This is a genomic window from Sedimentitalea sp. XS_ASV28 (assembly GCF_041224545.1).
Taxonomy (GTDB): domain Bacteria; phylum Pseudomonadota; class Alphaproteobacteria; order Rhodobacterales; family Rhodobacteraceae; genus Sedimentitalea.
This window is the reverse complement of sequence record NZ_JBGFGP010000149.1, coordinates 1-52375: the sequence shown is the minus strand read 5'-3', so window position 1 is coordinate 52375 and position 52375 is coordinate 1. Positions and strand designations below refer to the sequence as shown.

The 52375-nt window shown below is 60.6% G+C and carries 47 protein-coding genes and 3 pseudogenes; 26 read left to right on the top strand and 24 right to left on the bottom strand.

All coding sequences use genetic code 11. From position 1 onward, the window contains the following. Positions 1–136: 136 nt before the first annotated feature. The 11 genes from AB9K34_RS15305 to AB9K34_RS15255 all read right to left on the bottom strand — a co-directional run bounded on the left by AB9K34_RS15305 (position 137) and on the right by AB9K34_RS15255 (position 7581). Positions 137–457, bottom strand: a complete 321-nt coding sequence (locus tag AB9K34_RS15305; RefSeq protein WP_369955294.1) for a hypothetical protein — start codon at positions 455–457, stop codon at positions 137–139. Positions 458–470: 13 nt separating this feature from the next. After that, on the bottom strand, positions 471–1196 hold the full coding sequence (locus AB9K34_RS15300) for a class I SAM-dependent methyltransferase (protein ID WP_369955293.1): 726 nt from the start codon (positions 1194–1196) through the stop codon (positions 471–473). Positions 1197–1215: 19 nt separating this feature from the next. Further along, the gene (locus AB9K34_RS15295; RefSeq protein ID WP_369955292.1) at positions 1216–2349 is read right to left on the bottom strand and encodes a cysteine desulfurase family protein; all 1134 of its coding nucleotides are present in this window, start codon (positions 2347–2349) and stop codon (positions 1216–1218) included. Continuing rightward, complete coding sequence (locus AB9K34_RS15290; protein WP_369955291.1) at positions 2350–3111, bottom strand: TVP38/TMEM64 family protein; 762 nt, start codon at positions 3109–3111, stop codon at positions 2350–2352. It abuts the gene before it with no gap. A gap of 10 nt (positions 3112–3121) precedes the next feature. Further along, positions 3122–3412 carry an SHOCT domain-containing protein gene (locus AB9K34_RS15285; RefSeq protein ID WP_369955290.1) on the bottom strand — a complete coding sequence of 97 codons (291 nt, stop codon included), beginning with the start codon at positions 3410–3412 and terminating at the stop codon, positions 3122–3124. A 147-nt stretch (positions 3413–3559) separates the two neighbouring features. Then, positions 3560–3985, bottom strand: a complete 426-nt coding sequence (locus AB9K34_RS15280; protein ID WP_369955289.1) for a rhodanese-like domain-containing protein — start codon at positions 3983–3985, stop codon at positions 3560–3562. Next, on the bottom strand, positions 3982–4311 hold the full coding sequence (locus AB9K34_RS15275) for a rhodanese-like domain-containing protein (RefSeq protein WP_369955288.1): 330 nt from the start codon (positions 4309–4311) through the stop codon (positions 3982–3984). The genes AB9K34_RS15280 and AB9K34_RS15275 overlap by 4 nt, the downstream gene beginning before the upstream one ends. Then, positions 4311–4499, bottom strand: coding sequence for a DsrE family protein (locus tag AB9K34_RS15270; RefSeq protein WP_369955287.1), 189 nt, complete (start codon positions 4497–4499; stop codon positions 4311–4313). Before AB9K34_RS15270 ends, AB9K34_RS15275 begins: the two co-directional genes overlap by 1 nt. A 175-nt stretch (positions 4500–4674) precedes the next feature. Further along, positions 4675–5394: a DUF1499 domain-containing protein gene (locus tag AB9K34_RS15265; protein ID WP_369955286.1), complete on the bottom strand. Its 720-nt coding sequence runs from the start codon at positions 5392–5394 to the stop codon at positions 4675–4677. Further along, positions 5387–6703, bottom strand: a complete 1317-nt coding sequence (locus tag AB9K34_RS15260; RefSeq protein ID WP_369955285.1) for an MFS transporter — start codon at positions 6701–6703, stop codon at positions 5387–5389. The genes AB9K34_RS15265 and AB9K34_RS15260 overlap by 8 nt, the downstream gene beginning before the upstream one ends. A gap of 29 nt (positions 6704–6732) precedes the next feature. Next, entirely contained in the window at positions 6733–7581 is an 849-nt protein-coding gene (locus tag AB9K34_RS15255) for a sterol desaturase family protein (RefSeq protein ID WP_369955284.1), read from the bottom strand. A 221-nt stretch (positions 7582–7802) separates the two neighbouring features. Between AB9K34_RS15255 and AB9K34_RS15250 the strand changes: the two genes are divergently transcribed. The 3 genes from AB9K34_RS15250 to AB9K34_RS15240 are packed head-to-tail and all read left to right on the top strand — an operon-like array spanning position 7803 to position 13006. Continuing rightward, entirely contained in the window at positions 7803–10712 is a 2910-nt protein-coding gene (locus AB9K34_RS15250; protein ID WP_369955283.1) for an RND family transporter, read from the top strand. Continuing rightward, a complete protein-coding gene (locus AB9K34_RS15245; RefSeq protein WP_369955282.1) occupies positions 10709–11557 on the top strand; it encodes an outer membrane lipoprotein-sorting protein in 849 nt (282 codons plus the stop codon). The genes AB9K34_RS15250 and AB9K34_RS15245 overlap by 4 nt, the downstream gene beginning before the upstream one ends. A gap of 18 nt (positions 11558–11575) precedes the next feature. Further along, positions 11576–13006, top strand: coding sequence for a hypothetical protein (locus AB9K34_RS15240; protein ID WP_369955281.1), 1431 nt, complete (start codon positions 11576–11578; stop codon positions 13004–13006). Positions 13007–13049: 43 nt separating this feature from the next. Here the strand turns inward: AB9K34_RS15240 and AB9K34_RS15235 are convergent, their stop codons facing one another. Genes AB9K34_RS15235 through AB9K34_RS15225 form a run of 3 tightly spaced genes read right to left on the bottom strand, consistent with a single transcriptional unit; the run spans position 13050 to position 14904 of the window. Further along, positions 13050–13676, bottom strand: coding sequence for a class I SAM-dependent methyltransferase (locus AB9K34_RS15235; protein WP_369955280.1), 627 nt, complete (start codon positions 13674–13676; stop codon positions 13050–13052). Positions 13677–13708: 32 nt separating this feature from the next. After that, positions 13709–13825: a hypothetical protein gene (locus AB9K34_RS15230; RefSeq protein WP_369955279.1), complete on the bottom strand. Its 117-nt coding sequence runs from the start codon at positions 13823–13825 to the stop codon at positions 13709–13711. Then, positions 13822–14904 (bottom strand): sterol desaturase family protein, encoded by a 1083-nt coding sequence (locus tag AB9K34_RS15225; RefSeq protein ID WP_369955278.1) that lies wholly within the window; start codon positions 14902–14904, stop codon positions 13822–13824. The genes AB9K34_RS15230 and AB9K34_RS15225 overlap by 4 nt, the downstream gene beginning before the upstream one ends. 377 nt (positions 14905–15281) lie before the next feature. On the opposite strand from AB9K34_RS15225, the gene AB9K34_RS15220 reads away from it, so the two are divergent. After that, positions 15282–16106 (top strand): helix-turn-helix domain-containing protein, encoded by an 825-nt coding sequence (locus AB9K34_RS15220; protein WP_369955277.1) that lies wholly within the window; start codon positions 15282–15284, stop codon positions 16104–16106. Positions 16107–16401: 295 nt separating this feature from the next. On the opposite strand, the gene AB9K34_RS15215 is transcribed toward AB9K34_RS15220, so the two are convergent. Next, entirely contained in the window at positions 16402–16602 is a 201-nt protein-coding gene (locus tag AB9K34_RS15215; RefSeq protein WP_369955276.1) for a hypothetical protein, read from the bottom strand. 650 nt (positions 16603–17252) lie between these two features. Between AB9K34_RS15215 and AB9K34_RS15210 the strand changes: the two genes are divergently transcribed. Beyond that, entirely contained in the window at positions 17253–17621 is a 369-nt protein-coding gene (locus AB9K34_RS15210) for a hypothetical protein (RefSeq protein WP_369955275.1), read from the top strand. 120 nt (positions 17622–17741) lie between these two features. Continuing rightward, positions 17742–19598 carry a ParB N-terminal domain-containing protein gene (locus AB9K34_RS15205; RefSeq protein WP_369955274.1) on the top strand — a complete coding sequence of 619 codons (1857 nt, stop codon included), beginning with the start codon at positions 17742–17744 and terminating at the stop codon, positions 19596–19598. 253 nt (positions 19599–19851) lie between these two features. Here AB9K34_RS15205 and AB9K34_RS15200 read toward each other — a convergent pair whose 3' ends face one another. After that, positions 19852–20079: a DUF6429 family protein gene (locus tag AB9K34_RS15200; RefSeq protein WP_369955273.1), complete on the bottom strand. Its 228-nt coding sequence runs from the start codon at positions 20077–20079 to the stop codon at positions 19852–19854. Positions 20080–20478: 399 nt separating this feature from the next. On the opposite strand from AB9K34_RS15200, the gene AB9K34_RS15195 reads away from it, so the two are divergent. The 6 genes from AB9K34_RS15195 to AB9K34_RS15170 all read left to right on the top strand — a co-directional run bounded on the left by AB9K34_RS15195 (position 20479) and on the right by AB9K34_RS15170 (position 25353). Continuing rightward, the gene (locus AB9K34_RS15195) at positions 20479–20814 is read left to right on the top strand and encodes a DUF736 domain-containing protein (RefSeq protein WP_369955272.1); all 336 of its coding nucleotides are present in this window, start codon (positions 20479–20481) and stop codon (positions 20812–20814) included. 201 nt (positions 20815–21015) lie between these two features. Further along, the gene (gene repA, locus AB9K34_RS15190) at positions 21016–22200 is read left to right on the top strand and encodes a plasmid partitioning protein RepA (protein ID WP_369955271.1); all 1185 of its coding nucleotides are present in this window, start codon (positions 21016–21018) and stop codon (positions 22198–22200) included. After that, positions 22200–23168: a plasmid partitioning protein RepB gene (gene repB, locus AB9K34_RS15185; protein WP_369955270.1), complete on the top strand. Its 969-nt coding sequence runs from the start codon at positions 22200–22202 to the stop codon at positions 23166–23168. The genes repA and repB overlap by 1 nt, the downstream gene beginning before the upstream one ends. 253 nt (positions 23169–23421) lie before the next feature. Further along, positions 23422–24708, top strand: coding sequence for a plasmid replication protein RepC (gene repC / locus AB9K34_RS15180; protein WP_369955296.1), 1287 nt, complete (start codon positions 23422–23424; stop codon positions 24706–24708). Positions 24709–24763: 55 nt separating this feature from the next. Further along, positions 24764–25021: a type II toxin-antitoxin system ParD family antitoxin gene (locus AB9K34_RS15175; RefSeq protein ID WP_369955269.1), complete on the top strand. Its 258-nt coding sequence runs from the start codon at positions 24764–24766 to the stop codon at positions 25019–25021. Further along, positions 25018–25353, top strand: a complete 336-nt coding sequence (locus AB9K34_RS15170; protein ID WP_369955268.1) for a type II toxin-antitoxin system RelE/ParE family toxin — start codon at positions 25018–25020, stop codon at positions 25351–25353. Before AB9K34_RS15175 ends, AB9K34_RS15170 begins: the two co-directional genes overlap by 4 nt. A 7-nt stretch (positions 25354–25360) precedes the next feature. Here AB9K34_RS15170 and AB9K34_RS15165 read toward each other — a convergent pair. Continuing rightward, positions 25361–25954, bottom strand: a pseudogene (locus tag AB9K34_RS15165) (tyrosine-type recombinase/integrase); the annotation flags it as partial. Between the two features lie 33 nt (positions 25955–25987). Beyond that, the gene (locus AB9K34_RS15160) at positions 25988–28888 is read right to left on the bottom strand and encodes a Tn3 family transposase (RefSeq protein ID WP_369955267.1); all 2901 of its coding nucleotides are present in this window, start codon (positions 28886–28888) and stop codon (positions 25988–25990) included. Positions 28889–29011: 123 nt separating this feature from the next. On the opposite strand from AB9K34_RS15160, the gene AB9K34_RS15155 reads away from it, so the two are divergent. Further along, positions 29012–29563 (top strand): recombinase family protein, encoded by a 552-nt coding sequence (locus tag AB9K34_RS15155; RefSeq protein WP_369955266.1) that lies wholly within the window; start codon positions 29012–29014, stop codon positions 29561–29563. A 66-nt stretch (positions 29564–29629) separates the two neighbouring features. Here the strand turns inward: AB9K34_RS15155 and AB9K34_RS15150 are convergent. Then, positions 29630–30148: pseudogene (locus tag AB9K34_RS15150) on the bottom strand (integrase); the annotation flags it as partial. A gap of 156 nt (positions 30149–30304) precedes the next feature. On the opposite strand from AB9K34_RS15150, the gene AB9K34_RS15145 reads away from it, so the two are divergent. From AB9K34_RS15145 to AB9K34_RS15130, 4 genes are all read left to right on the top strand, one after another. Then, entirely contained in the window at positions 30305–31264 is a 960-nt protein-coding gene (locus tag AB9K34_RS15145; protein WP_369955265.1) for a DUF1403 family protein, read from the top strand. 122 nt (positions 31265–31386) lie between these two features. Next, a complete protein-coding gene (locus AB9K34_RS15140; RefSeq protein ID WP_369955295.1) occupies positions 31387–31884 on the top strand; it encodes an SMC-Scp complex subunit ScpB in 498 nt (165 codons plus the stop codon). Next, a complete protein-coding gene (locus AB9K34_RS15135; RefSeq protein WP_369955264.1) occupies positions 31881–33803 on the top strand; it encodes a toll/interleukin-1 receptor domain-containing protein in 1923 nt (640 codons plus the stop codon). The genes AB9K34_RS15140 and AB9K34_RS15135 overlap by 4 nt, the downstream gene beginning before the upstream one ends. Continuing rightward, complete coding sequence (locus AB9K34_RS15130; RefSeq protein WP_369955263.1) at positions 33800–34783, top strand: hypothetical protein; 984 nt, start codon at positions 33800–33802, stop codon at positions 34781–34783. The genes AB9K34_RS15135 and AB9K34_RS15130 overlap by 4 nt, the downstream gene beginning before the upstream one ends. 4 nt (positions 34784–34787) lie before the next feature. Here the strand turns inward: AB9K34_RS15130 and AB9K34_RS15125 are convergent. Continuing rightward, a protein-coding gene (locus AB9K34_RS15125; protein ID WP_369955262.1) for an IS3 family transposase occupies positions 34788–35977 on the bottom strand; the annotation gives its coding sequence in 2 pieces (ribosomal slippage) (positions 34788–35716 and positions 35716–35977; 1191 coding nt in all). A 36-nt stretch (positions 35978–36013) separates the two neighbouring features. Between AB9K34_RS15125 and AB9K34_RS15120 the strand changes: the two genes are divergently transcribed. Next, positions 36014–36508 carry a hypothetical protein gene (locus tag AB9K34_RS15120; protein WP_369955261.1) on the top strand — a complete coding sequence of 165 codons (495 nt, stop codon included), beginning with the start codon at positions 36014–36016 and terminating at the stop codon, positions 36506–36508. A 37-nt stretch (positions 36509–36545) separates the two neighbouring features. Here AB9K34_RS15120 and istB read toward each other — a convergent pair whose 3' ends face one another. From istB to AB9K34_RS15100, 4 genes and pseudogenes are all read right to left on the bottom strand, one after another. Further along, positions 36546–37274 carry an IS21-like element helper ATPase IstB gene (gene istB, locus AB9K34_RS15115; protein ID WP_369955260.1) on the bottom strand — a complete coding sequence of 243 codons (729 nt, stop codon included), beginning with the start codon at positions 37272–37274 and terminating at the stop codon, positions 36546–36548. A 7-nt stretch (positions 37275–37281) separates the two neighbouring features. Next, positions 37282–38772: pseudogene (gene istA, locus AB9K34_RS15110) on the bottom strand (IS21 family transposase); the annotation flags it as partial. A 74-nt stretch (positions 38773–38846) separates the two neighbouring features. Further along, positions 38847–39134, bottom strand: a complete 288-nt coding sequence (gene tnpB / locus AB9K34_RS15105; RefSeq protein ID WP_369955259.1) for an IS66 family insertion sequence element accessory protein TnpB — start codon at positions 39132–39134, stop codon at positions 38847–38849. Further along, positions 39131–39568: a transposase gene (locus tag AB9K34_RS15100; RefSeq protein ID WP_369955258.1), complete on the bottom strand. Its 438-nt coding sequence runs from the start codon at positions 39566–39568 to the stop codon at positions 39131–39133. Before AB9K34_RS15100 ends, tnpB begins: the two co-directional genes overlap by 4 nt. A 724-nt stretch (positions 39569–40292) precedes the next feature. Between AB9K34_RS15100 and AB9K34_RS15095 the strand changes: the two genes are divergently transcribed. From AB9K34_RS15095 to AB9K34_RS15060, 8 genes are all read left to right on the top strand, one after another. Beyond that, positions 40293–41120, top strand: coding sequence for a type IV toxin-antitoxin system AbiEi family antitoxin (locus tag AB9K34_RS15095; protein WP_369955257.1), 828 nt, complete (start codon positions 40293–40295; stop codon positions 41118–41120). Next, positions 41117–41980 (top strand): nucleotidyl transferase AbiEii/AbiGii toxin family protein, encoded by an 864-nt coding sequence (locus tag AB9K34_RS15090; protein WP_369955256.1) that lies wholly within the window; start codon positions 41117–41119, stop codon positions 41978–41980. The genes AB9K34_RS15095 and AB9K34_RS15090 overlap by 4 nt, the downstream gene beginning before the upstream one ends. Further along, positions 41980–43707, top strand: coding sequence for an ATP-dependent endonuclease (locus AB9K34_RS15085; RefSeq protein ID WP_369955255.1), 1728 nt, complete (start codon positions 41980–41982; stop codon positions 43705–43707). Before AB9K34_RS15090 ends, AB9K34_RS15085 begins: the two co-directional genes overlap by 1 nt. Further along, positions 43700–45112, top strand: a complete 1413-nt coding sequence (locus AB9K34_RS15080) for a UvrD-helicase domain-containing protein (protein WP_369955254.1) — start codon at positions 43700–43702, stop codon at positions 45110–45112. Before AB9K34_RS15085 ends, AB9K34_RS15080 begins: the two co-directional genes overlap by 8 nt. Positions 45113–45395: 283 nt before the next feature. Next, complete coding sequence (locus tag AB9K34_RS15075; protein WP_369955253.1) at positions 45396–46577, top strand: exonuclease SbcCD subunit D; 1182 nt, start codon at positions 45396–45398, stop codon at positions 46575–46577. Then, positions 46574–49981 carry an AAA family ATPase gene (locus tag AB9K34_RS15070; protein ID WP_369955252.1) on the top strand — a complete coding sequence of 1136 codons (3408 nt, stop codon included), beginning with the start codon at positions 46574–46576 and terminating at the stop codon, positions 49979–49981. The genes AB9K34_RS15075 and AB9K34_RS15070 overlap by 4 nt, the downstream gene beginning before the upstream one ends. Before the next feature lie 179 nt (positions 49982–50160). After that, on the top strand, positions 50161–51270 hold the full coding sequence (locus AB9K34_RS15065) for a hypothetical protein (RefSeq protein WP_369955251.1): 1110 nt from the start codon (positions 50161–50163) through the stop codon (positions 51268–51270). A 335-nt stretch (positions 51271–51605) separates the two neighbouring features. Further along, a complete protein-coding gene (locus tag AB9K34_RS15060; protein ID WP_369955250.1) occupies positions 51606–52322 on the top strand; it encodes an ArdC family protein in 717 nt (238 codons plus the stop codon). Positions 52323–52375: the final 53 nt, after the last annotated feature.

The following is a 52375-nucleotide window of genomic DNA, read 5'->3' as shown; positions in this document are numbered from 1 at the left end:
CCGTCGGCATGCCCGCCTCTTGCTCCTTGATCATCCCGATAATCTGCGCCTCGGTAAAACGGCTCTTTCGCATTCGTCTGCTCCTTCAAGGTTGGGCAGACTCTACATCATGATGAGGGATTTCGCGGGGGGCAGGTCACTCCTCGGCCACCAGAACCGCAAAGGAGGCTCCAACCGCGGAACCGACCAAGCCAATCTCGACCCCTGCCTCCAAGCAAACAAAGAGTTCCGTATGATAGCAGGCCCAATCATCACGGCGCCATGCGCGGCCCTCGGCGGTCAAATGCCGAAGAATGTCGCCGTCGGGATCGAGCAGGCAGACCCGAGGTACCGCCCCCAGTTGCACGCCTTTCTGTCGCCGTGCCTCGCGCATGAGGCTTTCGGGCGTGAAGACCGATGCCGAGGCATACCGCTTTTGCGCGAGGATGGGCGGCAATTGGTCAGTGTCATCAGTCATAATGCTCCCCTTATTACTTGATCAAAGCAGGTTTCGTTGCTGTGAGAACAAGAAATGCCGCGCCGGCTGATGTCCAACGTCCGATGTTGGCGTCAATAGACGCCATGAGGCGCGCGGTGACGCCGAATGGTGGGTAGAAAATCGCTCCAGTAACGTTGGCATCAGTGAACCCTGTCGCCCGTGCGAGCGAAATGAGCTGCGATCGGTTGCGAAACCGCGCGCTTCGCCACACCGGTGATCCCAGCCACGCCTTGACGCGACGGAGCGCCGCCCACGCGTTCCAGCGCCCGAGTTCACCGAGCACGAAGCGGCCTCCGCCGCGCAGGCACCGCGCCATCTCGCTCATAGGTCTTTCGGCGTCATCGCTGAAACAGAGCGTCGCGACCGATATCACGATATCGAAGCTGGCATCGGCGAACGGCATGGCCTCGGCATCAGCGACCAGGAGCGTCAGCGCAACCCCCGCTTCTGCCGCACTTCGTTCGGCAGCGGCGATCATCTCAGGCGATGCGTCAACGCCTGTAACCAGAGCACCGCTACGCGCAAGCCTTATCGCCAAAACACCGTCGCCACACCCGACATCGAGAACGTTCAGCCCCCGCACAGGTCCGATGCGGTCGAGCAGGAGGCGCTCTTCGAGCGCATCCGTGATCCGACCGAGTGCGGATCGCCGCCAGCCAACATAGCTGGTGGGCAGAGCGCCAATGGCTGCATCGTGGTAGCTGGGCTCTCTGGTCACGTCCCCCCCTTCCGCGCGGTCAGACAATAGCTACTTGCAGGGCAGCGATGACCTTGTCGATTTCCTGTCTTGTCGTTCCGCGGCCGAGGCTGAAGCGGATGGCGCCCATCCCGACCTTGGGCTCCACGCCCATCGCCTCCAGCACCGGCGACAGTTCGATCCGGTCTGCGTGGCAGGCGGAACCGGTCGAGGCGGCCACGCCGTCGAGCGCGGCCAATATCTCGGACCCGACCCGTCCGACAAAGGAGACGTTCAGTGTGTTCGGCAGCCGTTCCACCACGTGACCATTCAGGGCCACGCCCGCGCCGAAGCGCTCTTTCAGTCCGTCCCAGAAATGATCGCGCAGCCGTTTCACCTGCTCCATGCCGGTAAGATCCGCGGCCAGATCGCAAGCCGCGCCGAGGGCCGCCGCCATCAGCGCGCTTTCGGTTCCGGCGCGGCGGCCGCCTTCATACCCGGCGCCGTGGATCAGTGGCTCAAGCGTCACCCCGCCGCGAATGAAGAGCGCCCCGATTCCCTTCGGCGCATAGAGTTTGTGGCCGGCGATGCTGAGCAGGTCTGCGCCTAGGTCATCGGCGCGCACCGGGATCTTGCCGACTGACTGCGCCGCATCCGCGTGGAAGGGAACGCCATGCTCCCGCGCAATGGCCGCGCAATCCTCGACTGGCTGGATCGTGCCGGTCTCATTGTTGGCGTGCATGACGCTGATCAGGATCGTGTCGGAAGAGATGGCGCGCCGCAGATCGTCGGGATCGATCATCCCGGTGCCATCGACCGGCAACCAGGTGACCCGCGCGCCGAGGCGCTTGAGAAACCGGCAGGGCTCGGTGATCGCCGGATGCTCGACCTGGGTGGTGATGATGTGTTTGCGGGGGCGGTCGCTGGCGAAAAATACGCCCTTCAGTGCGAGATTGTTGGCCTCACTTCCGCCGCTTGTGAAGACGATCTCGCTCGGCGAACACCCCAGAAGCGCGGCAACCTTGCCGCGCGCCGCCTCAACGGACTCCCGCGCCGGCGCGCCCGCCCAATGCGGGCTTGAAGGGTTGCCGAAGGCGCGTTCCAGCAGCCCGCGCATGACATCCGCCACTTCGGGCGCGATCGGCGTGCTTGCGTTGTAATCCAGATAAATTCGTTGCCCCGAGCTTCTGCCCATTTAATTCTCCCTTCGAGTGGACGGTTGCCGCCGCGATCTGCGCCAGTCGATCATCAGTTTGGCGAGGATCGGCGCGATCGTTACTATCCCCAGCGCCAGCACCGCCGCCATCGCCCGCCGCAGGTTTTCCGACGCCATCTCGCCGCCGAAATGCGCTAAAAGAAAGCTCGCCGGAATGATCCCGGCAAGCGTTGCGACGGCGAAGCGCCAAAAGGTGAGCGGGGTAAGCCCGGCGGCGTAGCTGACCAGATCGAAGGATACGAAGGGCAGAAGCCGGCTGAAGAACACGACCGCCATCAAGGTGTTTTGCGAACTCAGCACTCCCAGCGAGGGGCGGCGTCCGAGCCAGCGCGTCAGCACGTCCTGTCCGACCACACGGCCGATGGAAAAGGCGATAAGCGCCCCGGCCTCGGCGCCAGCGACCACATAGACCGTGCCCCAGACATGACCGTAGACCGCGCCGGATGCGACCGCGACCGGCGCGCTCGGGATCGGGTTGAGAACGATCGCCGTGGCCAGCAGCACGACGATCAGGATCGGCCCGAATACCCCCAGTCCCTCGACCCGGTCCCGCAGGCCCGGACCATCGGTGAGCCCGTCCAGCGCGCCCAGCCGCCACAACAGGGCGTAGAGCGCCGCCAGCACGGCAAGAGCGGCCAGGGCCGGGACAAGCCGCCAGCGCCTGCGACCGGCGTCAGGCGATGTTCGGTCCTCTGTGCCGTCTTCCGACTTCGTGCCCGGCCCGCTCACCGATCCGGCCATTCGAATACCCTCACTCGCCCAAAACGCGCCGCCGTTCCTCGAATTCCTCCTTGTCGATTTCACCGCGGGCGAAGCGTTCCTTGAGGATGTCGATAGGCGGGCGTCCCCCGGTTGGTCCCGCCCCCGACCGCGGCTCGCCGATCCAGCGCACCAGCACCACCGCCAGGGCAATCACCAGCGCCAGCACGATGATCATGAAGAACGGGCCGAAGATCATGCCGCCCCAGCCGCCGCCCCAACCCATCATCGGATGACCATACCAATAGTCGGGCACATCTCGGTTCGGCAACTGCTGAGCCAAGACCCGAGCCGGGACCAAGAAGAATCCGACGGCCACTCCTAAAATTGAGATCATTCTATGTTTGAACATCTTGCTATTCCTTTCAGTTTCAGTTGACCCGGAGGTGAGTACGTTCGTCGGTCGCAGCTCAGGGCGAACAATGCCAGTTCAAGGTTTGTAAGCGGCGTCCTGCTCCCAACCGACGAAACCGGTCTGGAGCACAACGACGTTGTCGCGCCCAACGACGCGCAGGGCGAAGGATGCCTGAGACGAGAGGCTGCCGGTATTGCAAAACAGAATGGTCTTGCGATCCGTTGGAATCTCGTCAATCCGGTCTAACACCTCGCGCCATTCGATATTGATCGCCCCGGGGATAGTGGCCGCTGCGTATTGCTCGGCGTCCCGCGTATCGATGAACAGGACGTTTTCAAAGACCTCCTCGTCGATCTGTTGTGGCAGGATGATCCCGGCCTCGTATTCCGAGAACATCATGTATTCCTGCATCGCCTCGATTGCGGCGTCTTGCGCCATGACAGGCGGCGCAAAGACGCCAAGTGCGACCGTTGCTGCCGCGAGAAAGTGTTTCAGCTTCATCCGGTGTTTCCTCCGTTCCGGTTACTGATTTGGCTGTTGCGCTTGAGCCAGCCGTTCGTGCCGCCCTCGAGCCAGAGCGCGCCGGGTTGGCTGCGGGTGCGTAGGAGCGCCGCGCCTTCTGCGGACCGGCCGCCGCCCTTGCTGCAGATGGTCACGGGAACCTTGGCCGCAGGAAATTCGGCCGCGCGGTCTCCCAGTTCGGTCAGCGGAATATGCACCGCATCCAAAACATGCGCGGCGGCGTAGTCCTCAGCATCGCGGACATCAATGAGGTAATACGGCGCGGGATCTTCGTCGAGCGCGGCGAAGGGAAGCATGTCTTGCATCAGAACACCAATACCTTGTCTGCGGCGAGCTCTGCCTGCGCAAGCTCGTCCGTTGTCGATCTTTCCGCACCGTCGAGCATGTCGCCATCAGCGAGGCCGCGGGCCTCCATGCGGGCCCCGCACATGGGCACTCGGCCCCTGGCGTTCAGCACTCGCCGGATCACGCGCTCGATGTTGTAGGTAGCCATCCGGTGTTTTCTGCCCCGCCTTGGCGCAAAGTACAGCGTCGGCCATCATGAGGACGGTGATCTCCGCCTCTGGGTCGTTCGTGACCAACGCATGGGCCATGCGCAAGCCGTTGAAGTTGCGCTCGGTTCCGTAGGGCTGGTCGTTCAACAGGATCTGGTGTTTCAACTTCGGTCCTCAGTTTGCAGCGGACTGCGCAAGATCGGAAAGGAAGGCTTCGATACGTCGGGCATTGGTGCCGCGGTCGATCTGCCCGAGGCGCGAGCGCGATCGCATGTCAATGCGCGAGCCGCTGTCGGTCTCCGTTACGCGGACGGCCACCTCGTCCTGGAAGCCGAAAACACGACTGGTCGCGATGGCTTCGATCTGCTCCTCTGCAGGGTCGTCCGAGAGCACCTCCCAGCCCCGCTCTTCCACCAGAGCCAGCGCTGCAGAGAACGCGTTGTCAAACGATAGTGGAAGGTCGAGTGGGCGCACATCGGGATAGGCCGTGCGCTGTGGTTCAGCGTTCGCGGCCGGATAATCGGTGGGCGTCACTGTGAACCAGAAGACCGGCGGGTCATCGATATCAGTCGAGATATCGTTGATCGGCGGTGTCGTTCGGGCGGCGAAATCGAAGGCTAGACCCAGCCCAGCGATGGGCAGCGAAAAAATCAGCCCCAACAGAACTGCCATGCCACCGCCTCGCCGTCGGCGCAGCCAATTGACGCCACCCGCCAGCGCCAATGCGACGCCAGCACTGGCTGCCCATGCACTCCAGCTCGCCAGGCGATATGCCTGCGTCCAGGGCCAATCGTTCAGACGAAACCCCCAGGCCGACACGGCAAACAGAAGGATCGAGCCGAACCCGAGCAGCACGGCGCTCAATCCAAGGCGGGTGGCCACCTTGTCATCCATTGGTTTTCTCCGTCTCATATGCAGGATTCAGGCGGGGATGGGTTTCCGTCATGCCGAGGATGAGCCAAAGGCCCGATCCCGCCATGGCGACCCCGGTGAACCAGAAGCCGGCCTCCAGCATGCCCGCCGCGTCGGCGATGAGCCCCATGGCGAGCGCGCCGATGGCGTAACCAAGATCGCGCCAGAAACGGTAGACGCCAAGCGCCGAGCCACGCCACGACGGATGCGAGATGTCACCCATCGCAGCGATCAGCGTCGGATAGAGCAGCGCCATGCCGACGCCGGTAACCGCGGCCGCCACGGCCCAAGCCGTGACGGTACCGAGGACCGGAAAGGACAGTACACCGCCTGCACATAGGAAAAAGCCGGCGACCGTCGGCCATTTGCGCCCAAAGACATCCGACAGTGGCCCGGTCCAGAGCTGGCTGCCGCCCCAGACGAAACCGTAGATGCCGGTGACCCAGCCGATCTCGATCAGGCTGGCACCCTTGGTGACCATGAACACTGGAACCAGCGCCCACATCAGCGCATCCACGAATTTCTCGACGCTGCCGGCCTGCGCCAGTGCCGAGAATGTCCGGTTTTTCCAGGTCACGAGAGCGAAGATTTGCCCCGAAGTGTGATCGTCCGGCCCCTCTACATAACGCGGTCGTGGACCTGTCGCCTCGCCGGACCTCTGCCGAGCGGCCTCGGCCCGGGCATAGGGTAGAGTCTCGGTAAAAGCGAGGAACCCAGCCACTAACGCCAGCAGAATGACCACGAGACCAAAGATGAACAGGCTCATCCGCGGATCGAAGTAACTCGCGAGATAGCCGGTCACGAGTCCAGCCAGCGCCACCCCGCCATATCCCGCGAACTCGTTAAATCCGGTCGCCAAGCCACGCTCGGTACTCTTCACGATGTCCATCTTGGCTGTCACAGTCATCGACCAGGCGAAGCCTTGGTTAACGCCCAGAAGTACGTTCGCCGCGACGATCCAACCCCAGGAAGGAGCCCATAGGATCATGAACGGAATCGGCAGCGCTACGAGCCAACCCCAGATCAAGACGCGTCCACGCCCGACCCGTTCAGATACGCGGCCGGAAACGAAGTTCATCGCACCTTTCACCAGCCCGAATGAGACGACGAAAGCGAAAAGCGCGGTCATCGACCCCTCGACCACGCCGAACTCGGTCTCAGCCAATGCGGGGATCACTGTGCGCTGCAACCCGATGGTCAGGCCGACGAAGAAGACCTGGAGAAGTTGTTCGAGGAACGGGCGCAGGTTTTCACGGATGCCTTGCGTGAATTCGACCGTCTCGCGCGCCATTGCGTCGCCGACGGAGGATGGCTGCATGTTCACGGCCCGGGCTTCCTGTCGTCGCGGTTGATGGCATAGCGGCTGGCGCGGCCCAGGACCGGCTGGATCAGCATCCGGTCGAGCCACAGGTCCCGCCGGGTGCGGAACTGCTCGATCCCGATCGTCATCTCCTCGTGCCCGTCGCGCGGCTGCGCCAGATAGGTGCCCAGCAGACGGTCCCACCACGGCAGGTTAAAGCCGAAGTTGCTGTTGGTCTCTCTGGGGTGCACCGAATGGTGCACACGGTGCATGTCGGGGGTCACGACGATCAGACGCAGGATGCGGTCGAGCCCCAGCGGGATACGGATGTTGGAGTGGTTGAACATCGCCGTGCCGTTCAGCACCACCTCGAAGACCAGCACCACCGCGGCGGGAGGTCCAAGGGCCGCCACCACGGCCAGTTTGATGCCCATCGACAAGAGGATCTCCACAGGGTGGAAACGCAAGCCCGTGGTCACGTCGAATTCCAGATCGGCGTGGTGCATCCGGTGCAGTCGCCAGAGCGCCGGCACGGCGTGAAACATCACGTGCTGCAGGTAGATCGCCAGATCGAGCGCGAGGAGCGAAACCACGAAGGCCACCCAGGCCGGCGCCTCGATCACGTTGAACAGCCCCCAGCCCCGCTCTTCGGCCATCAGTGCCAGGCCCACCGCCACGATCGGGAAGGTCAGCCGGACGAGGATCGTGTCGACCACAACAACCCCGAGATTGTTGGTCCAGCGCAGGACGCGGGGGATCTCACGCCGGCGCCGTGGCGCGGCCAGCTCCCAGATCGCCATCGCGATCAGGATACCCAGAAAGAAAGACAGGCGGAGCATTGCTTCGTTTTCCAGCAGCAGGTCGGTCATCAAGTTGGTCCTTGCACGGCGTGGGCGAATCTAGTAGTCAAGCTATCACTTGATTAATCTAGAGGCCGGAGCGATCGAATGTCAACCTGTGGCCCAAGCGTCTTCACGCGTCTGTGTTCAAAAGGCGGAAACACTCGCGCGTTTTCCACTCGATCGACGTTTGGACCAATGGGCGGCTCCGCAGCACAGCGGCGCTTCGCGACCAACCGAGGGGACGGGGCATGAGCACCGGCGGATTCGGCGGCGGCGTCATCCGCTTTTCATCCAGGCACCCGAAGCTGATCACCTGGGTCATGGCCCTGACGACCCTCGCCCTGGTTGTCGTGGCCGCACTTCCAACAATCTGGCCGAGGGCGTCCGAGTACCTGAACTCCGTCGCCGTGGACACCGATCCCGAGAACATGCTGCCGGAGGACGCCCCGGTCAGGGTTTTTCACAACGCGATGAAAGCGGAGTTCTCGATCTACGACATGGTGGTCGTGGGTATCGTCAACGAAACCGACCCGGACGGCGTCTTCAACCCCGGAACGTTGGCACGGATACATGAGCTCTCCCAGTTCGCACTGACTCTGCAGTGGCCCGATCCCGAAAACCCTGACCGCACGGTCGGCGTCGTCGAGGCGGACATGCTGTCGCCGATGACGGTGGACGACATCGAACAGGCCGGCGCCGGCGCCGTCAGCTTCAACTGGCTGATGCCCGAACCACCGGCCAGCCGCGAAGAGGCGCGCGCCATACGCGAGGCCGCCCTGCGCCTGCCTGTACTGGATGGCACGCTTGTCAGCGAGGATGGCAAGGCGCTGGCCCTTTACCTGCCTCTGACCAGCAAGGATCTCAGCTACAGGGTGCGCAAGGCAATCCTCGCCGAGGTCGAGGGTTGGCCCGCCGAGGACCAGGTCTATATCACCGGCCTGCCCGTCGCCGAAGACACGTTCGGCATCGAGATGTTCATTCAGATGGCAATCACGGCCCCCCTGGCGATGATCGTTGTGTTTCTGGCGATGTGGTGGTTCTTTCGCAGCCCGGTTCTGATCTTCTCGCCAATGCTGCTGGCAATGGCGAGTGTGGCGGCAACGATGGCGCTCCTGGTGATTACCGGGAACACAATCCACATCATGAGCTCGATGATCCCGATTTTCATCATGCCGATCGCCGTGCTCGACGCGGTACATATCCTCTCGGAATTCTTCGATCGATATCCGCGCACCGGGGATCGCCGCAAGACCGTGACAGAGGTGATGCGGAACCTCTTCACCCCGATGCTGTTTACCAGCCTTACCACCGCCGCCGGCTTCGCCTCGCTCGCCCTGACACCGATCCCGCCCGTGCAGGTGTTTGGCGTCTTCATCGCCATCGGGGTGGCGCTTGCCTGGCTCTGGTCGATGACGTTCATCCCCGCCTACATAATGATGATCCCGGAGCGCAGGCTGGAAAGCTTCGCCCGCCTGGGGGCTGCCAAGGCGGCGGACGATACGTCCATGGGCCGCGCGCTCGGCGCCACCGGGCGATTCACCTTCCGCAAGTCCAGGCTGGTCCTCGTCGGCACGGCTGCGGTGGCGGTCCTTGCCGGTTTCGGCATCACCCGCATCGAGATCAACGACAACCCGGTCAAGTGGTTCACCCCCTCGCACCCGATCCGCGTCGCCGACCGCGTGCTCAATGAACATTTCGGCGGCACCTATATGGCGTATCTCGCGCTTGACGCCGGCGATGCCGGGGCCGTGTTGGGGGACTACACCCCGGGGCTCATGGAGCGCGCCGCCGCGCGCGGACAAGCCCTTCAGACCGAGGGCGTACCTGGCGCGCTGGAGGCGTTCGGCGGCCTTTCGGCCGCGGTGCGCCGCGAGGCAGCGGGCGCGGCGTCCGTCGAGGCCCTGCTCGACGCCCTTGGCGCCTATGCCGACGCCCAGGCGGAGGCCGCATCGGACGAGACTTATGAGGCATGGAGCGAGGTACGGCTCTTCGTGGACGCCGAGCGTCAGCGCGGCGAGGTGTTCAAGCAGCCCGAGGCACTGAGATACATCGAAGCCCTGCAGGCGCGGCTGGCCGCTATCGACGTGGTCGGTAAGTCGAGTTCGCTCGCCGATGTCGTCAAGACCGTGCACCGGGAGCTGTTTTTGGGTGAGGACCGCGCCTTCCGCATTCCGAACACGCCGGACGCGGTCGCCCAGACCCTGTTGACCTTCCAGAACAGCCACCGTCCCGACGATCTTTGGCATTTTGTGACCCCGGACTACCGTAAGACCAGCATCTGGGTGCAACTCAGAAGCGGCGACAACCAGGACATGACCAGGGTGCTTTCGGCGGTCGACGCGTTCGTGGCCGCCAACCCGCCGCCCTTCGATCTGCAGCCACGGTGGTTCGGGCTGAACTACCTCAACGTCGTGTGGCAGGAGGAAATGGTGCGCGGCATGTTCCAGGCCCTGCTGGGCAGTGCGTTGGTCGTGCTGCTGCTGATGACGCTGCTGTTCCGCTCAGCGCTCTGGGGGCTTCTGTCCATGGTGCCGCTCACGGTGTCGATCGGTCTGATCTATGGGCTGATCGGGTTGGTCGGAAAAGCCTATGACATGCCGGTGGCGGTGATGAGTTCGCTCAGCCTCGGGCTCGCGATCGACTACGCCATCCATTTTCTCGCGCGTACCAGGGCCGCCGTCTCGCGGACCGGCCGTTGGCGCACGGCCGTGGGCGAAGTGTTCGCCGAGCCGGCCCGGGCGATCACACGCAACGCGATCGTCTTAGGCGTCGGATTCCTGCCGCTGATCGCCGCCCCGCTGATGCCCTACAAATCGGTCGGGTTCTTCATCGCGGCGATTCTGGTCGTTGCCGGGCTCGCCAGCCTGCTGATCCTCCCGGCGCTGATCACGGTTTTCCAGAAGTGGCTCTTCCCGGAGAAGCTGCGGATCGCGATGGTCTGGAACCTGGCCACCTATCTGGCCGTCGTCTGGGCGTTTGTCGCACTGGTGGCGCTGCTGATCTACCGGTTTCTCGACATGCCCGCCGTCCCGGTTTCGGCGGCTGGGGCCATCGCCGCGGCGATCCTGACTGCCGCCGGCACCCCGCTGACCTTGCGCCGGACGCGCAGGGCATTCCCTCACTCCGTCCCGGCAGAAATGAAGGAGGAAACGTCATGACTGCTCAACGCTCCTTCCGCGCGCTCGCGGCGATTGCCGTCCTCTCCGCGGTTGCCCTCCTTGCTAATCCGGGTGCCCGGGCCAATGCCCAGGCGGCTCCCTCCGTCACCGAAATGGTCAATCGCGCCAATCTGGCGAGCTATTTCCAGGGCAACGACGGCCGCGTCAGGGTGAGCATGACGATCACCGACAGCCAGAAACGCACGCGAACGCGCGAAATGACCATCCTGCGTGTCGACGGCCCGCGAACCGACTCGCTCGCCGGTCGGGCCTACCTCGGCCCGCAGAAATACTATGTCTATTTCACGCGGCCGGCGGATGTGAACAAGATGGCGTTTCTGGTCTGGAAGCAGCAGAACCGCGACGATGACCGCTGGCTGTATCTTCCTGCTCTCGACCTCGTCAAACGCATCGCGGCGGCCGACAAGCGTACCAGTTTCGTGGGGTCTGACTTTTTCTACGAGGATGTGTCGGGGCGAAATATCGATTTCGACACCCACGAACTGAAAGAGGTCACGGCCAATTTCTACGTGCTGCGAAACACGCCGAAGCGACCGGGGTCGGTCGAATTCGCCTATTACGACATGTACCTCCACAAGGGAACATTCCTGCCGGTGCGGGTGGAATATTTCGACCGCAGAGGCCGGAAGTACCGCGTCTACGACGCGCTCGAAGTCAAGACGATCCAGGGTAGGCCGACGGTGGTCAAAGCCCGGATGTCCAACCTCAATACCGGCAGTTCAACCGTCGTCACCTATCGCAACGTGCGCTACGACGTGGGTCTTCCCGATGGCATATTCAGCGAGCGATACCTGCGTCGCGCCCCCACCGAGTACCTGCGGTAAAGACCGATGAGAACCGCCATGTCACCACGAGCCAAGATGCCGGCGCTCGCGGCACTGCTGGCGATCACACTTTCCCCCGTCGCGCTCCACGCCGAGCCGGCGCTGCCCGCCGGTTTGAGCGCCCCCACGGGCGAGCTGGCGTTACCGCCCGGTCTGGCCGGCGGCGAAGAGCCTCTGCTTCCAGCCGGCCTGGGCGGAACGTCGGAAATTCCGGAAGGCGAGGACGACACCCGCCCCGCGCTGCCCTTCGGGCTGACCGGGTTCTGGGAGGTCCGCGGCGGGCTGCGGCTGCAGGACGACCCCTACGAACGCGATGCGTCGCTGGCCGAAACGCGGCTGCATTTCGAGGCCGATAAGACCCTCGGCGAGGCGTCGCTGCGGTTTTCCGCCGATCTCCTTCTGGATGGTTTGGCCGATGACCGTGGCACCGTTGATCTGGAAACCGGCAACGGCTTCTTCGACCTGCGCGAAGCAAATCTGGTTTTTTCGCCGCTCTCGAACGTGGATGTGAAGGCCGGCCGCCAGATCCTGACCTGGGGTACTGGCGACTTCATCTTCATTAATGACCTGTTTCCCAAGGACTGGAATTCCTTCATTCTTGGCCGCGACGACGCCTATTTGAAGGCGCCCTCCGATGCGATCAAGCTCTCTGCCTTCAGCCCGCTGGCCAACCTCGATGTGGTTTACACGCCGCGCTTCGACGCCGATCGCTTCATTGACGGGAGCCGTGTGTCCTATTTTTCGCCAGGTCTGGGGCGTCTTGCCGGACGCGATGCCATCATTTCAGCCGATCGCCCGAGCGATTGGGGCGTGGACGACGAGTGGGCGGCTCGGCTCTACCGGAATGTCTCGGGCTACGAGGTCGCTGTCTATGGCTATGATGGGTTCTGGAAGAGCCCCGCCGGAGTTGACCCGTTGACCGGCAACGCCACCTTTCCGAGGCTTTCGGCCTATGGTGCCAGTCTGCGCGGGCCACTGGGCCGCGGTATCGCGAATGCCGAACTCGGATATTACGCGTCGCGCGAAGACCCCGATGGCGACGATCCGAACGTCCGCAACAGCGAATTCCGATTTCTGTTGGGCTATGAGCAGGAGATCGGCCGCGATCTCACGCTGGGTGTTCAGTATTATCTCGAACAGATGCAGGGCTACGGCGCGTTCCTGGGCGCGCTGCCCGCAGGTGCCATCGCACCCGAAAGGAACCGGCACGTGGTGACCGGGCGCCTCACCTGGCTGACCAACGCGCAGACCGTCCGATGGTCGCTCTTCGGCATGTACTCGCCCACCGACCGCGACGCGATGATCAGACCCAGCGTCCGATATGACGTCAACGACCGGTGGGCCGTCGAGGCCGGGGCCAACATCTTCGTCGGCAAGAATAGCATGACCTTTCTTGGCCAGTTCGAGAACAACAGCAATGCCTATGTGTCTTTGCGTTACGGGTTTTGATTCTGCCTGAGCGCTCGGAGTGGTTGTGCGCAATTTCGCATCCTCACGGCTTGCCCGAGCACGTCCAATGCACCAGGCGAGACCCGAAGCGGCCGGAACATGTCTCAATTGTCTGAAAGCCGACCCCGGCGAGAGTGGTTTCGATCTCGCTCACGCTGCGAAACCTGTAGACCGTGCTCGGGTAGGTCTCCAAGGCGCGCCTGTCCTCGGTTGATCGAAAGCACAACACGAAAGATCCTCCGGGCTTCAGTACACGGAAGATCTCGGCCAGGTGCTCGGTCGGGTCCGGCCAGAAATAGATTGTGTGCACCGAAAGCGCCTTGTCGAACCGGTTGTCCGGAAAGGGCAGAGCAGCAGTGTCGGCACAATGAAACGTCAGGCGCGTGTCCCAGACCGCATCACGGTTTCTGGCGCGGGCGCGCTTCAGCATGACCTCGGAGAAATCCACGCCGGCGCTGTCCGAAAGGCGCACCATGGCACCAGCCTCGAAAAGTGTTTCGCCGTGGCCGCAACCGATGTCGATCAGGCTATCGCCGTCTGCCAGGTCGAGCATGTGGAGGGCGCGTTCGTTCTCGGGCCGCGTCTCTCGCGCCATGACGCGGGCGACGATGTGGCCGAGCCATCCGGTCGGCTTGCGGCCTTGGCGGGCGATGAATTCAGGTTTGCTCATGATAGTTGCTCCAGATGAAGGTTGGGCCAAATTCACTCGGCGCTTTCTAGGGCGCGTTTCAGCGAGCGAACGGAATGCCAAATCTGCGAGGTGCAGAAGGAACCCCCGCAGCCGCGCACGGCAATTGAGTCGGGGCTGCATCGGGTCACCGAGCCACGATAGATGCGCCCGTTTTGGGGTTCTTCAGTTGACCCGACCAGCCATCTTCATCGCGGTGCAGGTTGGTGACGATGAGGTTCCCCTGCCGGGCATGCGGCACCTCCGCAGGGTCCCACGCCCAGACCATCCGGCCGCAAGTCAGATCTGGGTTGGCGCCGCAAGGCTCGAACCGGACGATGATGCCGAGGCCGGGTGATGCATAGGCCCCGGACAGACGCTCAGCGCGCGCGTCCGACAGTCCGAAACCTGCAATGATCGCGAAGGCGAGCATGACGGCGCGGACGGATTGCCACGAGACAGGTTTGGCCACCCGTCCGAAGGCTTCGTGATAATCGGGATGCTCCGTCCCCATCAGCCGGTCCCACCAGGTGAAGTAGAGGCCGAGGTTATAGCCGGCATGGGCATGGTGCAGATCGTGGTGGGTGACGGTCGTCATCCAGTCAAACAGCGGTCTGCCGTGCCGGTTGGCCGGGAATAGCTCGTAGCCCGAATGCCCGATCGCGTTGCGGAGCATCATGTGCGTGACGAAGATCAGGATCGCCACCGGGTGCGCGGGCAGGACAAGCAAGATCAGCGGCAAGTAGATTGCATTCGCGACCGCCTCGCCCAGATCGAAGCTGTAGGAGGTGAATGGCGTGGGATTGTATGACCGGTGATGCAGCCGGTGAAAGCGGCGAAATAGCGGTGGGTAGTGAAAAAGTCTGTGCGACCAGTAGAACCAGGCGTCGTGGGCGACGATCAGAACCGCTGTGCTGAGAATAAGATAGGTCCAGCCGTAGGTGGCGATCTCGGTATAGATCGGGACCATCCCGGTCTCCGCCCCCAGAACGATCAGCGTCCCGTTCAGAGCAAAGACCAAAACCGTGCGCAGGCTCGTCAGGATTTCACGGTGGATCTGACTCCCCGGTGGCTTTTCCGCCCGGATCTTCCTCGCGCGCAGCCGGGCGGCCAACGCAATGTTCACGACCAAGTAGACACCGCCCGCGCCGATTGCGTAACGCAGTAGATCCGTTGCGAGAACGCCGGAGAATATCCCGGCGAGATGATCGATAGGACATTGCTTCGTCATGATGGTCTCCTGTTTGCGGGTGCTCCCGACCACATGGAACACCGGGGCATTGCTGCGCTCGCCGTATTCCAAAGTCGCAATGCGAATTCTGGAATCGGCGCGGCTTTTTCGGATTCGGCGCGCCTATCACGGTTGACCGGTTCACCGGTCTGGGCTTCGCTCGATCCATGGACGACTTGGCGATGAGGATTGATCTCTTTTTGAGAGGCGGTGCGGTGACGGCGCTGAAGATTTGCGCGCTGGTCTTCTTGGTCGACCGCACGGTCTGGCCACGAGGTCTATCGGTGCCGGCCCTCTGTTTCGGACTATGCGCCTACCTGCTTGTGTCGTCGCCAAACCTGGGACTTTCCGGGACCCGGTTGGAAACCGTTCTCGTCATGGTAGCCGGTGTGGTACCGGTTCTGGCGGTCTGGGCCGGGGCCGAGGTGTTCTTAGACCGACCGGTTTACCGGCCTTGGCATGGCGCGATGGCGGTCCTGGTTTGTGCAGGTGCGTGGCTTGCACCCATCCTGCCGTTCGCGGCGACGCTGCGGGGCATCCTTGTCGTCCTGCTTTATGTGGCACTACTCTACGTTACACTTTCCACCGCTGCCGGTGATCTGGTCGAAACCCGCCGCCGGTTCCGCAGGTGGTTTGTGTCGCTCATGGCCCTGACCGGTCTCGGGATCTCGCTAGTCGAGCTACTGAGCCTCGACGCCGCGCTGCCGTCCGTGGTGTACCCGCTCCACGCTTCGGCATTTCTGGTGCTGACGCTCCTGTTTCTATCCTGGACAATACGGATCGCACCCGATCTCTGGCCCCTCCGAAAGGAGTCCGATCTGCCGCCTGCAATGCCGCTTTCAGCTGCCGATTCCGCAGTTCTGCAACGGATCGAGGCGGCGATGGATGATGGTATCTGGCGACAAGAAGGTCTGGCGATCGGTCAGCTTGCGGCTGCTGTGGACGCACCGGAACACCGAGTCCGGCGTGCGATCAACAAGGGGCTTGGTTACCGTAACTTCGCCCAATTCGTAAACGAACGCCGGATCGAAGCGGCCCGTGAGGTCCTGTCCGATCCGGCGCGTGCCGATAGGCCCGTTCTGACCATCGCCTACGACGTCGGCTTCGCCTCAGTCGGACCTTTCAATCGTGCATTTCGCGCCATTGCCGGACAATCACCTACAGAATATCGGAAAGAGCACTCCGCAGTTCCGATGCCCTGACGTTCAGGGTGCATATTTGCACTCGGCGCTTGTTCAAAGCGGCCGCTCAGTTGAAATGCCGTCCATTTGGGCCGCAGAGCGGATATCGCATGTACAGGAAACCAGTCTCTCCCCCTGAATAGTTCCATCTGAAGGAAATGGCAGAATCCCCGCCTTCCATTGGTTCCTGTTCCGCAATGCATTGGTTTAAGAGGGCTCTGAGCGGTCAACTGGCGATTTCTGTGAGGCGCTGGAAAGCGCGGGGCAGACAGCCCCCTTTCAAGAGCCGGCCGCCTTGCGGCGGCCGGCCCAGGCTTTACTCCGTGACGTCGCGGGTGCTTGGCTGGAAGGCGACCAACTCGGTGGCGCCGACCGGAAAATCCAGCTTGATCGTCAGGAAGGTCTCGCCGGTGTCGCGTTTGGTGTTCTCGAAGGCCGCGCCCACCCGGCGGTAGGCCGTCTTCTCGGTGCCGTTGTCGTCGTACTTGACCGGGACGGTGATGGTGTAATGGGTCATGAGATGTCTCCTTGTTTCGATGAAGGTGACAAGGCGCGTCGCTCCAGGGTGCGGCGCAGGCGGAAACGCGGAGGGTCCGTCCATGGAAGCCGTTTTTCCGCTTGCCGGAGCTCTGACCCGGGAACGCCAAACCCGCGATGCGCAACCGCTCATCTCTCGGGAAAACAGGAGAGACCTCCCCTGTCCCTACAGATGGGCCGTTCGCGTCCGACGAGCCCACGCTACGCATTAGGAAGCGGTGATCCCGCTGGCTCCGCGGGATCGAGGATCCAAAGGACACCGGGTCCTCCGCTCCGCTCTAAGCCCAGTGACCGTTTCCCAATCGAGTGATCCGCCTGCCAGCCCCTGGTGCCGGCGTCAACGGGCGAGCGCCGCGCGTGCCGCGCGTCGGCTGCGCAGGGGCTCCCGTGTCCTCGCGCTTCGCGCTGCGGGCCGCACCACGCCCCTGCTTCGCCCCATTGACCCCTGCCCCAGCGACCGCAGATCGGGGCTTTGCCCTCGCCTGCTCTGCCCTCCGGAAGACGCGGGGGTCTTCCGAATGTCAGAGACAGGAGAGGCCTTCGCCCAAAGGCGGAAAGCGGGCCTGGGCCGAGAAGTCATCAACAAACGAGACCCGCGCCGCTCCAACCACGAAGGAAAGGAGCCTGCACATGGGCCTCGACCAATACGCATACATCAAGACCGCGGAGAGCGGCGAAGAAGGCGAAACCCCGAAGTTCGTCTGGCGCAAACACTCCAAGCTGCAGACCTTCATGGAGGCGCTCTACGAGGACCGCACCGGGCTTGCGGCCTCCGACCTGAATTGCGGCGAGTTGCGGCTTGAGGCCAGCGACATCGACAGACTGGAGCAAGCCGTAACGGACAGCACCCTGCCCCAGTGCGGTGGCGGGTTCTTCTATGGCCACCAGTTCCAGGACGAGCAGGCGACGGAATACCGAGACTACGATCTCGAATTCTGCGCATGGGCGCGGGCCGAACTCGAGCAGGGGTCAACCGTCATCTACTCCTGTTGGTGGTGACCCCGGGGACCGGTCGCAAGCGCCGGTTCCCGGCCCTGCCCTCCCCTTCGAAACTAACCCAGCCGCCGGTCGCGATCCCGCGATCCGGGCTGGTAGTCCAAATCTCAAAAGGACAAGACCATGACCAAGCAACAGACCATCACGGCCGACGGAACCATCCAGCATATCCCATTGGAAAAACTGTATATTACCGATCTCAATCCGCGTACGACCGTCTCCGAGGCGCATATCGACAGCCTTGCCGACAGCATCGAGCGCTTCGGCCTGATCCACAATCTGGCGGGTATCTTGGACTCGGACGGTAAGGTCGGAATCGTCGCGGGTGGCTGCCGCCTACGGGCGATCCAGAAAATCGTCGAGCGCTCCGAGGGCCATCCCTTTGCCACCCTGCCGGTGAAACTGGCGACGGACGCGGCGGAGGCCGAGGACTGGGCCAGCGCCGAGAACGCCGCGCGGGAGGACATGACCCCCGCCGATGAAATCCGCGCCTTTGGTCGGATGAAAAAGCGCGGCGCATCTGTGCCGGAGATTGCGCTGGCCTTCGCGGTCTCCGAGGCCCGTGTCTACCAGCGGCTGGCGCTCGCCGGTCTGCCCGAGCCGGTGCTCGATGCTTTGGCGGCGGGCGAGATCAGTCTTGGGACGGCCAAGGCCTTCACCCTGTCGCAGGACGAGGCGCTCACGCTCGATATTCTGGTTCAGGTCAAAGGACAGGCCGTCTCGGAAGCCGCAATCAAGAATGCGCTGCATCCCGACGCGATCAAGGCCACCGACCGTCGCGCCCGGTTCGTCGGCATTGAAGCTTACGAGGTCGAGGGCGGCACGGTGACGCGGGATCTGTTCTCCGACGAGGTCTTCCTCGCTTCCCCTGCCCTTCTGGACCGGCTGTTCGAAGAAAAGCTGGACGCCGCACGGGCCGATCTGGTTGAGAGCGAAGGCTGGGCCTGGGCCGAGGCTAGGCGCGAGGCCTGGCTCAACTACTACGAGCTGGACCAGATGAATCTGGCTCGGCTCTACCCGGTGGAAGGCGATCTGACGGAAGACGAGACGCAAGAATATGACGAACTCGCGGACCTCGCAAATGGCGGGGTGCTGGACGCGGAGGGTGAGGCGCGGCTCGCGGTACTGCAGGCGATCCTTGATGGCGAGTATTCCGATGATCAGAAGGCCCATTCCGGCTGCATCCTGCTTGTGAACAATGCCGGCAAGGGCGAGGTCCCCGCCGGGCTGGTCCGCGCCGAGGACAAGAAAGCGGCAATCGAGGCGGGTGTCCTGCAAGCACCGCAGATGACCAAACCTGACGCCCCGAAATCCCCCTACTCGCAGAAGCTGGTCGCCGACATGCAGGCGATCCGGCTTGCGGCGGTGCAGGCGGCGCTTCTGGCCAAGCCGGAACTGGTTCTGGACCTGTTAGGGTTCGGTCTGTCGGAGGCGTCGGGCAGCTTCGAAAGTGTTTTCGGGTTCCGGTTGGAACGCCCGACCAATGTTCCGAGCGTCGAGGACGGCTTTGACCACGAACCGCGTCTCGACCACGGAACCGATCCGACCGCCTATTGGCAGAATGGAACACGGGTCGAGGACCTGTCTGAGGCTTTCGCCATCTTCCGGGAGGATGGCAAGAAGGCGCGGAACGCCAAGATCACCGAAGCCATCGCCCGCACCCTGCCCTATCAGGCCGGTGGCGCGGAGTTCTTTGGCCTCATCGCGGAGGAAGCCGGGGCGGAAATCCGCAAGCACTGGACGCCCACGGCGGAGAATTTCTTCTCGCGGGTGTCGGCGGGACATCTTGTCGATTTGCTTTGCGAATTCCTCGATTGTGATGCGCGCGATGAACGGGCCGCGGCGTTTGCCAAGCTCAAGAAGGCGGAGAAGGCCGACAAGATGGAAAAACTGGTGAGCGATCCGACGACCCAGAAGCTGATGAAGCTGACTCCAGAGCAGAAGACCAAACTCGACACATGGGTGCCCGACTGCACCTGACGGCTCCTTCGTGGGAGACCCAACTGGCCCCGCTTCGGCGGGGCTTTTCTTGTTTATGTTCGACCGACTTACGGCCCAAGAATTTTCCGGCGGCGGGGCAGAAGGCCGGGCCCCCTGCCCCGCCGCCGGACCGGCGCTATCCGCGCTGGAGCACCGCATGTGCGGTGCATTGAAGCCGAGAGCCACCTGCCGCTCCAACCGCTGAAGGCAGCTGAGGTGCCAGGTGAGACTTATGCTGAAGAGCCCTCGTTGGTCATTCTTTACCGAATAGGTCTTCCAACGAACGTCTGGCCAGCTCCAATCCTCGCTCGGTCAGAACAAGGGATTTTGCCTGGTTTGCCGGGGTTTCGATCAGGCCTTTTGCATGAAGCCGGTCGGTGACCTCCCAATCTATCCCTTTCCAAACACGCGCGTCGTCATGAAGTGTCAGGCTCAGAATGGCCAAGGCGGCGGCGTCCAGTTTGTCGGTATCGATATCCATGGTTTGCGTCCCACTTGAGCCCAACATCAGTATTTGATGGCGAAACCGCTCTTCGCACAATGCCACGGGTTTCGTGTCGCGCCTTGGGATGCATCCGATAGCCGCTACCAGCGAGGCGGTGGGTGTCGCCCGAGGTCGTCTACCTATCGATGCAGGCTCCACCATGATGCGGTGCGCTCGCAATGCCCCTTTGTCCGGCGTTGCAAGACATGCTGGTCGCAAGGTCCGACCCAAACACAAAGGGCGGGTGCCGGATTTTTCCCCTGCCCTTGCGGGCATTCCTCGCGGGGCAAAATTCAGGCCCCCTGCCCTTCTCCGCTTCGCTGCGCCTTCGGTGTGTTCAGGTCGTAGGCCCTTGCCCGTTGACCATCATTGCAACACCAGAAAAGGAGCACAGCAATGACCACCAACTGCATCAAATTCGACGGCACTGACATCGAGACGGCCAAGGGCGTTGGATCGATCTCCACCCTGACCTTCGACATCGATATCACCGTCGAGCCAATGACAAGCGACAACCCGATGGCGCCCACGCATCGTGTCCTCGGACGCTCACCTCGCGGTCGTCTCGTCGAATGCGGCGGCATCTGGAAGAAGCAAAGCCGTGAAACCGGCGCCGACTATTTCACGCTGACGATCCGCGATTATGGCTTCAATGCCAATCTCGGCAAGGCGGCGCACCAGGACGACGCCTCGCTGCAGGCGGTGATCCCCTGGGGTCCGAAGGAAGCCTAAGCCAGATTTCCAGCGGGGCGAATTGCCCCGCTGGAGAGTTTACAACTGTAAACGGTTCTGGTTTCCTAGATGGCGCATATAGTCTGTTCATACCGAACCAGACACTAAATCAGCGAAAAACCTTGACTTAGGTGGGTGAATCACACCTGTTATCCCCAAGTGGCGCGAAAGAGGCCACATGTTTGAATTTGGGGCAACCACATGATTCCCGTGACACCACTTGCGACTGAGAGGCCTTCGGCACTCGCGACGGAGATTTCCGAACGGCTGAATGCCGCAATTCGTGAACATCTTCTCGCGGCATTCGCGCCGGACAACACAAAAACCTTGCGCAGTTTTGCGGCGCCGGAAGTTGCGGATCTCCTAGGTGTATCTGGGCAGTTCATGCGCAAGGTACATGCCGAGGGAACCGTTCCAGAGCCAAGCGATATTCGGGGTGGTCGTCGCCACTACTCCGCGCAAGAAATCTGGGATGCGCGAGACATACTTGAGAGGTCTTCTAGGAAAAAGGGCCGATACGTACCGCGCCGATCACTCGACGAGAAGCTCCAAATCTGGCAGCTGATGAACTTCAAAGGTGGTAGTAGCAAGAGCACCACTACTATTCACCTGGCTCACTACCTCGCACTTCGAGGATACAGGGTCCTTGTCGTCGACCTTGATCCGCAAGGGTCGCTTACCTCGATGTGTGGGATAAGCCCTGAGATCGAATTCGACGGGCTGACGATTTACGATGCGATTCGATATGACGAACCCGTCGATATGGCGGAGGTTGTTGTGTCGACATACTTCCCGGGTCTTTCAATCGCACCTTCGAGGTTGATCCTCTCCGAATTCGAAACTGAGTCGGCAGTACATTCGAACCCTGAGCGACCGTTTTTCACGCGCATCCGGAACGCGATTGCCCAGGTGGAAGGTGATTTCGATCTTGTTCTAGTGGATAGTCCGCCGCAGCTCGGGTTCCTGACGATTGCAGGTATGGCCGCTGCAAGTTCGCTGATCGTGCCTCTTACCCCGTCGATGTTGGACGTTTCCTCAACCGCGCAGTTTCTGGAGCTCGCAGGCGCCTATATGGGAGTTATCGAAGATGCCGGCGCCATGCTGCAGTACGACGAGTTCAAGTTCCTGATCACCCGTGATGAACCTACGGATATTCCATCGCAACAACTAACGTCGTTCATGCGAGCCCTTTTTCAAGACCGGGTCATGTCGGCCACGGCGCTCAAAAGCACGGCCATTAGCGACGCTACGATGCTGAAACAATCGATCTACGAGGTCGTGCGGTCGGAGATGACAAGGGCGACCTACGATCGCGCCAAAGGATCCATGGATGCTGTTGGCGTCGAGGTCGAACGCATGATCCATCAAGCGTGGGGACGTTCATAATGGCCAGGAAATCACTTCAGGAAATGTCTGGCATCGCCAGCACGATTGCTCGGTCAGGCGCAAAGGCCAGCGACAAAGTGCCAAAGACCAGTGCCCCGGCTCTCGGAGCACTGCAAGGATCACTCGCAGCAATCCGCGAAATTGATCCCGGTCTAATCGATGATTGGGGCCCTGCGGATCGGCTTGACGAGTTTACACCTGTAAACTCTGAGGACGACGGCGAAGGTTTTGAGGCGCTGAAGAATAGCATCCGCGATGGTGGGCAGCATGTCCCGATCCTTGTGCGAAGAGCAAAGTCTGAAGGACGATATGAGGCTATCTATGGTCGGCGGCGGTTACGAGCTTGCCGAGAGCTCGGCATCAAAGTGCGTGCCAACGTCCAAGACGTCGATGATGCAACCGCGCTTCTTGCAAAAGGTTTGGAGAATGCTGCGCGTCGCAATCTTTCGTTCTATGAAAGGGCGCGATTTGCAGAGGCCATTCTGGAAGCCGGCCATGCCACTCCGACAGTGAAACAGGTTCTGAGCCTGTCCGCTTCGGGTCTCTCACATCTGATGAAGGTGACCCAAAACGTTCCGGGCACGGTCGGCGATCTCGTCGGAGCTGCCCCGAAATCTGGAAGACCCAAATGGACAGCTCTTGCCGAGCTATTCATCTCCAAGAAACTGACAGAACAAGTCGCCCTTAGAATTCTTGGGAAATGCGGTTCGGATATGCCCTCTGACGACCGCTTGGAAATCCTTCTGAGAGAAGCTTCTAAGCGTGGAGCGAGGCAAGGAAACGGTTCGATCGAAGAAACTCCCGTCGATGGGGTGACGATCAAATCCGGCCGCGGTTCGGTGTCTCTGTCAGCAAGAAAGACTGGAGCGAATGCTGCGTTTGCCGAATGGCTAGACAGCAATCTGGCCGAGATCATCAAGAGATCCTACGCCGAGTTTACAGCTGTAAACCGGCAGGATGAAACGTGAGGACGAGCAGAAAGGAGGAAGGCGAGCAAAGAAAACCCCCGAAACCGGAGCTTCGAGGGCTGCTGCGCAAAGCGCAATTCTTAGATTAGGCACCTAGAATCTAGCAGCCACCGAATCACCACACAAGAGAAAACGCTCTTGAGCGAACGGGATTTCTTTGCCTGCTGGCAATGAAATGACAAAATGTAGTGATGCTCCGCGTGGAGCGACTGGGACAGGCATGCCTCAGAAAGGTGGAGGTATATCCAATATCATCCAATCATCGGGATGGCGGAAGGCAACAGCCGGACTCGCCTTCGCCGAGCGGTACGCGAAAGCCGGCGAGCAGGAGGCCGTTCCCAAATCACGGGCCTTCGTGGCCGTGAAACGCGTCGGTGCTCATATCGGTCTCAAAGCCGGCGACATGATGCTCCTCGACACGCTGGGCGCGTTCACACAAGCCCAGGACTGGGAAGAGGGCAGGCGGCCGATCGTCTGGGCCTCTAATGCCTATCTGATGGAGCAGACCGGGTTCTCGCTCTCCGCACTCAAGCGCCATGCGCGGCGCCTGGCGGAATCGGGCGTGATCGCCTTCAAGGACAGTCCCAACGGCAAGCGGTGGGGCCGTAGAGACGAGGACGGCGTTATCATCGAGGCCTACGGCTTTGATCTGTCGCCGCTTGCGGCCCGCGCTGAAGAATTCGAGCAGCTGCAGGCCGAACTACAGGCCGAGCGAGAGCTCTGCCAGCTCCTGAAGCGCCAGATCACCGTTTCGCGGCGGATGATCCGGGCCCGGCTCGAGGCGGCGCTCAGCGGCGCGCTGAGGGGCCCCTGGGTGCAGCTGCACGAGGTCTTCGAGGAGCTTCTCGGCAAGCTTCCGCGGCGCATCGTGGCCTCGCAGACGCTGGACCGGCTTCTGGGCTGGTTCAACGATCTCCAGGAGCGCGTGGAGGCGGCTTTTCTCAAGGCCACGCGTCCGACCGAGTCTGTGGAAAAACAGTCTCTAACTCAGGGGAAAACGACCGAACATACTCAAGAAATGAACCCCAGGGAGGTCAATACTGACCCCCATATACAAATTACAAATCAACCTGATCCTGTAACCTGTAATCGCTCAGAAACTGAGCAAGCGGCGTGCGTGGCGCCAGACCCCGAACCGGCGGTACCGATTGAGAGGTCGGGTAGAGAAGAAGAGGCGCAAATGGAGGCCAGACCGCGCGGTGTCGCGCTGGATGTGCCGACAATCATGCAGGCCTGTCCGGAATTCGCGACCTGGGCGCGGGATCTGGGGGGTTATCTGAAGGATTGGGGCGATGTCTACCGGGTCGCTGGTCGTCTCAGGCCGATGATCGGCGTGTCGGAACATGCCTGGGCAGCGGCGCAGGAGGGCCTGGGCAAGCAGGCCGCCGCGGCGGCGATGGTTCTCGTCTTCGACAAGCATGCGAAGGGCGAGGTGGCGTCACCGGGCGGATATCTCCGAGGCATGGTCGAGAAGGCCGGGGCAGGGGAGTTGCATCTCGAACGCAGCATCTATGGCCGGCTAATCGGGCAGGCAGCGTGAGGATGTTGAACGAACATAGGTGTTGGCATATATTGCCAACGAGGAGAATGGCATCATGGTGACACGCAACATTGTTCTGACAGACACCCAGGATCAGCTGGTTCAGGCGCTGGTGGCCTCCGGCCGGTACCAGAACGTCAGCGAGGCCATGCGCGCCGGTTTGCGGTTGCTGGAGCAGGAAGAGGCGCAGGCCGCCGGAATACGCGAGGGTCTGCTTGAGGGCCTGGCGCAAGCCAAGACTGGCGATCTTGCCGAGGGGAGCGGCGACGATGCCATCCGTCGCGCCTTCGCGAAAGCGCGCGCGGCCTCATGAGCCGATCCTTGCGGCTGACGCGCCGTGCGGAAGCCAGCCTTGTCGAGATCGCCCGCTGGACGATCGAGAATTTCGGTCTCAGGCAGGCCGAGCTTTACGAAGCGGAACTGCTCAGCCGGTGCGACGCGATCCTGAACGGGCAGGCGCATAGCCGGAGTTGTGCCGTTCTGGTGGATGGCGCCGAGGACCTCAGGTTCGTCAGGGCAGGGGAGCACTTCCTGGTGTTTCTGGACCGGCCGGACGAGGTCATCATCGTCGACATCCTGCATTCCCGCAGCGATCTGCCGCGCCATGTGGCCGCCTTGAATGCGCTGAAGAAAAAAGGTTCCTGATCCGCGTCTAGAGCCCCGCGGCCCTGGTCAGGTTCACCCGGAACCGGTCGCGTCGGCGCTGATAGCGCCGGGTCATCTCGGCCGATGCGTGCCCGAGCTGTTTCTGGACATGGCGTTCATCGACCTCGGCCGAACTGGCAAGCCCGGCGCGTAAGGAGTGGCCCGAGAACAGGGCGAGGCGGTCTTTCTCCGGAAGGTCCGCGCGGATGCCGCTTTTCATCACGGTGGTCTTGATGAGGCGGGCGACGTGCTTGTCGGAAAGCCGCGCGTCCAGCGCGCGTTTGCCGTCGCGGGAGGCGCGCACGAAGACCGGTCCGAATTCGATCTTCGCGAAGTGCAGCCATTGTTCAAGCGCGTGCACGGGGCAGGTCTGGTCCGACGAGCCGCGCCCGATCTCGACCTCGCGCCATCCGGTCTTGGCGTTGAGCGTCAGCACCGCGCCGTCGTCGAGGATCTCGATCCAGCCACCGCTATCGGGGGTGTCATCTTTCCCGACATCCAGACTGACGATCTCGGACCGTCGGAGGCCGCCGGCATATCCAATCAGCAGGATTGCCCGGTCCCGAAGCCCGCGCAGATCGAAGGGCAGGGTGGCCACCATGGGGTCGAGTGGGGCTGAGTGCAGGAAACCCCTTTAAGCGGTTTGAGGCGGAATTTTTCGCCAACGATATTCGCCTGTTAGGATGATATGGGCCCACCCAAGTGGTGATATGTGGGCGAGGAGTTCTGATGGGCAATCCAATCCTGCTCGCTTTCGCCTTGCCACGGCGTTTCCGAGCTGTTTGGAATTCCAGTAAATGATGATGGCGGTCAGCAAATTGAGGCCAGCGATGCGGAAATGTTGTCCCTCCGTGGTCCGGTCGCGGATTTCTCCCTGACGCCCGATCCGGAGGGCACCTTTTAGGGCGTGATGTGCTTCTCCCTTGTTCAAGCCGATATTGGCGCGGCGCTGCATGTCCGTGTCGAGCAACCATTCGATGATGAACAATGTGCGTTCGACCCGGCCGATCTCCCGCAGGGCCAACGCCAGATCATGTTGCCTTGGGCGCGCGGCCAATTTCTTGAGGAGGTGACTTGGCTGCATCCGGCCCGACAGCATTGTTGCGATACAGCGCAAAACGTCTGGCCAGTTTTCGACGATCTTCGCTTCTCGGATTTTATCCCCGGTCAACCCTTTCAGCTCTTTGGGAACAGCGCGGAGGTCAAACACATGCAAGCGCTTGGAGGCCAGGTCGCGAATGCGGGGGTGGAAGCGGTACCCGAGCAGAGACGTGGCGGCGAAGACGAGATCGGTGAAGCCTCCGGTATCGGCGTATTGCTCTTTGATCTTCTTGCCAGCATCATTCATCAGCAAGCCGTCAAGGATATAAGGGGCTTCGCTCACCGTGGCGGGAATGACCTGAGTGGCGAATGGCGCGTACTGGTCTGAGACATGGGTATAGGCCTTTATGCCCGGATCGTTGCCGTATTTTGCGTTAATGAGGTTCATCGCTTCGCCCTGGCGCGTGGTTGGGAAGAACTGCCCATCACCGGATGCCGTTGTGCCCGCCCCCCAGAACTGGGCCATGGGTAGGTGTGATTGTGCGTCGATTACCATGGCCAGAGCGCGGGCCATTCCCTCGCTTTCGACATGCCGCCGAGACAGACGGGAAAGCTGTATGAAGTCATGGGTGCTGGTGGCATTTGCCATTTTGCTCAGGCCCAGATTGAGACCCTCCGCCAAGAGCACGTTCAGCAAGCCAATCTTGTCACGGCATGGGGCACCGGTGTGCAGATGCGTGAAGGCTTCGGTAAAGCCGGTGTCGTTGTCGACCTCTGTGAGGATATCGGTGATCCGCGTCTCCGGCAGACGACGGTACAGATCAAGGACGAGATCACTGGCCTCCTCTGGCACATCGGCGTCAAGACGTTCGACGCGCAAGACGCCGTCTTCAATGACCCCACTCGGCAAGGTTTTGGAGCGCACCGCCTTGGCCAGCCGTTTCAGCCCCTTTTCCAAGCGGCACTTTCGATCAGCCATCCAGCTCTCTGGTTCCAGTGGTATTGAAAGCCCCATGGCGCGGGCTGCATCGATGGAGACAAGGGCTTGCTTCATGTCGGCATGACGCCGCGAATGCGGAAGCCAGATATCGCCAGACCGGAACGCATCGCGCATGTGGCACAAGACGGCGACAACCCATAGCTGCTCTCGATCAATATCGGACGCGCGGAATTGGGGCCGCCATTTCGAACGAGGTAGCAAAAATGACAGCGATGTGGCCGGGATATCCTGTTTGTCACGGATAATTTGTGCTGCCGTGACCAAAGGCTGGGCCACGCTGGCGCATGTCATATCCAGAGCACTCAACATGCGCCGGGCGTAGAGTTTAAACTTGTGGAATCCCTTGGAAACATGAGCCAGTACATCTGCTTTCACTGTTGCCTGAAGCTGGGTTGCCTGCGCGACCAGGGTTTCAAGACCGATCCAACCGCAAGAGCCATCGACTGCATTGGCCAGGGCGGTATCGTCGCCTCTGGCCATCAGCAGGCTTGATCCCAAGGCTTCGAACCCGGCTAAGGTCTTTGCGACATCCGCCTGGGCTTCCGAAACCCGTGTGTCGCAAATCCGTTTCGCATCCCGCCAGACGCTTCCGACGATCCTATCATGTGTTTCCACAATGGTATCCGCGATGGCCGCAGTCCATTCCACGACGCACACGGCCAGGATGGCAAGGCGACGATCACTGGTGATGTCGCGCAGCCCTTTCGCGAAGTAGCGCTCTCCCTGACGGCGCAGCCGCGCGATCCGGTGCGTAGGGATGTCATCGAGGATTGTCGGAACCAGGGAAATCGCCTTCAGAAATTCCAATCGATCCAGCAGACGATTGATGTCTGCGGAGTTCTTGCCTGGCTCAAACTGACGTAACCAGACGAACCTGGTGGTTCGGTGGCCCGTCTCTTCATCCAACAATTCGTCGAGGCGGGCGCGCATCGGGCTGTCGAGCCGCGCGGCAATACGGGTTTCGATCCGGCGCTCAGCAGCAACGAGTGCGTCGGCGCAATGCCGTTCTATGACCGTGATGCCCGGCAGAATGATCTGTCGCCGACGGCATTCTTCCACAAAAGCGCGGACCAGGCCTTCGCTTGACTGGGCACCTTCAGCATTCTGATCAAGCCACCCACGCATCTGCTTGATCCGTTTGCCTTTGAACATCTCGTACCCGTAAATCTTGCGCAGCGTTTCCAGATGCTCATGCCGCGTATTCTCGCGCTCGGCATATGGCAGAAGGTCATCAGGTTTGACGCCGAGTTGTGCTGCGATGAACTCAGATATCTCTTTGGGGATGATCTCTCCGGGCTTCAAAAGCCGTCCCGGATATCGAAAGGCACAAAGCTGTAGTGCAAAGCCGATTTGGTTTTCGGCGCGGCGGCGGGTACGGATGAAGTCGATGTCTTCATCGGACAGGGTATAATGCCGAAGCAGCAACGCCTCATCCGTCGGAAGGTCGAAAAGGGTCGCGCGTTGTCGCGTGGTCAGGACCGCTCGGTGTGCCATGGGGATCGTCTTTCTGTCAGAGGAGGGTCTTCAAAACTGTAGAAATTGAGACCATTCGCTTGTCATGTCTTTTTCAATGTCTCAATATGGGTGTCGCAAAACTTCTTAATCTATTCGAGCCCCATGGCCAAAGTCGGATACGCCCGCGTCAGTTCTGTTGGACAATCCTTGGATGTTCAGCGCGAGAAGCTTGCCGATTGCGACAAGCTCTTCGAAGAGAAGCGCAGCGGCACAACCGATGCCCGCCCTCAACTGAAGGAATGCTTGAACTATGTTCGTGATGGCGACCAGCTGATCGTTACCCGCATCGACCGATTGGCGCGCTCAACGCTACACCTGTGTCAGATCGCCGAGACTCTGAAACAGAAGGGCGTCGATCTGGTGGTCCTCGATCAGAACATCGACACATCCGACGCAACTGGCCGTCTGCTGTTCAACATGCTTGGTGCCATCGGACAGTTCGAAACCGAAATCCGTGCCGAGCGTCAGATGGATGGGATCAAAAAAGCGAAGGATCGCGGCGTACAGTTTGGCAAACGACCCGCCCTCACAGCAGATCAGATCGCTGAGCTTCGAGAAAAGCGCGCAGCCGGGACGCTGATCAAAGATTTGATGGCTCACTACAGCCTCTCAAAGGCCACCATCTATCGTTATCTCGGAACGAACGAGACCTGAGAGCCAATCTCAGATCCTAAATACCTGCCAAAATCCTTAAAGGGGTTTTCTGCACTCAGCCCCACTCGACCCGACCATGGCGAGGATGTCCTCAGGCAGGATGGGCTCCTTCTGCACCGGAGGGCGGGCATGCTTGCGGTTGATGCCGGCCAGCACCGATGCGATGTGGCGATCCTTTCGATCGAGCGAAAACCCGCGCTGCGCAAAGTTCCAGGCAAGACCTGAGAGGCGTCGATCAATCGTTGAGACAGATAGGGCAGGGGAGCCGTTTGTCGGCGCGGCTAGGTCGGTCAGATAGAGGCCTATCATCTCCGGTGACGGGGGCAGTGGCTCCGTGCCCTTCAGACGGCACCAGCGGGTGAAGTGTTTCCAGTCGGCGGCATAGGCCTTGTTGGTGTTCTCGGCCGTCGAGGCTTTCGCATAATCGCGGGCGTTCTCCACCAGCCGATCGAGGGTGCCGGACCCGGCGACATGAGAGGGCAGGGCGATCTGATTGCCTTTCGCTTGATCTCTCTCGCCGACCTGAGCATCATCTAACGCGTCAGGGGGCGCTGAGGTCGATTTCTCGCTGTCTGAGTCCACCATTTTCCCGAAAATCCACCGTATTTGAGACTGTGCTGCAGCCTACCCCATATACGTCCGATAAGGCAACCTTATTGGACATGAAAAAGATGTGTAAGGCACGCCGGTTTGCGCACTATTTTGTGGCTAAAAGCGGCGTGATACGCTACAGCTTGTGCGATGAACTACGCGCATTATGCCACAGCAACCGCTCTGAAAACACCCATCCTGCCCGGTTGGATCGTTGGCCGTGGCACGCAAGTCACGCCGGAAAGCGCAGGCTTTGTAAGTGGTTCGGCGCTTGCGTTGCTGCACGCCACGCTAAGCAATCGTGCTATCGATGTGCCCATCGATTTGCTGCGCCAGCGTCTGGCTGTGCGCGCTGCCGTCCAGTGCCTGAAACTGCAAGGCAGGAACGAGAGCGAAGGCGAAACCCGGGACGCGTTCCATCTCACCCAGGCCGGTGATCCGATGGGGCCGGCCGGCGATATGCTGGCCTTCTGGAAAGAAGGTCTAAACCGCAGCGGCCGCGGTGATACGTGGCAAACGGAACTTGTGTCCAAGTTTCCTGAATTCATGCAGGACGATTTTGCGGAAGGCTTTCAGCGGGCGACCGACTTCGAGCCGGCCAGTCCCGTCAGCCGCGTCGCGGTTTTCCTATCCGATGTGCTGACAGCGCATCCCCGTCAGGAAGCAGAAGCGTTGCTGGCGGCGGATTGTCTGCTGAGCTCTGAACTCGGTTGGGAGAAGCCGTTCCCCCTCATAGTGTCCCATATGAAGCGGCCCGCCATCCGCGGCCTGTTGAACGATGGCGACAAGGGCGGGTTCGAGATCGCCTGCCACAATGCCGTGGCGGCCTCCGCGCAGGAGGCGCTGCGCTTGGCCTTCGATCTGGCGCGGCGTGCTGAGGCCCTGCGTACCGTTGCGCCAAAGCTCCGCGCGAAAGGGTCGGACGATGCCGTCGCCCTGTTTCTGGCGGAAGATGCCGTATTCCCATCGACCATGCTGACGCCGACGATCAGGGGCACGCGGACGCAGATGTCGGAGCAAGCGGCACGGCGTCTTTGTGATCGCCTGATCGAGCTGGGCGTGGTGCGCGAACTGACCGGGCGTCCGACGTTCCGGCTCTATGGCGTGTGATGATGGCAGTTGCTGCGCGCACATCCGAGGATCGACGGGGAACGGACTGCGCGTCACAGGACGGTTTGGCCTTTGATCGCGAACTTGCCGATCTGCCACAGGAATTGCGGTGGCGCGAATGGATGGGCCGGATCGAGGCAACGATCTTTGCCAGCGCGTCGCCAGTGCCGCGCGAAGTTCTGACGAGCCTTGTGGGGCAGGGTGCCTCAGTCGACATGCTGGTTGAAGACATCCAGGCCGAGCTTACGTCGCGGCCCTATGAGTTGGTTCCATTCGGTGGCGGTTGGCTGTTCCGCACCCGCACCCGGTTTGCTGACGCAATCAAAGCCGCGGCTGATCCGGGAGACCGGACAACTGGCTTTACAGAGATGGAGATGGCCGTCCTATGCGCCGTCGCTTACCACCAGCCGATCACGAGGGATGGGCTCAAGGACATCTTCGGCAAAGAAGTAAACCGTGATCTGATCGCCCGGCTACGCTATCTCAAACTCATTGCCAACGGTCCGAAGGCACCGCGACCCGGCGCGCCGCACTCTTTCGTCACAACCGATGATTTCCTTGTAATGTTTGATCTGCAGAGCCTTCGTGATTTGCCGGAGCTCGAGATATCCACCACATGAACTATGACTTTGCGACACTTTCATTTACCGACTTTGAAGCGCTCTCAAGAGACTTGCTCGGTCGCGAATTGGGGGTGCGGTTTGAAGCTTTCCCAGAAGGTGTCGACGATGGAATGGATGGTCGCCATGCGACGGCTGATGGGGATGTCATCCTGCAGGCCAAGCACTATCTCCGTTCCGGCGCTTCCAAGCTAAAATCAAAAATGAAATCGGAGCGCGCAGCCATCGATGCGCTTGCCGCTCAACGCTATTTGCTCACAACCTCGGCTTCTTTGACCCCAATGGCTAAAGCAGAGCTGGCGAAGGTGATAGGTTCGTCCCTTAAGTCTCCCGGTGATATTATTGGTCCCGACGATTTGAATGCGCTCCTGCGCAAGTATCCCGATATTGAGCAATCCCATTCGAAACTATGGCAGCAAAGCACGGGTGTCATGAAGGCCGTAGTGGCCGATGCGGTTCGGGAGGCGCTCAAGCCCAATAGTGGGATACCGGATGCGATCGTTTCGCTTTTGCCCAAGCCTCACCCCACTGAGCCGGAATTCTCAGATGTAGAACGAAATGTCGTCTTCATCATCAAATCGTCTCCGGTTGATGACGACCTGGTCCTGTGGCTTGGCCCGAAACTTGAAGCGCAAGGATACCAAGTTTTTGCAGATATTTTGACACTTCAACCCGGAGATCGCTGGCGCAGGCAGGTAAACACGATTCTTGAAACACGCGCCGCAAAAGTTCTGCTGATCAGTCGGGCTGAAACACTCAACGACCCATCCGTTCAGGATGACATCGATATCGCCATCGATCTTGGCAAGCGACTTCAGGACACCCGCTTCATTATTCCGTTGAGGCTGGAAGATGGTCAGAAGGTAAAAGGCATCGGCGATGCCCTGGCTGTCGATTTCGTGCGCGGCTGGGGCGAAGGTCTCCAGCTCCTAGTTAAGGCGCTTCAACGCCAAAAGGTCCCGAGGCAGGACGCGCAAACCAGGATCCATACAAACTGGGAGGTTTTCCGACGACGCAGCGCTGTACCGCTTATCGCCGAACCCGAGCGGCTGACCTCCAACTGGCTCCGAGTCCAGGAGGCACCGGATCATATCAACTTCTATGAACCTTCTGGCGCGACTGACGACCAGAGCGTTAGACGTGCCTTGGCGACCTCTCCGTTTCCCGTGGCCGAGCAGGGTAGAGGGTTTCTCACCTTCGCGACTGCAGCCGAGGTCGCAGACGCTTGGTCCGAAATCGGACGATTCAGATTGGTCTACCAGATACCGCTGGACGAATTCGTGTTGGAAGGATCTGAAGATCTCGGGCTCTGGAACCAACCTGCCGCAAACAAGGTCAACGTTATGTTGAAGAAGGCATGGTCCAACTATTGTCAGGAGAGAGGGCTTCTGCAGTACCTCTACTCGAATGCTGTTGGCTTTCATGCGTCCGCAGAATTGGCAGCGGTCGGTCAACGGTTTCCTTGGGGACGGCAGGGTGAACGACACTCCTCCATGCTTCGCAATATCGCCAAAGGCCATATTTGGCAGTTTGGTGTGACGGCTCTTCCGGCTTTCTGGCCATTCTGGCACTTCAAGTTAAAGTCGCGCGTCTTATTTGCTGCCGATGATCAAACGCCTGAAGGCAAGCAGATCGACGACCCCAAGAAAATGCACCGACTCCGTAGATCAGTGTGCAAGGGATGGCGCAACAAGCAGTGGCATGGTCGGATGCTCGCGTTTCTGGACTTACTCTCCGGCGACTCGGCCTTCATTCGACTTCAGATGTCGCCCAGCCAGCATGTCGTTTTGGATGCATCCCCCATCCTATTCTCGTCGCCCGTCAGTACGTTGCTCCCGGACGAGCTGGGTGGCGATGCGGAAGAGATCGATGAAACCACCCTTGGTAGACCCGAAGCAGAAGAGGAGGCCAACGAATGAAGTTTCCCGAGACGTCCCTCACCGTTGAACACCTTCACGAACCGCAGCTCGAATTTGCCTTTGGGCAACCGAGTGCGCATCCAAAGGATGGGCTTTATCTCTACGGGCCTTGGTCAAAGAGCAAGAAGACCCGTGAGGTCAGGATCGGCGTCGTCGGTACGCCTGACGGCCTAGCGCATTTTCGAAACTGGGCCCGCGACCTGAAGAAAACAGTAAAAGTGCCGCCACCCGGGAGAGGGGAAAAGAAGGATCGTTTGCACTTGGCCGACTTTCCGGGACTCGAGGAAGCGTTCGGGATTACGTTCGAGCCAGACGAGTGTCGCGCGCTGTCCATTCCGTTCGCAGACATCGATCAGGCAACCCGCATCATCAATCTGCATGAGGCCGTGGACCGAGTTGCCACGCTGTTTATTGAACGTGTCCGAAAATACCTTCGGAACGACGAACGACCCGTCGATGTCTGGCTCATGGTCTTGCCTGAAATCGTCTTTGAGCGGTGCCGGCCAAAGTCACAACGTGCAGGGCTACCGATGGTCCCCGGGGATTTCGGCAAGAAGCAGCGAGAAAAAGTTGAGCTTCCACTCCTCGTGCATACAGATGTCATCGACCAAAGTGAGGAAGACATCTTCTTCGACGTCCCGGATTTTAGGCGTCGTATCAAAGCTGAGTTTCTGAGTATTGCTCCAACCCAGCTCGTTCGTGAGACGACACTTGCGCCCGACGCCTTCCTGAACAAAGCCAACTTCCCAAAGCGAAAGACGCAGGATCGGGCCACGGTTGCATGGAACCTCGCCACAGGCCTTTACTACAAGACGCAAGACAGACCGCCATGGCGCCTGGCGGCCGTTCGGCCCGGTGTTTGCTACATCGGAATGGTCTACAAGAGTTTGCCGCAAGACCCGGACGGACACAGTTGCTGCGCGGCACAGATGTTTCTCAACGAAGGCGACGGTGTCGTATTTCGAGTGACCTGCCACTGAACTTTCATCCAGCCTGAACCGGAGCCCTTTGGGTTGATACGCCGATTGGCGCAGGTGGAGCAACCGGCAGATGCGCGGAGTTTTCATGTGACGCAGCGCGGCTGTCGGTTGCGGTGAACAGGTGCTCGGCGAATGCCTTTGGAGTCTGGTAGCCGAGGGCGGAATGTGGCCTTTCTTCATTGTAATCCGCCGCCCAGGCGCGGATTGCGGAGCGGGCATGGGCCATGTCGCGGAACATGGTCTCGTTCAAAAGCTCATCGCGCATGCGGCCATTGAAACTTTCCACGAAGCCGTTCTGCATCGGTTTGCCCGGAGCGATGTAATGCCATTCGACGTCGCGCTCTGCGGCAAAGGTATAGATCGCGTTACTGGTCAGTTCGGTGCCGTTGTCACTGACGATCATGCCCGGCTGGCCCCGTCGTTCCATCACCCGGGCCAATTCTCTGGCAACGCGTCGGCCCGAGATCGAAGTGTCCGGGATCGCCGCCAGACATTCCCGGGTCACATCATCGACCACGTTCAGGATGCGGAACCGGCGGCCACAAGCGAGCTGGTCGTACACAAAGTCCAGAGACCAACGAGCATTGGGCTTCGCCTCAACCAGGATCGGGGCGCGTGTGCCGATTGCCTTGCGTCTGGCCCGGCGTTTGCGCACCGCCAGCCCTTCTTCGCGATACAGCCGGTAGATGCGATTGATGCCCGACCGTTCACCCTCGCGGCGCAAGAGCACGAACAGGCGCCGATAGCCGAACCTGCGCCGCTCGTTGGCCAGGTCGCGCAGCCGCTGGCGCAGTGCCGTCTCGGGCGGCCTGACGGACCGGTAGCGGACCATCTTGCGATCCGCCCCGACAATCTGGCAGGCCCGCCGTTCCGACAGGCCCATCCGGGCCCGCAGATGCGCAACGGCCGCGCGCTTCACGGCGGGCCCTACCATTTTTTTGAAAGCAGTTCCTTCATCGCCGCTGCATCCAACATCTGTTCGGCCAGCAGCTTCTTCAGCCGGGCGTTCTCGTCTTCAAGCGCCTTGAGCCGCTTCGCATCCGAAACCGTCATGCCGCCAAACTTGGCTTTCCAGTTGTAGAACGTCCCTTCCGACATGCCGTGCTTGCGACAGAGATCAGCGCACGTCGCGCCAGCCTCATGCTCGGTCAAAATGCCGATGATCTGTTCTTCCGAAAACCTTGATCGCTTCATTGTCCGTCCCTTCGTTGGGTCGGACTCTAGTTCCAGGTGGAAGAAAAATCCCGTGGCAGGTCACGAGGAGCCAATGGTCCTTGGAAGACCGGAGACTATGAATACCACCTGAAGCACGATGCGGCGAAAAATCTCCTAGGCCTTGTTCTCGAAACCTACGAAGACCTGCACGGCGAGCCCCCAAAAGAGTTGTTCATTCATGGGCAGACTTACTTCAACGATGAAGAGTGGGACGCCTTTTGCGAAGCCGCACCACCCAGCACCAATGTCATTGGCGTCCGGATTCGTAGAACAGGCGGCGAAACCAAACTCTTCCGTGACGGCGACTATCCAGTCCTCCGCGGAACTGCCCTACTGCTGGACCACCAGACCGCCTATCTTTGGACCACGGGCTATGTGCCGCAACTTGACACCTACATCGGGCCGGAAACCCCGAACTGTCAATCCGCATCCAATCGTGACCCCGTATCGGCGTCCAAGATTGACCCCCTTGGTGCTGAGCTGGCCCGGCGCTGCGTAGTCCTCATGTAACGCAGCGGCGGCGGGCCTGCGTGGCTGCGGCTTGGTGTTACGCCCGGTTTTTGAAGCGCCAGCTTTCGTTGCCGGTCTCGACGATCTCGCAATGGTGTGTGAGCCGGTCGAGGAGTGCGGTGGTCATTTTTGCGTCGCCGAAGACGGTGGGCCATTCGCCGAACGCCAGGTTGGTCGTGACGATGATCGAGGTCCGCTCGTAGAGCTTGCTGATCAGATGGAACAGGAGCTGGCCGCCGGTCTGGGCGAACGGAAGATAGCCGAGCTCGTCGAGGATCAGGAAGTCGAGGCGGGAGATCAGGTCCGCGGTGCGGCCCTGGCGTTCGGCGCGGGCTTCGGCGTCGAGCTTGTTCACCAGATCGACGACATTGAAGAACCGGCCGCGGCGGCCGTTGCGAATGCAGGCGCGTGCGATGCTGACAGCGAGATGGGTCTTGCCGGTGCCTGTTCCGCCGATCAGCACGAGATTGCGCTGCTGATCGAGGAAGTCTCCGGTGGCGAGTTCACGGATCAGGGTCTCGTTCACCTCGGCGGCCTCGAAGTCGAACTCCTTGATCTCCTTGGCCAGCGGCAGTTTGGCGATCGTCATCTGGTATTTGATCGAGCGCGCCTGCTTCTCACTGATCTCGGCGGCCAGGAGGTCGCCAATGATCTGTTGCGGCTCGTGCTGTCGCTTGACCGCCGTGGCGATGATCTCGTCGTAGGCCGTCCTCATGCCGTAGAGCTTCAGCTGACCCATGGCGTCGAGCACCTGTGATCGTTCCATTCGTTGGTCTCCTCAGGCTGTCGTAGCGATCGCAATCGGCGGCGGGCTCGCGGCCCAGCTTCAGCGCCTCCGGCGTCGCGATCGTCAGGGGTGGCGGCGGTTCGCGGTGACGCGCCAGGATGTTCAGAACGACGCCGGCGGAATGGACGTTGTGAGACAGGGCCTCGGCGCAGGCGGCTTCAACGGCATCCAGGCCATCGGTGAGCACGGCCCCGAGTATCTCGACCACCTGTCGGTCACCACCAGGCTGTCGTTCCAGCTTGCGCTGCACACGCCTCAGGGCCGCTGGCAGATCCCAGTCCTTGAACGGCGCCCCGTTGCGCAGTGCGCCGGGCTTGCGCGTCAGAACCGGGATGTAATGGAGTGGATCGTAGATCGTCTTGTCGCGGCCGAAGGCCCGATCATGCCGGCCCACGACCTGACCATCCTGCCAGCATTCCAGCCTGTCGGCATAGGCTCTGATCTCTACGGGCCGGCCAACCGCACGGGCGTCGACCGAGTAGCGGTTCTTGTCGAAGCGCACGAGGCAGGTTTTGGACACCGACGCCGGGACGGCATGGAATCCGTCGAACGGGCCGACATAAGGCACCAGGCTCGACCGCTCGGCTTCGAACACTTCCCAGATCGGCTTGTCTGGGACGTCGGGGTGCCGGTTCGCCTTGGCATAGGCGACGCATCGGTCCTCAAGCCAGGCGTTCAGTTCGCTATAGGATCTGAACTTCGGCCGGGGCACGAAGAACCGCCGCCGGAGCACGCCCACCTGGTTCTCGACCTGGCCCTTCTCCCAACCCGAAGCCGGGGTGCAGGCGACCGGCTCGACCAGATAGTGCCCGCACATCTGCTGGAACCGGCGATTGTAGGCGCGATCCTTACCAACGAAGATCGTGTCCACCGCCGTCTTCATGTTGTCGTAGATGCCCCGGGCACAGGCTCCACCGAAGAACGCGAAGGCCCTGTCGTGCGCGTCGAACACCATCTCCTGGGTCTCGCGGGGATAGGCCCGCACAAACGGCATACGGCTGTGGCAGAGACGGACATGGGCGACCTTGACCGTCGTGGTCACGCCGTCGAGGATCACGATCTCATGGCTCCAGTCGAACTGGTAGGCTTCGCCCGGATCGAAGCTCAACGGGACATAGGCGCTGGCCGACGCCTCCTGTGTCGCCTTCGACCACCTGGCCGCGTAGCGCCGCACCGCATCATAACCGCCGCCGTAGCCGCGGTTGCGCAGCTCCTCGTAGACCCGGATCAGCGTCAGGCGTTCCCGCTTCGGCCGTCGGGCATTCTCGGCCAGCATGTCATCCAGTTCGGACCGCCAGGGATCGATCTTCGGACGCGGCTGCGTCGTGCGGTCATAGGTGAACTCGGTCGCGCCCGATCTGATGACTTTCCGCACCGTGTTCCGCGACAACCGCAACTCGCGGCAGATCCGCTTGATCGACTTGCCCTCGACGAAATGCGCACGCCTGATCTTCGCGATCGTCTCCACAACCAACATCCCCTGACTGCTCCCTCATGTCTTTGAGGAAGCTTCTGATCAGAAATATCAGGGGGGTCACTTTTGGACGCCGATCACCCCAAGATGGGGGTCAATTTTGCATGCTGATCCACATCCTGCGCTCTCGGCCAGACGAACTTCGCGCCTTCCAGGCGCTTGTGCACCAGAACCATTCCGGTGCGGTCCCAGAGCAGGATCTTGATCCTGTCCGTCCGCTTGGCTCGGAACACGAAGGCGGCGCCGTTGAACGGATCCAGCCCGAGGATCTCCTGCACCGCCAGCGCCAAACCATCGATGCCTTTGCGGAAGTCCACCGGCCGGGTCGCAACGTAGACCCGCAATTGCCCATGCGGCGAAATCATGCCCCCGCCGCCCGCACCGCCCGGATCACCTGCGTAAGGAGGGCTTCGTCGACATCAGCCCCGACACGCACCGTGACGCCATCCACCACCAGTTCGATCCGGCTCGACCGGGTCTCGCCACGGCTTTTCCGATCCGGTGTCGGCGATGTCGGGGCCGGTTGCTCAACGACAAGCGCAGCAAACATCGGCTCCTGCATGGCTTCGGCCGGCACCGCCAGATCGCCGGACTTCAGCTTCTTGCGCCAGTCGTAGACCTGCCAGCGTGTCACGCCATGCCGCCGTGCTACATCGGCCACCTTAGCCCCGGGCACCAGGCTCTCTGCTGCAATCCGCGCCCGTTCGGCCTCGCTTCGAAGACGTCGACCGCCGCGCCCCTCGATCACCTCGATGCGGCCCGCATAGCCATCCGTCGAGCCGTCCAAATAGCCGTCCATTTTGACGTCCCAAGTTCAATGCTCACGGCTGATGGACTCGCACGTCATCGGCGCGAACGGCAGGAGGGGAGCGGCTGAGCGCTTACCCAAGTACGGCGCTCCGTTTCGTTAAAAAGCGCAATCGGTCTGGGCCCTAGGTCGAGACGGCCTTGCAGTATGGTCGTCAAATCGCGCCGAAACACATCGGCTGGCACGAGTTTAATGACTGAAGCGAGCAGTGCAGCATCAGCCCTATCCTTTTCATCGAATTGGTTGACCCAGGCACGTATGAGTGGCTCTGCGATTTCGACGCGCTTCGTCAATTATCTTTCCAACGATTGTTCGTTGGCTCAAATAGCATGGTTGTCGACCTTAGCGTAACAGAAATACTAATGTAAAACCGATAGAAACAACGTTCATATTTGATGGTCCCTCCCAACTATGACCACCATTCTGAAAGAAACCGAGGCTCGCTCTGGAGCTTTACTGCTACTGGCGAGGGTAGCCGCTAAGCTGTCATAGCATCTCGATGAGCGCACACCGATAGCGCTACAAGCTTTTTGCAACGTTAGTGCAACATGGTCGCTTTGCCAGTCGTGCCACGGGTAACGCGCGGGCACTTTCAAACACCAAGGCAGCGGAAATCAACTCCAAAAATCGGTGTTAGTCGCGGAATACGCTGCATGACTTGGCTCTTTGCCGGTAGTCATGTATGAAAGTCCGCACGTTGCGCGGAATAAACAACATGAATAATGCAAAACGCCGAAGTCTTGCGGACTACGTCACCGAGCTGCAGTCGCAGGGGCGCATCGTTTTTTCGGCAGAGGAAGCGGTCAAGGCGCTTGGAACAAATCGCGGGGCTTTTCTTGACGCAGCGCAACGGCTCCAGCGCCGCGATCTGATCATCAGTCCACGCAAAGGCTTCTACGTGGCAGTGCCGCCTCAATTTGCGTCTTGGGGCGCACCACCACCTTCATGGTACCTCGACGCGCTCATGCAGCAAGAGGATGAACCCTACTACGTGGGACTTCTTAAAGCTGCGGAGCTCCATGGTGCATCCCACCAAGCGGTCATGGAATTCCAGGTTGTGACTGGAAAGCGCATGCCGAAGATACGGGCTGGTCGCAATCTCATTGCCTTTTACTACCGTAAGGACATGGGTGCGGTTATGGATGGCATCGAGGAGGTCAAGACAGACACCGGCCGTATGAAGATCTCTTCACCCGCGCTGACCGCCCTCGATCTTTTGCGCTATGGCAGCGCCACCGCAGGCATCAACAATGTTGCCACTGTCCTTTCAGACCTAGGGCCCAAGATCGACGGGGTTGAGTTGGCACTGCTGTCGCTCAAATTTGAAAAACCTATCGTCCAGCGTTTGGGCTACCTGCTCGACATACTCGACCGGCGCAGCCTCACCGGAAAAATGCACAACCTCCTAATGACTCGCGGCCGCCCAGGCTGGACTGAACTTGATCGCAAAGAGGCACAGGATCCCCTCTTTGCACCGGACCCGATTGAGCGAGACCAACGATGGCGCGTCACCGTGCGCCGCCAGCCGGAGGTCGATGAATGATCCCCTCCCAAAACATCGTTGCGTGGAGCCAGAGCGCACCATGGGCTGAGCAACGGCAGGTTGAACAGGACCTGATCATCTCGCGAGCCCTGGTGGAAATATTCTCTGACCCCTTCCTCGCGGACGAGCTGCGTTTTCGCGGAGGTACAGCCCTCAACAAGATCCATTTTCCCGATCCACTTCGCTACTCGGAAGACATCGACCTCGTCCGGACATCTGCCGGCCCAATCGGCCCAATCTTGGATCGATTGCGCGCGCTCCTGGAGCCATGGCTGGGTCCAGCAAATTTCGCGCAGAGCCAGATCGCGCCAAAGTTCCGTTTTCGGGTACCCGCCGAAGATGGTGTAGATACTCCGATCCGCTTGAAGCTCGAAATCAACACCCGCGAAACCTTGGCCTACGATCCGGTCGTGATGGCGCCCTTCGCCGTCGAAAACCCCTGGTTCGCCGGAACCACGACGATCCCCACATTCTCGAATGAGGAAATGCTGGCAACCAAGTTCCGAGCGCTTCTGCAAAGAGACAAGGGCAGGGACCTCTATGATCTGGCCCATGGGATTGATGTTCTAGAAGGCCTTAACTGTGGTCGGGTAGTTGAGCTATTCGGACAGTACTTGGCCGATGGTGGTCTCCAGATCACGCGGGCGCAATCCGAGCAGCGCATGCTGGGAAAGCTCGCAAAAGGCAATATGCTGCTCGACCTTCGCCCGCTCCTTTCGGCGGACGCTGCACAAAGCCTCGCGGAAGACGCCAGCGATGAAGCTGTCAAAGTGATCTTTGAACGCTTGATCTCGCTCTTGCCTGGTGAGCCTTGGAGCAAGACAGAAGAAGCAAAGGGCAAATTAGGGATTGAGTGGTAATGGCCGTTATTCGTCGGATCGAGATCAAGAATTTCCGTTCAATTTATAGCTTCGATTGGCGTCCAAGCGAAGGCTTCAACTGCATTGTGGGGTCTGGTGATGCGGGCAAAAGCAGTGTGCTTGATGCGATTGACTACTGTCTATCGGCTCGCCGCACGCTGCCCATCACAGATGCCGACTTCTACAAGATTGATGTTGACCAGGACATTTCCATCACACTGACGCTTGGTCGGCTGGGCGACGATCTCAAGAACTACGACAAGTACGGCGATTTTATCTGCGGTCTCTCCCCCGCGGGGGAGTTGCAGGACGAACCGGGACCTGGCCTGGAGCACGTACTTGTTCTCAACCTGACCATCCAAGGCGATCTTGATCCAAAATGGCGTTTGGTGTCGCAACGGGCCGACCAAAAGGGCCTTGAGCGCGGTCTGAATTGGGGAGATCGCCAAGCGCTCTCTCCAACGCGCCTCGGTGCTTGGTCCGACACCCATCTTACATGGCGCAAGGGCTCTGTTCTCAACCGGCTGAGCGATGAATCCGCAGATGCATCAGCTGTGCTCTCTGCGGCGGCCCGCGGTGCGCGGGAAGCCTTCGGCAATGAAGCGGATAGTCAATTGGCCGAAGCGCTCGCACAGGTTTCAGCGGCTGCAACAGAGCTGGGTGTCCCCATTGGTGCAAAACCCAAAGCCATGCTCGACACGCCTTCGGTTTCCATAAAGGGTGGAACAATTGCTCTGCACAACGATGCGGGCATTCCCTTGCGTGGTTTGGGTCTTGGTTCCACGCGCTTGCTGATCGCAGGCCTTCAAAGAAAGGTCGCAAGCCAAAGCTCCATCGTTCTCGTCGATGAGTTGGAACATGGGCTAGAGCCCCATCGCATTATCCGTCTTCTTGGCTCCCTTGGCGCCAAAGAAAACCCCGCACCGCAACAGGTCTTCGCGACATCACATTCACCAGTGGTTCTACGAGAGCTCAGCCATAGCCAATTGGCAATACTGCGGACGGACTTTCTCGATGAAACGTCCACTCAAACGCCCGCCGAAGAGGTGCAAAGCACATTGCGCGTGCATCCCGAGGCATTCCTCGCACCGTCGGTCTTAATCTGCGAAGGGGCAACAGAAGTCGGCTTTGTCCGGGGGCTCGACCAACACTGTCAGAACCACGGCAAGCCCTCCTTACATGCTGCAGGGGTCGCTCTGGTCGACTGCGACGGAGGGGATGCAGACCGACCCTATCGCCTTGGCATGGCGTTTCAGTCTCTAGAGTATCGTATCGGTGTGTTTCGAGATGACGACCTCGCGCGAAACGGCCAGCTACAACAGACCTTCGAACAGCGCCAAGGTCAAACGTTCACATGGGCTGCAGACCAGGACATCGAGACCGCCTTGATGCTCAACGGCAATGATGCCGTCTTGCTCAAGCTGGTCGACTACGCCGTTCAATTGCATGACGCTCAGCTTATCAATGATCACATTGGGTCTGCGTCCGGCGGTACACACAATCTTCAGAGCATTCGCGGGTCGTTGGCCGGTCCTGCACCCGTTGGCTTGGCGGATCGCCAAATGCTCGGCCGCGCAGCGGGTGGAAAGCGTGGCTGGTTCAAAACCCTGCGCCACATGGAGGCTGCGGCTTTGCAGATCATTGGTCCGGACTTTGCGTCGTTTTCACCGGACTTCCAGGCGCGGGTGAACCGCCTCATGGCATGGGTGCAGCAACCGCATGGATGAGCAGACCATCCTGTCCACTGCCTGCGGAAGTATTGCTGCGCCCGCTGGATGCGGGAAAACACATCTGATCGCCGAGGCGCTCAAAGCGGCACCGGCCGGCAAGCCAATCCTTGTGCTCACGCATACAAATGCCGGCGTCGCGGCTTTGCGAAACCGTCTCGATCAGGCGGCGGTGGCGCGCTGCCGCTATCGCATTTCTACGATCGACGGCTGGGCGATGAGGCTCGTCAGAACCTTTCCAGGTCGAAGCGGTCAGAACCTCGACATCTTGGAGCTGAAGACCCCGAAAACCGATTACCCGGCTATAAGAGCAGGGTCTTTGGCGGTTCTGGCCAATGGCAATGTCGGAGATCTGCTCAGAGCCACTTACGCAAGACTGATCGTCGATGAGTATCAGGATTGCGGCCAAGAACAGCATGCCATGGTAGTGGCCCTGGCCCAGGTTTTGCCAACCTGTGTGCTTGGCGATGATATGCAGGCCATCTTTGGCTGGGGCGGCAATGTCCTGGTTGATTGGACGACCCAAGTTATTGCTGATTTCCCGTCATTGGGAACGTTGGCCACGCCGTGGCGCTGGACCAATGCCGGATGTGGCGCTTTTGGAGAATGGCTCTTGCATGTGCGTACGGCTCTTCAGAGCTGCCAGCCTATTGATCTGATGCAATCACCCGACGAGGTTAGCTGGGTGCAGATCGCAGGTGAGAATGATATGGAGAACATCAATCGCGCCGCCTATACGACATCTCCGATTGCAGGCGGGGGCACGCTGATAGTGTGCGACAGCCGCAAACCTGCGCGACATCGAACAATTGCGAGCCAGGTCAAAGGGGCCACAGTCGTCGAGAACGCCGATCTTACTGACTTCATAAGCTTCGCAGCCAGTTTTCGGTTCGACGCGCCCTCCGCCCCTGAAGATCTGATCGACTTCGCCGGGGAGACGCTTGTTGGAGTTGGACCCGCCGCTTTGAAGGATCGCCTGCGGGTTCTCCTTGCGGGCACTGCGCGCAACGCACCCAGTGATGTTGAGCTCGCCATCCTTGACTTTGCGCGGGCGCGGACGCCGAAGGCAGCCGTGCATTTCCTCGTCGAAGTCAACAAGCAAGCCGGTGTTTCACCACTCAGACCTTCAATTTTGCGCGCCTGCTTGCAAGCCATGAACGGGTGCGAAAGTGTCGATGACTTTTACGATCTGGCCGTTCGATCCCGAGAGCAGGCGCGTGTCTTGGGGCGTTCCGTGCCCAAACGTGCTGTGGGAAGCACGTTGCTGCTCAAAGGTCTTGAAGCAGACGTTGCCGTCGTTGTCGACGCCGACCAAATGGATGCTCGAAACCTTTATGTTGCGATGACCCGTGGCGCGCGGCGTCTTGTCGTTTGCTCCAAATCTCCCATCATTCACCGACCGTGATCACGTTGATTCACTGTAGCCGCCTGTGCTGGCAGTTATGCTTTGACCAGAAGTACCTATCCGCGCTTTGAGCGGGACCTCTAGCGTCGCTGCATCGACAACCAAAGCCAAGTGACCTTCGTGGAGTTGCCTCAACCGAAACCAAGAAGAAGATGTTATAGATGGTCTATTCCGTGTGTCGTCCGGAGCATCACCGCCAAGGTGAGGTCTATTATCACTGGAACTGTAAGACGAAAGATCGTAGAAGTTGTAACTAATTGTATTCACAAAATTAATGCCGGGGATGATGCGACTACTTGCTACAGCCGACATTCATCTAGGTTCTCCGATCAGGTCGGTCGCACTGCGAAACCCTGATCTTGGGGATCGTTTGAAGCAAGCAAGCCGCGACACGTTCGTGCAGATCATAGACCTCGCTGTCACCGAAAAGGTCGACGCATTCGTGTTGGCGGGGGACATTTTCGACAACGGATACCCAGATCTCCGATCGCGCGCCTTCCTGATCGCACAGTTGTCACGGGCCGCGGAGGCAGGTGTGCCAACGGTCTTGGTCCGAGGTAACCACGACGCGTTGCTCGACCACCGTGCCCACGGAGAGCTTGGCCCTAACATCCATCTTCTGCACAAGGAAATGCCAACGGTCGAAATCGGCGACGCCGCCTTTCACGGGCTTTCGTACGATGCAGCTCATGTCGGAAAGAGCTTCCTTCCCGACTACCCAAAACCGGTGCCGGACAAGCGAAATGTCGGCCTTATGCATACCTCGCTCGATGGGGCTCCCGGTCATGACCCGTATGCGCCCTGCGCCGCAGCCGACCTGATGGCGCATGGCTTCGACCTTTGGTGCCTCGGTCACATACATGCGCCTTTCGAGCGTTGGGACGGCCCCGTCTTGGCGGTCATGCCGGGCATCCCGCAACCCCGCCATTTCGGTGAGCGCCAAGGCGGGACAGTTACGCTTGTCGAAATGGGAAACGGCGCACCCATAGTCGAGCGGCGCGACGTCTCGCGGTTGGGCTTTGCCGAGTTGGAATTAGACCTCCAGGACTCCGGCGATCAGCAGGATATGGTTGGTGCCCTTAGAGACGGGTTCTTGTCGGCGCAGCTCCCGAACAAGGATGTCGCCGTCCGGCTGAGGGCAACGAGCTCGAGGCAGAGCGGCGCGTTTGTCACGGAGCTCGCAGCGGAAGTGCTGGACGACGTTGATCGGGTCTTTCTGGATAAGGTTGAGGTCGTGCCGCCCTCCCGCCCGCCTAACACCGAGACAGATGACCTTGTTCGCCTGATGCGTACGGAAATGGCGGAAGACGGTTTCAGGCAAGCCGCCCTGCAACAACTTGATGAGGTCCGAACCGCGCTGCCGAATGAAATCGCTGCAGAACTGGAAGATCACGCTCTGGACGCATTGCTCGAGGACGCCATCGCCGAGGTGATGCTTGCGCTTCATGCGGAGCGCGCGGAATGAGGCTGAATGAGCTGCATCTGATCCGCTACGGCAATTTCGAAAACGCTGAGATCGTCTTTCCGGTGCCCGCGCGTGACACCACTGATGTAACCGTCGTTTACGGGCCCAATGAGGCCGGAAAGTCGACCGCGTTTCATGCGTTACTAGAAATTCTCTTTGGCTTCCGGGCTGGTGCGCATCCCTACGCATTCCGGTTCGAGCGAAGCGACTTGCTTGTGGGGGCGGACCTTGACCTGCCCGGCCGCGGGGCAACTGTCCTGAGGCGCAACAGCAAGCGGTCGCAATCCTTGCTGGACACGGACAATCGGCCGGTCGCCGACGCGATCCTCGGGAGCGCGTTGCACGGGTTAACGCGGGACGAATTCGAGGAGCGGTTCTCGCTGGATGAAAGAGGCCTGCGGGACGGCGGCGAACGGATTGCCAGTGCGAAGGGCGACCTTGGCCAACTTTTGCATGCGGGCGTCTCGGGCCTGACTGGCATTTCGGAGACGCTGAACACGCTTTCGGAGCGCGCCGACAAATTCCACAAAAAACATGGCCGTGCCACGGAGCTGAAACTGGCGAGCGACCGCCTGAAACAGATCGGTCGCGAGCTTCGAGCGGATCGGCTGACCTCGGAACGGGAACGAACTCTTCGTCAAGACCGTGACCAGAAGGCCGCACTGTTCGACGCGGAAAACACGGCGCTGGTCACCGCGCAGAAACGTCGTCTTGCCGCCACGGCGGCCAGTACGTGGTTCGACCGAACCCAGGAGATGGAACGACTCGCCGAGGCCCTGAAGGACTACCCGAGTGGCCCGGACCTGCCCCGGGATGCGGCCGAGCGCGTGGCGGCGCTGGTGGAGAAAATCTCCTCGCTCGAGGCCAGGATCTCCGAGGCAGACGATGACGTCGCCGGCCTGGAGCTGATCATTGAGGGGAACCCCGCTGACACGCTCGCCCCGGCGCTGAACGCCGAGTTGGAACGCCTGGATCAGATGACGGTCGATGGCGCCCCGTTGATGGACCGCGCCACGACGGCGCGCGCGGATCTCGATCGTCGCACTGCAGACCGGGATGCTCTCGCCATGGAGATATCGACGGCGCAGGCGCGGCTCTCGGTGTCCGGCACTGCGGTGGCGGATCTTGTCCTCGACACGGCGGATCTGGAAGAGATCGCCGAGGCTGTCGAGGCGTGCCGCATGGCCAACGAGGCGTTGAACACGGCGAAGGCCGTCGCCGATGCAGCGAGAGCGCGAGAGGGCGAGGCGCCTAGCGAACCGCAAGATCTGACGCTCCTGCGCGACGCATACGAGGCCTGGAGGCCGGTTTCGGACCTGACCACGTTCGAAACAGAGCGGGAACAAACCCTCGCGCGCCTGACCAAGGCTGCCGCCGACTTACCTGCGGACTGGACTGGCTTGGTTGACGCCGGCCTACCCGCGCCCGAAACGCTTGAGAAAGCCGCGCGGGAGTGGTCGGACTTGTCCTCGGACATCGCCGCAGCCAAGAGCAACGTCGAGGAACGCTCGAAGGAATTGGAGGATGCCACAGCCAATCTCTCGGCTTTGCAGGCCGCGCCCGAAGCGGTGGATGACGCAAAAACCGAGGAAACCCGCCGCCACCGTGACCTGGCTTGGACACGCCACCGCGACGACCTGTCCGATCCCTCCGCCGACCAATTCGAGGCGGCGATGCGCGCGGACGACAGCGCACGCGCCCATTTCGTGGCGGGGGCGGAGATCCGCCAGCGGCGACTTGAAGCGCAGAGGCGGGAAAAGACAGCGAAGGCGCGTTTCGAAACTGATGAGGCGCGGCTGGCAGACCTGTTCGACCGTCGCGAGAGTTTGTCAGAGGTTCAATCGAGGCTATCAGTGAGGCTCGGTCTGGAAGCAGGCGCCCCTCCAGCGGCTTTCGGACCACGCCACCAGGCCCTTGCAGCTGCGGCCAATGCCGCTGCCGACCACTCGAACGCGCAAGCAGCGTTGGATACCCGCCGCCGCCGCGAAGAAGCCTTGCGCAACGAGTTAATGGAAGCTGGCCGAACCTTGGATCTCGGCGTGGGCAAGGGCGATATGGCTGCCCGGGTGCAAAGGGTACTGACGCTGGAAGAAAGCGATCGCAAGGCCTGGAGTAAATGGCAGGACAGCCAGAAGGCCATCGACGAACTGGACGACGACGCGCTGGTCAAGAAGGACGATCTAAAGCGGGCCGAGCTCGAGTTCGAACGGTTGACTTCCTCTTTGCCGCTACCGGATCGCTCGGTCGAGGGGGTCCGGACTGCTCTTCCACAGTTGCGGAACCTACTTCGGCTGCACACCGATCATCAGCGTCTCAATGAGCGGATCGAGGCTCTGCAGCAGGCGATTTCGGCGTTGTCAGAGGGAGCCGAACGGCTGGCGAAGATTCTTGGCGCAACAGAGGATCAGGGCTGGCGCGAGCCTATTCAAACCATCGACCAGGCGCGCTTACGTCTGGCGGCGGCAACGCGCGCCGACGAAAAACGTGGCGACGCCGAGTCACTCAGGGATAAGGTCACGGCGGCACGATATCGCCACAAGACCGATCTTGGGGCCGCAAGGAACGAACTAGATGACCGTTTTAAGGGTCAGGGAGACGACAATCTTGCGCCGAGCGATCGGATAGCACGGCTCGTTGAGCGGGATCGGCTTCGCGCCGAGAACCTGACTGCGGATCGGGATAGGCAGCAGGCCATCGTTGGCGTCGACAAGGACCTCTTCGGCGAGGAACTCGACCGGATGCCGGACGCCTCTCGCGGACTTGTTCTCGAACAGCAAGTGCAAGACGCGCAAGACAGCCGCGACGCGGCGCGCGATGCAGCACGTGAGGCCGAGCGGTTGTACCGCGAAGCATTCGACGCCGCCGACCGTAGCGATCTGATCACCGAACAGGCGACGTTACTGGAGGCGCTCCGCAGCGGCGGTCGCAACGCGGTCGTTGCGCGGCTGGGTGTGCTGGCGGCCCGAGGGGCACTTCGTCGGCTGGCGGAGGAACGACGCAGCGATATGCTGCGCGATGTCGAGGCGGCCTTTGTCACCATGACCGCGCCCAAGTGGCGCGGCGTCGAGGTTTGGAGCCAGGTCGAAGGTGAAAAGCTGGTCGGCATCGACGCCGACGGAGAGAAGGTTCCGGTCGATAAGATGTCGACGGGGACTATGGGCCAGCTCTACTTCGCCTTGCGGCTAGCGGGGTATCGCAGCTTTGCGCGTGACCTCGGACCCCTTCCGATGATCCTCGACGACATCATGGAAACGTTCGACGACACACGGGCCCGGGCCGCATTGCAATTGTGCGCCGAGATAGGGGCAAGTGGGCAGGCAATCCTCTTCACGCACCACGCGCACCTGGTTGAGATGGCCCAGACCGCAGTTCCGGGTGTGGCCATTGTGGAGATGCCAACCTGACCGACCGAGCCTTCATCACCTGGCGGAATCCCACCGTTCGCGAGATAGGTCTTCCAGATGAGTCGCAGTCCTTTGGCAGGGGGAACGCCCGAACGCTGTGGCGGGCGGTACCAATTGCGGCGCTAGGCTTTCAATATGCAGATCGTCGTTGAAAGACGCTTGTCGGATGGAGGAAGAGAGTGAGTTTTTCGTTCTGGTGGATTGTTGGAGGTTTCGTACTTCTCATTTTCGGCATCTGGGTCAGGAAGCCAAGTAAGGCTACCCGACAACACCGGCATCACGATGAGACCCGGCCATCAACCAAAGTGGCAAAACCCAAGGGGCCTTCCCTCGCCAAGCAGAGCGCATTGCGGGCTCCGGTTTCGACGGGTTGGGAAATCCATAAGTTTGGCGACAATGCGCCCGCAGGCGATTGGGTACAGTGGAAGATTGGAAGCGGATGGTTCGACGTCCAGGGTCTCTTCAATCGCAAGGAGGCAGTAAGAGAGTTTCTTCGACTGGCGGCCCAAGCCGACGAGCGGGGCGAGCCTTTCGGGGCATTGCTTAACCCCGAGCCTGACAACAAGTACGACAAGAACGCCATGCAGGTGATCGGCATCCTTGGTCCGCGCGAAGCGCCGACTTCACGGGTCTTCTTGGGCTATGTGCCGGCCGATGTGGCGGCCGAGGTCGCGAGCTTTCCGGAGGGGATGCCAATTTCCGTGGAACTGAAGAAGTCCCGGATCGGGGAGGTTGACGTCATCTTGAACTGCGCAGGTCTATGGCCACCGGCCAAGCAGCGACGGGAGCAGGGATTTGAGAAAGCGCCATCGAAACCTGTCACCATAGTGGACGAGAACGCACTCGAGAAGCTCGATGCATTGATAGAGCGGATGAACGCGATGCCTGTCCTCACAGCGAAGCAGGCGGCTGCGAGGCAGAAAATGAACAGGATCGATTTCATCGAGGACGACGAGGCTACGATTCAGCGCAAGTTGGTCGAAATGGAAGCCGACACATCACCTTCAGTTCTAGAGGACCCCGGCGGCATCAAACAATACGACAACGACCTCGCCAAGCAGGTGGAGATCGTCAGCGAGGGACTCGATGGATGGGAACGCTCCGGCATGACACCCGCGCCGTACTATTCCTACCGGATTGCTGTGATCCTTTCGAAGCAGAAAGAGGTTGAGCGCGAGAAGGCTTTCCTAGCCGCTTGGTGCAGGCATTTCTCCGAAGTTGGTATCGGGCAGCGCTATGCGGACTTGGTCGAGCGAGCTCGCAAGAAGGGTGCCATTCCAGCGGTCTGAAATTTGGGCAGGTGGTTTGGCACGCCCGTGGTAGCGGAGGTATTCGCCAGTCGGAGCGGTAACGATAATGGGCCTGCCTATCATGACCGCTGTCCTGAATTCATCCGTAGCTGGCTGACCAGATTTAATTGGGAGGGAGGTCCGCAGGTCTCAGGTCCATAGGGATTCCGAAAGTAAAAGCGGGCTCTGGGTCATGTTGGATCCGGAGGATGCAGGAAAAGGGGTTTGGCGGGGTTCCGGAGGGATCCCGCCGCCCACCACAGGACAGCCTTTCAGAGCCCTTCTCCGATCCGCGCGCGGTTGCCGCGCGTTCTATCAAACATCGGAGATCAATCATGGCCAAATCCGCCAAGCCCAGGTTCGATGCCGCAGCGTCGATCACCGACGAGCTCATCAACATCATCGACCGGGGTGTGCTGCCCTGGCGCAAACCCTGGCGCGTCGGTGGAAGCTCCGTGCCGCTCAGGCAAAACGGCGAGCCTTACCGGGGCATCAACAACTTCCTGCTGACGATGCGCACCATGATGGCCGGATACACGTCGCCGTACTGGATGACCCTCAGGCAAGCGAACGCTCTGGACGCGAAAATCATCAAGGGCTCGAGATCGTCCGTTGTCGTCTATTACGGCACAGCCACGCGCGACGGCACCGAGAACGCCTCCGACGACGAGGCGGACGCCGACGACCCCAAGGCCATTCCATTCATGAAGTCCTACCGGGTCTTCAACGCGGACCAGATCGAGGGACTCGACGCCCGCTTTCATCCCGAGCCGCCCGATGTGGAGGCTTATCCCGAACGTGCCCCAATCCCGCACATGCAGGCCTTCTTCGATGCCGTCGGTGCGACCGTCAGTTTTTCAGGCCGCGAAGCCTGTTATGTTCCCGCGCTCGACAAGATCTACATGCCTCCGATCGAGCTCTTCGAGAACCCGCTGAACTTCTACGCTGTCTGGGGCCATGAATTGGGCCATAATGCCGATGTTCGGATTATGCCGCGCCGATCTTTGCAACCTGTTGCGGTATTGGAAGACCGGCGCGGCGTGTCAGCATAATTCAGAGCGCTTCGAGGAATGCCAGCAACTCGTCACCCGGCCGATACCGTCCG

Excerpts from the sequence above, each read along its gene's own strand:
- AB9K34_RS15210 (WP_369955275.1), top strand. The coding sequence starts at position 17,253 with ATGGGCCTCGACCAATACGCATACATCAAGACCGCGGAGAGCGGCGAA.
- AB9K34_RS15175 (WP_369955269.1), top strand. The coding sequence starts at position 24,764 with ATGGTGACACGCAACATTGTTCTGACAGACACCCAGGATCAGCTGGTT.
- AB9K34_RS15160 (WP_369955267.1), bottom strand. The coding sequence starts at position 28,888 with ATGGCACACCGAGCGGTCCTGACCACGCGACAACGCGCGACCCTTTTC.
- AB9K34_RS15195 (WP_369955272.1), top strand. The coding sequence starts at position 20,479 with ATGACCACCAACTGCATCAAATTCGACGGCACTGACATCGAGACGGCC.
- AB9K34_RS15135 (WP_369955264.1), top strand. The coding sequence starts at position 31,881 with ATGAACTATGACTTTGCGACACTTTCATTTACCGACTTTGAAGCGCTC.
- AB9K34_RS15080 (WP_369955254.1), top strand. The coding sequence starts at position 43,700 with ATGGATGAGCAGACCATCCTGTCCACTGCCTGCGGAAGTATTGCTGCG.
- AB9K34_RS15140 (WP_369955295.1), top strand. The coding sequence starts at position 31,387 with ATGGGCCGGATCGAGGCAACGATCTTTGCCAGCGCGTCGCCAGTGCCG.
- AB9K34_RS15215 (WP_369955276.1), bottom strand. The coding sequence starts at position 16,602 with ATGACCCATTACACCATCACCGTCCCGGTCAAGTACGACGACAACGGC.
- AB9K34_RS15280 (WP_369955289.1), bottom strand. The coding sequence starts at position 3,985 with ATGAAGCTGAAACACTTTCTCGCGGCAGCAACGGTCGCACTTGGCGTC.
- AB9K34_RS15250 (WP_369955283.1), top strand. The coding sequence starts at position 7,803 with ATGAGCACCGGCGGATTCGGCGGCGGCGTCATCCGCTTTTCATCCAGG.
- AB9K34_RS15305 (WP_369955294.1), bottom strand. The coding sequence starts at position 457 with ATGACTGATGACACTGACCAATTGCCGCCCATCCTCGCGCAAAAGCGG.
- AB9K34_RS15275 (WP_369955288.1), bottom strand. The coding sequence starts at position 4,311 with ATGCAAGACATGCTTCCCTTCGCCGCGCTCGACGAAGATCCCGCGCCG.
- AB9K34_RS15290 (WP_369955291.1), bottom strand. The coding sequence starts at position 3,111 with ATGGCCGGATCGGTGAGCGGGCCGGGCACGAAGTCGGAAGACGGCACA.
- AB9K34_RS15130 (WP_369955263.1), top strand. The coding sequence starts at position 33,800 with ATGAAGTTTCCCGAGACGTCCCTCACCGTTGAACACCTTCACGAACCG.
- istB (WP_369955260.1), bottom strand. The coding sequence starts at position 37,274 with ATGGAACGATCACAGGTGCTCGACGCCATGGGTCAGCTGAAGCTCTAC.
- AB9K34_RS15070 (WP_369955252.1), top strand. The coding sequence starts at position 46,574 with ATGAGGCTGAATGAGCTGCATCTGATCCGCTACGGCAATTTCGAAAAC.
- AB9K34_RS15270 (WP_369955287.1), bottom strand. The coding sequence starts at position 4,499 with ATGGCTACCTACAACATCGAGCGCGTGATCCGGCGAGTGCTGAACGCC.
- AB9K34_RS15295 (WP_369955292.1), bottom strand. The coding sequence starts at position 2,349 with ATGGGCAGAAGCTCGGGGCAACGAATTTATCTGGATTACAACGCAAGC.
- AB9K34_RS15145 (WP_369955265.1), top strand. The coding sequence starts at position 30,305 with ATGAACTACGCGCATTATGCCACAGCAACCGCTCTGAAAACACCCATC.
- AB9K34_RS15090 (WP_369955256.1), top strand. The coding sequence starts at position 41,117 with ATGATCCCCTCCCAAAACATCGTTGCGTGGAGCCAGAGCGCACCATGG.
- AB9K34_RS15155 (WP_369955266.1), top strand. The coding sequence starts at position 29,012 with ATGGCCAAAGTCGGATACGCCCGCGTCAGTTCTGTTGGACAATCCTTG.
- repA (WP_369955271.1), top strand. The coding sequence starts at position 21,016 with ATGATTCCCGTGACACCACTTGCGACTGAGAGGCCTTCGGCACTCGCG.
- AB9K34_RS15225 (WP_369955278.1), bottom strand. The coding sequence starts at position 14,904 with ATGACGAAGCAATGTCCTATCGATCATCTCGCCGGGATATTCTCCGGC.
- AB9K34_RS15220 (WP_369955277.1), top strand. The coding sequence starts at position 15,282 with ATGGTAGCCGGTGTGGTACCGGTTCTGGCGGTCTGGGCCGGGGCCGAG.
- AB9K34_RS15240 (WP_369955281.1), top strand. The coding sequence starts at position 11,576 with ATGTCACCACGAGCCAAGATGCCGGCGCTCGCGGCACTGCTGGCGATC.
- AB9K34_RS15170 (WP_369955268.1), top strand. The coding sequence starts at position 25,018 with ATGAGCCGATCCTTGCGGCTGACGCGCCGTGCGGAAGCCAGCCTTGTC.
- AB9K34_RS15265 (WP_369955286.1), bottom strand. The coding sequence starts at position 5,394 with ATGGATGACAAGGTGGCCACCCGCCTTGGATTGAGCGCCGTGCTGCTC.
- AB9K34_RS15075 (WP_369955253.1), top strand. The coding sequence starts at position 45,396 with ATGATGCGACTACTTGCTACAGCCGACATTCATCTAGGTTCTCCGATC.
- AB9K34_RS15235 (WP_369955280.1), bottom strand. The coding sequence starts at position 13,676 with ATGAGCAAACCTGAATTCATCGCCCGCCAAGGCCGCAAGCCGACCGGA.
- AB9K34_RS15085 (WP_369955255.1), top strand. The coding sequence starts at position 41,980 with ATGGCCGTTATTCGTCGGATCGAGATCAAGAATTTCCGTTCAATTTAT.
- AB9K34_RS15100 (WP_369955258.1), bottom strand. The coding sequence starts at position 39,568 with ATGGACGGCTATTTGGACGGCTCGACGGATGGCTATGCGGGCCGCATC.
- AB9K34_RS15060 (WP_369955250.1), top strand. The coding sequence starts at position 51,606 with ATGGCCAAATCCGCCAAGCCCAGGTTCGATGCCGCAGCGTCGATCACC.
- tnpB (WP_369955259.1), bottom strand. The coding sequence starts at position 39,134 with ATGATTTCGCCGCATGGGCAATTGCGGGTCTACGTTGCGACCCGGCCG.
- AB9K34_RS15245 (WP_369955282.1), top strand. The coding sequence starts at position 10,709 with ATGACTGCTCAACGCTCCTTCCGCGCGCTCGCGGCGATTGCCGTCCTC.
- AB9K34_RS15260 (WP_369955285.1), bottom strand. The coding sequence starts at position 6,703 with ATGGCGCGCGAGACGGTCGAATTCACGCAAGGCATCCGTGAAAACCTG.
- AB9K34_RS15205 (WP_369955274.1), top strand. The coding sequence starts at position 17,742 with ATGACCAAGCAACAGACCATCACGGCCGACGGAACCATCCAGCATATC.
- AB9K34_RS15095 (WP_369955257.1), top strand. The coding sequence starts at position 40,293 with ATGAATAATGCAAAACGCCGAAGTCTTGCGGACTACGTCACCGAGCTG.
- AB9K34_RS15255 (WP_369955284.1), bottom strand. The coding sequence starts at position 7,581 with ATGACCGACCTGCTGCTGGAAAACGAAGCAATGCTCCGCCTGTCTTTC.
- AB9K34_RS15200 (WP_369955273.1), bottom strand. The coding sequence starts at position 20,079 with ATGGATATCGATACCGACAAACTGGACGCCGCCGCCTTGGCCATTCTG.
- repB (WP_369955270.1), top strand. The coding sequence starts at position 22,200 with ATGGCCAGGAAATCACTTCAGGAAATGTCTGGCATCGCCAGCACGATT.